The organism is Dyadobacter sp. HNCC25DJ183 (genome assembly GCF_056895175.1).
The window spans coordinates 922,744-974,619 of the sequence record NZ_JBXHAP010000001.1; the positions used below are offsets into that span (position 1 = coordinate 922,744).

Below are 51,876 nucleotides of genomic sequence, written 5' to 3' on the forward strand. Positions count from 1 at the left end.
AAACTTGCCGTACGCTCCATTGTCATGACGTAAGTGACCAATGTAACGGCAAAAAGCGACCAGGCGGTGTACAGATTGAGTTTTCGAAAGGGGATCATCGCGAATAGTTTTGGCCGGATTAGAAGATGGGCCAAAACTATTCAATGCATTTCTGCGGGTGTGTACCGGGTTTCTTAAAAAAAGTTAAGCCGATTAAGCAACTGCCGGGCTTTAACTTTCTTTAACAGAGGCAGCTGGCAATGTGGTTGCGCAGCTGCTTTAACGAGCGGCTAGCTGACAATAAGGAAGAAGATACTGTAAATGATCGACATCCAGAGCAACGAACCGGTTAGTACGGTAAGCACGACGGTTCCAAAGAATGGTAGCTCCGCAGGTTTCGCGTAGGTAATTGAGGTTTCCATTTCAAACAACACTTATTGATGATAGAAGAGATAATTGGACTATAAAGAGATAATACTACACTATGCTACTTTCCTGTTTTTGTAAATTTCGACTTTTTTAAACAATTCAAGAATATTTGTAACATTTAGCTTTTCAAAAATCCTTGCCTTATAAGTACTTACCGTACTTTCCTTGATATTGAGATCAGTTGCAATATCTTTTGTCCACTTACCTACAAGCAGCATATCCATAATTTCAAGCTCCCTGTTGGACAAGATTTCAAGCGGACTTTGTTTACTGTCTTTTTCAAGCATACTGTTGCTTACCAGCTGATGCTGAACAACCTTACTGATATAAGTACCGCCGCTCATAACAGCCGTAATTGCTTTTTCAAGTTCGTCATTGGACGCGTCTTTGGGCAGGTAGCCGCTCGCGCCGGCTTTATAGTAATGCAGGGCATACAGCTCCTCGTCCTGAGATGAGAAAATGAGGATTTTTACTTTGTTTTGAATACTCCTGATTTTGCCGATCATATTGAATCCTTCCCCGCCTGGTATCTTGATATCCAGTATCACCAGATCAAAGAACCGGCTTTGCAGGTGCCGGAGTGTTTCATTGAAACTACCGGACTCGACAATCGACACTTGCGTCATAAAATCTTCGATCAGCAGCTTCACACCCATTCGCACAATTGAATGGTCTTCAACAAGTAAAATTGTTTTCATCAAATAGATAATTGCTTTAAACCAAGTTAAAGTTAACTCATCGCAATGAGAAATGTTTGTAGAAATTTAACTACTAAGGATTATTCTTTGAAAAAATAATGTGAATTGAAGTTCCACGGGGAGTAAACGGCTGTGCCAGGAGCTTGGCGCGTATCAGGCCGCTGATTTCCTTTACGATCAGCAAGCCCATTCCGAAGCTCTGCGGATTGTGTTCCGGACCGGGAATCCTGTGCGGACTGTTGATCCATTCCATAATCCCAGGATCCATTCCGGGGCCGGTATCACTGACGATCAGGTGCAGCTGGTTGCGATGGTCTTCGCAGGTAATTTTGATTTGACCCTGAGAGGTAACCTTGTTCGCATTGTCGATCAGGTTGTGCAGGATAATGCCCACGAGTTGCAGGTTGCTTTTGAGGATTACACCTGATTCAACTGCATTGACAAGTGAATTGCATTGACTTTCCGCCTGTTCAGCAAAAATATCCAGCTTTTGCTCCACCAGTTCACACACATCCAGGTAAGCAAAGTTTACATCCGTATTCTTGTACCTGAACTCTGTGTATTCCAGCAGGTTTTTCATGAAATTATAAAGCCGGTAACTCGACTGGCTGATCGCACGCACCGTCGGCAGGTCGGGATAATTCTTGGCGAGGCGAGCGGTTGTAGTCATCAAAAAACGAAGCGGACTTTTGATATCGTGAGAAATACTCGCGAGCAAATGCTTCTGATGCACGAATTCCTCCTGCTGCTTGATCTGTGCCTGTTCCAGCTTTCCGATATTTTCCGTCAATTCAATAGTACGCGCGTCCAGCACTTCCATCGTCGCATTAAAGGAGCTGAAAAAGTAATAATGGATCAGTACCAGGAAGAAGAAATCATTGACAAGGAAAAGAGCCGCTGCAAAGCTTCCCGAGCCAAGCGGCCCGAGCGGGATCTCCGCCCCCACTGTATTCCCCAGGGCCAGATACAGGACAAATGCAGCCAGCGCGATGGCAGAATAGATGAGCCCGAGGCGGTTACCCAGTCCGTAAAAAGCACAAACACTGGCGATACCGGCATATTGTATTGTGACCAGGTTCAGCGTCTTGTCGACAATGAACAGGTTGGTCCAGAGGATGAACAGGAAAACGTTGACGGCTATATGAATGGCTAAACGCCAGTGTAATCCCAGGGTTAACGCAATGTAGAATAACAACGAAACGCAGAAGAGAACAGCGATCCTGACACTCTGCTGCTCGTAATCCTGTAAGAGAAAGAAAACCAACAAAACGCCGGTAGACAGAATCCTTAAATGAAGGATGTAAGCCAGCACGCGTATACGGACCCGATCTAACGTATTTACCTCAGTAGCTAGTTGTTTGCGGACCGGCCATTCCAGAAATGATGAACTCATGCGCAAAAATTACATAGTCGTCCCTTGTACCAACATTCATATACAAAGGGAGGGCAAAAGAATGCACATAAGTATGCAGACAGCCAAAACTAGCTAAAAATAACAAATAGCCATGTAGGGAAATTTCTACAAAAGAAATTAGCCAAATCCACGAGTAAAGTTCAGATGCTGTGCTATACTTGTATTGACAATGGTTACTGATACAAGCTATCGCAAAGGCGCATTGATGTGAACCGGATTGATTTGTTTATAAACGTTGAGTATATCTTACACCTTCCGGTTTTGCCGCGAAGGTGTTTTGTATTTGGCCGGCTGCCAAAAAGTTATTGTAATCGGAAGAGGAACGAGAGTACTTAATGCGGGATTGTAATGCAGGGCTTCTGGAAAGTCCCGGAAGATAAGCCAGTTTGGAGTCGGAAGCGGCTAGTTACCTTTGTCAGAATTTTCCTTAGCCTGCCTTTTCGATTTTTTCACTTCTCCCGGCGTGAATTCTCCATTAATCCATCTCACAAAATTCTTGGATTGAACCTGGTACACCTGCGCGGACAATGGTTTCAAATCTGACTTTTCGATCTCTGTAAGATAGTCGGCAAGAAGCCTGTTAATTTCGTCTAGATACTTACTCTGCGTTTTCATGCGGGTTTGTTATAGTGGTTACTGATTAAAGGAATTTTCCAACACTGAATGGACATTTTCGGCTAACTAACCGGTTACAATTATACTTTATTCATATTAAAGGCGGAGTGAGTTTGTGGTGAGGCGGCCAAAATCAAGGGTGTAGCGGCCCCTTCATGGGGGCACAATTATCCGGAGCCGGAGCGTGGCTGTTAACTGTAAATTCTAAATGAAGCTTTGCCCGCCAGGATTCAGCTCAGCGGGGAGACGCGAAATACTTCGGAAAGTCTGTTATTAAGGCTTTACATCAAAGCGAGGGGCAATGCGCCGACTTAGTCGCACACGCAAAAGCAGGCAAGCGCGGCCTTAACGCGCGTAAAGTTGAACTCTTGTGAATGTGCCGGATTGGAAACTTTCAGCTTGCTTCCGTCTGCCGACTTCTCGATAAGAAGCTTGATAGGATAGTTGATCATTTTAGCGCCGGTACCCGTGAAGTAAACCGCCGTAATGGAGCGCTTCTCACCTGCCGGAAATTTCACAGCACGAAAAACAATCTCGTAACAGCACCCACCTACAATCTTGTAATTGTCTCCGTCAGGCACCATTGAAATGCAACCCTCGGACCATTGTTCAGTTGGGGTGATCTTATCATCGGACTTACATCCGATAAACAGGACAATTAAAAGGGACGTGATGGATGCCAGCTTTTTCATATTGCAAGTGTTAGGAACAACCATGAGACCAGCATTTCGGCCAAAAGGTTGGAAAGCAGCAATGCCGGAATAAATCTTCCGGCATTGCTGCTTTCCATGGCTAAAAATGAATGCTACTTTCTCTGTCTCAGATACACATTGTTACTGATGGATTCCAGCCTGACGTCGGGCCCACCTCCTTTAAAGGTACCTTCCAGCAAGTACCCTACGATCGGGTTTTTGTCCTTTTTGGTTTTAAAATCAATATCAAGATCTGAATAAACTTCGCCGGTGATGGTCTTCATAGCCACGTTCGCCCCTTTGGAACCCAGCCAGCTCATATCCACATATCCGCTGATCGTTTTGGCGAGTACCGGGCTGCTCGCATCCTGGATATCAATGTTACCGTCTATCGTTTCCAGTTTCAGCTGGGCATTGCGCGGCAGGAAAACGTGGTAGTGGATTTCCTTGCAAACGTACCGCGCATCGCCGTCCTTGTCTGTCCAGTAACCCGACTTGGTATCCGGACAGTCGGACTTGCGGCTTTGTTTCAAAAGTTGCTCATCAAAATCGGTACTCAACTTCACTTCGTCGGCTGTCCGGCTGGACCGGATCAGCAGTGCATCATTCAGCCGGCCACCATTGATGGTAATATCCATTTTTACAAGCGCCTCCTGCTTATCCCAGTAACGCACCACGATACTATCGGCAAATTTCAGTTCAAGATTAACTGTTTGCCCGGTTTTAAAAGGCAGTACTTTTTCTACTTTCTTCTGCGCCATAAGCGGAGCAGCAAAGAAGCACAGGCAAATGATCAGGTTTAGATTTTTCATGGTGGCTCAGGTTTATTTCTGTTTACGGATATATATGTTGCTGCTGATCGTATTAAGCTGAACTTCAACGCCGCCCCCATTGGTGCTGCCTTCGATGTTGTTCGCTCCGCCCAGTCTGGACAGCCCGTCTTTCGCGTTCTTCACGCCCAGGTCAAAGTCCGTATACATTTCGCCATTGATGGACCGCAGCTTCATGTTCGACTTTGCTGTGGCCGGAAGCGAAACGTCAATTTCTCCGCTGATCGTCGAAATAGCGGTCGGCTTGCTTTGGCTTAAACCGGAAAAAACCACATTTACATTGCCGCTCGTGCTGTTTGCGACAACAGGTCCGGTGACCTTGTTAAGATTGATATTCGCATTGTTGGTACGGATTTCGAGATCTCCGTCCATATTAGCAACCACCACATTGGAGCCGCCACTCCAGTTGGTTTCCTGGAATAATACCGCGACCTGTTTCGGCAAACGAATGGTATACTTGACGTCTTTGCGAGTAACTTTATCCACTTTCAAGGTATTGCCTTCTGTCACTACCGACAAGCCGATGCCCGTGTTATCTACGCCAGAATAGTACAATGGCTTCAATCCCTTTGCACGATCAGGCGGGGCTTCATAGCCGGACGAGGCGGCGATAAATACTTCGTCACTGTTGTGGCCTTCGATTTTGATATCGGCGGCTGCCATTTCGATGACCACCTTCTTTTCTTTTGAATTGGCCAGCTTTGTTTTGAATTCAAGGTTCTGAGCGTCTGCGCGGGAAAGGCAATACAGTACACCCACACCTAATAACAGTGCATTTTTCATGGTTTTGATAAAAATTATGGATTGAAATTCGACTATAAACTTTGCGTATTGACCTGGTTCAGCTCGCTCCACCCCTCTTCCGCTCTCAGGCGCACCACTTCCATTACCTTTTGGTTCTGGGCAATTTCCCTGAACTGGTCACTGGCGCGCTTTTCCTTTATCGCCACCAGCGCCTCGATCAACGAGATCTGGATGTTCGGGTCGGTCTGGATAGCCAGGGAGCGGATGAGCGCTTCATTCACTTCGGGCTCATTTTCAAAATGCACCAGTGCCTGACAAGCCGCGAGACGTACATTGATATTCGGGTCAAAATTGAGGGTATTGATCAGCAGCTGCGTGATATCCCGGTCTACATTCGTAAGCTCGTAGCTCTGGTTCACCGCCTGTATCCGCTCGCTTGCCGAGGTAACATTCATTTTCTCGAACGAAAGCACATTCTTCATCGCTACCACCGGCGCGTCGCCATTCTCCGCCGGATCCGGGTTGCTACCCTTCATCTTGCCAGACTGAAAAAACCAGCCGCTCGCAAAACCAACAATGAGAAGCGCAACGCCCGCAGCTATCCTCACGAGCCAGCCTGCAAACCGCCGCACCGGTCCCTGTTTGGGTGGGTCCATTTCCAAAGCCAGCTTGCTGGTAAATGTAAGCGAGGGAAGCTCCTGGCTTGCTTCGGTAAAGTAGCCGAACTGGGCGGCGTGGCTCTTCAAATGCGGCGGTACCTGTTCATCACGGAAGAACCTTTTAAGCTCCCGCTCCTCCTCCACACTGGTTTCCCCGTCGTAATATTTCTCTAATAACTTTTCAATATCCACTTTCATAATTGCTTGCTTTAAGGTAAGTCTCCCGCAGCTTCTGCCGTGCCCGGGAAAGGATTACACGAATATTCGCATTGGTCAGCCCTGTTACTTCTTCTATCTCTTCAAACGAATACTCTTCCACATCCCGCAGGTGCAGCACCAGCCTGTATTGTTCGGGCAATGCGTCAATAAGCTTGTGTATCAATGCAGTGCCATCGTTGCTTTCCAGCTGCCGGTAAGGCGACAGTTCCAATGTTTGCACCTCGCCCAGATCAGCCCCGCGTTCTACCTTTTGGTTCTGGTGGGATTTGAGTTTGTCAAGACATAGATTTCTCGTCATCTGAACAGCCAGCGCTTCGATGCTCTGGTAAGTTTCAAGCTGCTGCCGGTTGGTCCACAGCCTCATCAACACATCCTGAATGGCATCCTCAGCCTCCTCCCTGTTGCGAAGGAACATCTGCGCCAGTCGGAACAGGCGGCCTTGAACGGGCAATATGCGTTGATTGAAAGCTTGTAAATCCATTTCAATGACAAAGACGATCAACCACGAATTTCGTTACAGACTACTCAGAAATATTTTCGGGAGACGTTCGGCTACGAACAAAATCCGTCCGCTTTTGAACAGAATAACATAGCAAAAAGGCGCTTTGAAGACGCCACGAGCAATTTAAGACAGGTGGCAAGACATTTGTCGACTCAGCTTATTCTTACACTTATCATCTTAGCCCGGGAATGATCAAAAACTACTTCAAGATCGCATTACGGACGCTGACCAAAAACAAGGTTTACAGCTTCATTAATATCTCCGGACTGGCTATGGGAATGGCCGTAGCGATGTTGATAGGATTATGGATCCACGACGAGCTATCCTATGACAGGTACTTCAAAAATTACAGCCGCATTGCCCAGGTCATGCAGCATCAAACGCGCAACGGAGACATCGACACCCAAAACTCGAATCCCTACCCGCTTGGCGAGGAGCTGAGGAGAAGTTATGGCAGCGACTTCAAGCATGTATTAATGTCGACCTGGATCAGCCCGCACATACTCACGTACGGCGAGACAAGGATCAGCAAAACAGGCCACTACATAGACGAGTCTGCACCGGAGGTATTTAGCCTCGAAATGATGCGGGGCACCTGGAAAGCGCTCAAAGAACCTTATTCGATCATCCTTTCTGAATCCGTAGCCAAAGCTTTCTTCGGAGATGCAGACCCGATGGACAAGGTTATCAAGCTGGATAACAGCACCAACTTGAAAGTGACCGGAGTTTTCAAAGACCTTCCCCACAATACTTCCCTGCATCAGGTGCAGTTCATGATGCCGTGGTCGCTGTACGAGATCGCGAATGCTTCGCTTCAAACGATGGAAGATCCGTGGAGGCCAAACAATTTCCAAATCTATGTGCAGCTGACGGAGCAGGCCGACATTGAAACTGTTTCAACCAGGATCAGAGATGTTAAAAAGAAACATATCCGGCCCGAGCAATTGACGTTTAAGCCCGCAGTTTTCCTTCATCCAATGGAAAAGTGGCACCTGTATTCGACCTTCAAGAATGGAAAACAAGTAAGTGGAAAAATCGAAAATGTCTGGCTTTTCGGACTGATAGGCACGTTTGTACTGCTGCTGGCGTGCATCAACTTTATGAACCTGAGCACCGCACGTTCCGAAAAACGTGCGAAAGAGGTAGGGATTAGAAAAGCGATCGGATCTGTCAGAAACCAGCTGATTGTCCAGTTTTTCAGCGAATCGTTTCTCGTTGTCGCATTTGCATTCACATTTGCATGCCTGCTGGTTTTACTGATACTTCATTTCTTCAATGAGGTAGCCGACAAAAAGCTCGACATGCTGTGGACAAACCCTGTATTCTGGCTGATCGGCCTCGCTTTCAGCCTCTTCACAGCCATAGTTGCGGGGAGCTACCCTGCGCTTTATTTGTCTTCTTTTCAGCCCATTAAGGTACTAAAAGGCACATTCAGGGTGGGGAGATTTGCGGCCGTCCCGCGGAAAGTGCTGGTAGTTGTACAGTTTTCAGTATCAATAGTATTGATTGTCGGCGCATTGGTTGTATACCGGCAGATTCAGTTTGCCAAAGACCGGCCCGTAGGATACGATCGCTCGGGCCTGATCACGATCTTTCTTTCCACGCCAGATATTCATACTCATTTCGACGTGGTCAGAAACGAGCTGAAAGGAGCCGGCGCGATTGCTGAAATGGCCGAATCCAGCAGTCCGGCCACTAACTCCTGGTCGTCTACAAGCGGACTCAGATGGAAAGGAAAAGACCCTGCATTATCCGTCGATTTCTCCTACAATGAAGTATCTCACGATTACGGAAAAACGGTCGGATGGAAGTTTATCGGCGGGCGCGATTTCAGCCGTTCCTTTGCCTCTGATTCCAGCGGCCTGGTGATCAATGAAGCAGCCGCGAAATTCATGGGACTGGAAAATCCGGTTGGTGAAGATTTAATGTGGTTTGATGAGCCTGTGAGGATAATAGGCGTTATCAAAGATATGATCGTCGATTCACCTTATGAACCTACCAAGCCCCTGATCTACAACCTGGGCAGGGAGCAGGGAGGTGTGATCAATATCCGGCTTGCTCCGGGGCTGAGTGCAAGTGCCGCTCTGGCGCAGGTAGAGCATGTTTTCAAGAAGTATGATCCCGGCGTGCCATTCCAGTTCAGCTTCGTTGACCAGGATTATGCATCCAAATTTTACGACGAAGTGAGAATTGCCAAACTGACTACTTTCTTTGCTGTCCTGGCCATATTGATCAGCTGCCTGGGACTTTTCGGGGTCGCCTCATTCATTGCAGAGCAGCGCACGAAAGAGATCGGAGTACGGAAGGTGCTCGGCGCAACGGTACTGAATGTCTGGGGAATGCTTTCCTGGGATTTTGTGGTGCTTGTTATTGTCGCATTCGTCATCGCAGCGCCTGTCGCTTACTATTTCCTGAATATCTGGCTGCTTAAATACAAATACCACACAAACATTTCCTGGTGGGTGTTCGCGGTGACGGGATCGGGAACATTGCTGGTAACCCTGGCAACAGTCAGTTTCCAGGCTATCAAAGTAGCCATGAAAAACCCGGTCCGCAGCTTAAAATCTGAATAGCAGCTTACCTGGTGCCAAGCAGCAACCGCGTAGCGTTTCACGCTTGTGATCAGGTGTTAATTTTGGGAGAAGACTTTGTGTTGTACGGAATTGCCTTAATCAGCCTTGTATGATTAAATTCTTCAATCGTGCGAACGTTTTCAGGTGAGATAATCCCCCTGTTGATCCAGTTGACAACAGTTTCAACATTCCGTATATTGAACCGGCTGCAATATTCTTTGATCGTGACCCATTCAGTAAGGTCTACCAGCTCACCCTGACTGATCAGAAATGACTGTGCCTCCCGAATCGACTCATCTGCGGCAGCGAGCAATTGCTCAATTTCATATGCCAATTCTGTTTTTGTTTCCATGATTCTGGGTTTTAAGATTTCAGCGTTTTTTAAGTTTTTCCAAAAGCTCAATCGCGTCTTGCAAAGTCTCAATCTTTTGCCAAACCTTTAAGCGTTGATCTTCTGTCATTTCAGAAGAACGATCATTAAGAAGCTGCTTCAACGCAGCCAGGTGCATTCTGAGAGTAAATAGATACATAGTGCGCGTTATTTGATTAAAAATAGGAATTGTTTGGTTAGCAAACAAAATTTACACCTGACCGGAAGATATGCGATTGTTAATTCTAGTTCTGGCAAATATCACGACTGTCGCATTCGGGCAAAGTCAACCTGATTGTGCTTCGGAAAGTTACCGGGACAGCCTTTTTGCAGTCTATTCACGACGAGCAGATCTGTTTCCTATTGAACAGCCGAGCCGTGCACAGACTTACGATTCCCTCATTTCCATTTGTCCGAATATCGCAGAAGCCTATCAGGAAAAAGCCCAGCATTATATGGTTCTCAAAGATTTTGAACAGCTGTTCGGAAATATGGACAAAGCTGTTGAACTTGATACAAACCGCTGGCTGCCCTACCGCGGCTATCTGCATTGCATTGTGGCGGGCAATTATGAAAAGGCCATCGCAGATTTCCAGGAGGCTGAAAAGCGAATGCCCCACGCATTTACAATGGATCATTCTTTCTCGTTTTACAAAGCCATTGCCTGGATGCAGCTCGGTGATTTTGAGAAGGCGGAGATTAGCTTTTTACAAGATATAGCTACGCAAAAAAGAGGCGAAGGCAAAAACGATATCCACTATAACACATTGCTGTACTTCGGGATCATGTACTATCTGTCGGGGGAGCTTGACAAGGCGCAGGAGCGGCTGAATGAATGCCTGCAACTGTATGAGCAGCACCCTACCGCCAACTATTACATGGGACTGACGCTCAAAATTATGGGTAACAATCGCCAGACCACGTATTTTCAGAAAGCCCGGCAGTACATAGAAGAAGGCTACCGGATCAATGAACCCAATTCGCACTTTGCACCATATCCGCGGCAGGTAACGCTTAATGATCTGGAAAACCAGTGATTACGAAAATTTCTCTTCGATCCAGAGCGCAGCGAAGCAGATCATCAGCCACAGAAACCATACCCATTCCGGCAATGCACGTGAAGCGGTTCTGGATGTTGATTCAGGTTCGCCCGTAATCTCCGAGAGCCTTTCGTAAGTACTTACCAAAGTGGATATGCGAGCCAGCTGTGCTGTTTCTGAATCATTTTCAATATAAATCTCCGCCGGCACTGAATCCTGTAATGCGACCCAGCCCGATTGCACCGGTATAAACTCCGCGCTGCCCGCACTGAAATTAAGAGGCGATTTGGAAGCAAAAAGGGTATCCGACCCGATTGGCAAAATGCGCGGCAATGCAGCGAAATTATTCAGGCCCAACCGCGCTTTTACACCTTTAATAACCGGTGCTTCAATTTCCAGATTGTGACTCCCGGCGGGTTTTAAATTAGCCAGAATCGTATCCCAAACCTTTTGGTATGTGACCGAATCACCTGCCAGTTGCATCGGGAAAGTTTCATTCAGCAGACTGACACCCACATTACCGCGATGTTTTTCAATAGCAACCGGCATTCCTGCAACTTTGATCTGATTAGCAGCATTAACGAATTGAAAAGGCAGAGCGTCCAGCTGGGGCTGCACTTTTACGGCAGGCTCGTTTGAAATTTTGCGCACCTGAAAACGGGTACCTACAACCTCATTAATGCGCCTGATTTCAGATTCAGGATTAGTGAGACCAATAAAAAGAACACTGGCGCCTCCTGTCAGTGCCTTCTTCACAGCCGCGGAATTAGCATTGGCTGCATTCGTGATGACCAGATCGGGCGCCTTGGCCGCATTGATTTTAACACTCGATTTCAGATCCTTCGCAATCGCGACATCATACACCACAGCATGTCCGCTCTTACCCAGCCAAGCAGCCAGGTTCCGGCTTTCAAAGTCGGGACTGTCCAGGATAAAGCGCGCCGCAAGCGGAGTAGCAGGCCTGGCAAAAAATCGGAGCGTATCCTGTTGCTGACCATCAATCCCCAATGTGACCGTTGTCCTGCCTTCTGAAAATGCAGGAAATCGGAGCTTAAATCGACTTTCACCCTTGATCAGCATGGTACTATCCAGTGTATTCCTGCCATACCCAAGTTTAAGCACCTGCTTTTTAGTAGATACAAGCCGGCCAGACACTTCCTGCATTTCACCTTTGCGCAGTATTCCCTTCCATTGGAGATGCACAAACCGGTCAGGCTTATCATATGGTATCCACCTGATCACCGGCGGGGCCGCAGACAATGGTAAGCTGGTAAACAAACGCGGCGGAAACTCTGTCCCCACGAGCAGCAAGGTATCCACCCCCGCATGCGCTATTTCCTCAACTGGAACCACTTCCGCCCGCCGCAGACTATCCTGCAAATGACGCAGAAAAGTAGCTGGAACTTCACTACCTGGCAGGATTCCGGTAGTAACTCTCGCCTTTAAGGTAAGCTGTGGCTGTAATATAAACGCGATCACACTCAGCCATAAAATCACATTCAGTAGCAGCTTCAATCCAGCTCTCCTGCCATTGACAGGGCGATTCTTTAAAGCAAAAATCCCCCGCAGCAATGTAGCCAAAGCCGCGATGATCGCCGCTGCCAGGGTAATCAGGCTTAATGTGTCAGACCAGTCGAAATCAAGTTGGATCATTCAAATTCAATTTGTCAGCTACCGAAGCTTTTTCCAGAAAGCTTCTTCCAGCTTTTTATCAGCCGAATACCCTTTATATCCCTGCACTCCACGGTTGGCATATTTGTACAGGCCGGTTTTCAATTCTTCCTTTTCTGTCTTGGAGAGCACTTTACCGCTCACCAGTTTTTGCAATGCGGCAATCAGCGGCCAGTTCTGCAAGCCGCCATTAAACGGACCTGCCGAGATCAGCCGGTCGCTCAGCTCACTTCCGGCCAGCCGCAAACGTGCCTGACTGTTTTTGTCGGTTTTCACACGGTCCACAAACCCGAGCACTTCGGCGGCAAGCTGCGCAGTTTGCTTTTGATCATAGATTTTTTCGGAGGTAAAATCCGCCGCTATATCCTTTAACTCGCCCGTAAGCCGCTTCTCTTTTTCCTTGATCGGCGGCGGATCGTAGCCGCTCTTTTTGGCGTAAGTCCGCGCTTTCTGTTGTGCCGATTTCAGGTATTCTAACGCCTTATGCTCAAATGGAAGCGCCTTTTCAGGTTCGTACATCCGCAAATGCAGTTCCGACTGCCACATTTGTTCCAATGCCGATTTCAGCAAACTCCTGGTCGACTGCTCGTAAAAGGTATTTGTTTCGGCATCGTCGTGCGAATGCGTGTACTGCTCCATTAAAGCAGCGAGCGGGTCTTTCGATTCGGTTGGCGGCGCAGTTTTCCCGTGATCGTGTCCATGATCACCGGCATTTCCCTCCGCCTGGTGCTGTTCGGCTGCTTCTCCTGTTCCGTCAGAATGGTGCGTGAATGCATCTATGATATTACCTTCCGGGATTTCGCCGGGAGCCTCGCCGCCCCCGATATTGGTTTCAAACTCTTCTCCCAAATATTGTCCATACCGCAGCCGGAGCAGCTTCTGATCATACCCTATCTCGTTTGAAGCCGCATTAAATGGCTTTTTCTCCAACTTTCTTCTTTTTGCAATCAGCTTTTCAGTATCAATAATGATCTGCCGCTGGCTCCGGAAATATTCAGGCATGACGTTGACTGCCATCGTAGCCAGTTCCGCTTCTTCAATCTGCGCAGTGTCTTTATAAACCAGGAAGTAGGTATCCGATTTGGTAAAATTACCCTCGGGTACCCGGTTATCTACCGCTGCCCAATAATAGTAAAGTTCATCGCCGGGTGTAAAGTTGAGCTCATTCAGGTTAATCGTTTTCTGAACATTGGCTTCTTTGAATTGATTGGGACTCAATGGGAACCGCATTTCCCGGAACTTCACATTCTCTCCCGAACCCCGTGCGACCGTAGCAACTATAAATGCCTGTCTGACCTGAAAATCATCGGAGATCCTGGCTGAAACGCGGAGTGTTTTACTGTCTTTCAACAAATGATATTTGTACAACTCCTTCGAAGCCGGCTCTATCTTGGGAGCAAGGTCGGGAATCGCATCAAGCTTGTAAAACTCTGACTGGTAAACGAGTGAATCCTTCCAATAACCTTTAATGGAGTACAAACCCGAACCTGCAAGCCGGTCGGAATATTGAAAAACAGTGCCTTTCCTGACAAAGCGCACTTCCTCTCCCCGTGCATTGGCCAGCTTAACAGTCAGCTTATTTGTGTTGTTAAACTCCACCTCCCAACCCAGCTTCGAGCCGGTAATGGCCGACACATTCAGATCTTCTGAATCCGTTTGCCGCAGCCCGGTGTATGCAGGCGGACTCACAGACACTTCTGCCCGCACGAGCCGGGGCGCAACCTCGGGCGCATTCGTCCGCTCCTGCTGAACAAGCCCGGCATTTTGGCTAGCCGGTTTATCAGCTGAATTCCATTGAGGATGGAGAAAATAAATGATGGCGGCTATTGCGAGCACACCAGCATAAGGCGCCATTCCGGAGTACAACTCACGGAAAGGAAAGCTGATCTGGTTTTTCGAAATTCGCTCCAACTGCATTTGCTCAGCCAGGTTCAGCTCCTCTTTTTCCAGCAAATGCAAGCTGTATTCAGTATCGCCCGTGTAGCGATGGATCAGTGCGATTGCACCGGACTTTTTGCTTTCATATAACTTATTTTGCCAGATAGCGAATGCAAAAACAAGTCCCGAAGCAAGCGCAGCGTACGCGGCAGAAGCAAATGTAAAAATAAGCAGAAAGGCCGCGACTGCGAGCGATACACAGCGGATCAATCCGGCTGCAAAAAGCTGCACCGACACCGAGCTGATCAATTTGTTCAGACTATGCATAACGTGCAAGGGTCGATTTACGCAATACAAGCCACCTTTCTAACGCTGTTAGTAAAACGAACGCAAGCAAGAGCCACTTCCGGAGTTCAGCTGCTTCCTGTGTTTGTGGCATTTCAACTTCTTCAAATAATAAACTTAACTGCTGTCTGCTAAGCGGCTCTTTCCTGTTTTTTAGTTGGTAAAAAGAAGTAAATATCTCCCCTAGCCATTCCGGCAACCTCCCATTCCGAACCAGGTCGGACGAATTCAAAAGCAGGGAGTCAGTTACGTAAACTACATTACTATGTTGCGGCAAATCCGCTGTTTTTCCCGAGATCACATAGAGGGTTTTTGCCGCGGTCTTTGCTGGTTTTTGATCAGACAATATCCAATCGTACACATTGTCTGCATTTGCTTTCTCATCCATTTGAAAAGGCAAGCTGTAAACCTCAGTAAGTGCCTTTACAGCTGCCATAACAGACTGTCTTTCCGCAGGATTTTTATAGTCAATCAATAGCTTTAAATCACCGGAATGCACCGGCTTAGAAGCGAGCCGTACTGTTGATGCTCCATTCTGCGCAACTTCCAACACGCCACTACCAGGATTGACAAACAACCTTTTACCTTCATTCAACTCCATATAATTAGCCGGCTGCATCGAAGCAGAATCGGTAAGCGTATACAGACTGAACTTACCTGGCACAACTACTTTGGGCATAGAAAGCAGCTGCTGGTCTGCCAAGAGGTAGATGCTCGTTTGCCCTTTGGCCAGCTTGTTAATGCTTTTCTGAATGTATTGTACAGGATTACCCACCTCAGGTATCTCTGAAGTAGAGCGCAGTGCCTGCTGATCGGGGCTGATCCAAAAAACGTGCTCGCCTGCCTTCAATGCATTTTCAATCTCAAACCGATAATTATTCACAACCCTGGGATCCGCCTGCACGAGATGCACGCGCTCTTGCGCCTCATTGCTTTTCCACCCATGCAAAACCGGCTGACTGAGTAACAATGCAAGCAGGATAATCAGGAAACAACGAATGAGCAGCAGCAGGATCTCGTGCAGACGGATACCTCTGTGTTTGAGCGAGCTTTCATCCACCAGCCACCGCGATGCTGCCCAGGCAATTACCTCCCCTTTTTTTTGGTACCAAAAGTGAATAGCGATCGGCAATGCGACCCCTGTAATTCCCCACAGCATCCACGGTTGCAGCAATTCCATCAGCCTTTTCTTTTGGTTAAAAATGTTTTTAACACCATTCCGATCGGGTCGCTTAACCTGGCTGTGATCAAATGCACAAACGGGATCTGCAAGTCACTTTTAAGTTTCTCAAAATACGCCTGTGCCGACGCCACGAATTTTTCGCGGACAGAAGCAGCGTCAAGCTCCATTTCTCTCCCGGTTTCCAGATCCTTAAACCTGTAAAAACCACTTAATGTAAAGTCAAGCTCCTGATCGCCCAAAATCTGGAAAATCACAATCTCGCGATTCGGATTTGCCAATGAACTTATCAGTTGCAGCCACTCTTCATTTACCTGCAAAAGGTCACTTACAAGAATAAGCTGCTCCTTTTTCTTTGATCGCAGCTCAGTCAGTTTCCCTTCTTCCCCTCCCTCCATCCTCCACTCTCCCGAAGCTTCCGCCTTTTCCAGTCCCACCAGCATCTTCTGAAAAGCCTGTTTGCCCGAAGCAGATGAACCTGCCGCACATATGGTTTCCAGACTGCCGTTTTTCAAAGCATACAAGCTCATCTGGTCATTTTGAATGTAACCCAGGTAAGCCAGCGAGGCAAGCAATATCTGTGCATATTGAAGCCTGCTGACGCCATTTTCGGCATAATTCATGGAGCCGGAAAGGTCAAGTAAAAAACGTAGCTGGCGGTCGCTCTCGGTGGAAGATTCGCGGACAAGATGTTTGTCGGTTCTTGCAAAAAGCTTCCAGTCGATCCGCTTGGGATCGTCGCCAGGCTGGTAGTGCCGGTATTGTTCAAATTCAATGCCGATCCCCGAGCGTTTGCTGGCGTGTATACCGAGCATCAGCTCCTCGCTCACCAGCTTGCCGGTAAGTTGGAGGTTTTTGAGCTTTACCAGATTTGCTGCCAACAGGCCTTTTTGCTTTGCCATCCTGAATGTGAAATTGGTGTCAGGGTTTGAGCGTGGCAAGCAAATCGCTGATCACCTGGTCACTGTTGATATTCTCAGCTTCCGCGCGGAAGTTCATAGCAATGCGGTGACGAAAAACGGGATAGGCAAGCGTTTGTATATCTTCCGGAATAACCGCGAAACGTTCGTGCAACACAGCCCTGGCTTTGGCACAAAGTACAAGCGCCTGCCCTGCCCGCGGACCAGCGCCCCAGTCACACCATTCCTTTACAAATGCCGACGGGCTGCCCTCAGGCCGGGTAGCGCGAACCAGCTTATTGATCCACACGATCAGCTCCTCACTGATATGCACCTGGCGGACAAGCTGTTGCAAATCGCGGATATCGGTATCAGAAAGAACCCGCTCCACCTGCGCCCTGGCCGAGCCGGTTGTACCTTTCAGTACATCCAGTTCCTCCTGTTCGTTGGGGTAATTCAGTTTGATATAAAGTAAAAAGCGGTCAAGCTGCGCCTCTGGTAATGGATAGGTACCGGCCTGCTCAATGGGATTTTGGGTGGCAATGATCAAAAAAGGATCAGGCATTTGATAGCTTTCTCCTCCGTAGGTCACGCTTTTTTCCTGCATGGCTTCGAGCAATGCAGCCTGCGTTTTTGGCGGAGTTCGGTTGATCTCATCCGCAAGTACCACATTGGCAAATATCGGCCCGCGATTGAATTTAAAAAACTTCCTGCCTGTGTCATGGTCTTCTTCCAGGATTTCAGTACCCACAATATCGCCCGGCATCAGGTCGGGTGTAAACTGTATCCGTTTGAAGCTCATGTGCAAAGCTTCTGACATGGTTTTTACCATCAAAGTCTTCGCGAGCCCCGGCACACCTTCCAGCAGGCAATGCCCCGACGCAAGCAATGAGATCAATATTTCATCAATCGCTTCCCGCTGCCCAACGATCACCTTCGCAATCTCCCTTTTCAGGAGCGGAAGCTTGGAAACAAGTGATTTGTAATGTTCTGGTGAAGTATTCAATATGGAAAAAATTAATGTTAATCTGCTATTTTTTTACTTGTCCCTCCATCCTCCCTTTCCTCCGTTCTCCTTTCCTAAACTCCCAACGCATAAACCACAATATTGACCCCGAACCTTGTATTATCCACGGCCAGGAACCGTTTGTTCCTGAAATCGTAGTCCCATTCGCAGCCGTAGTCTTTATTGCTGTACAAAACGCCGATGCGGCCATTGATCGTAATGGCTTTGAGGTAATCGTGGACCAGGTCGTCGCCCCAGCCGTTTAGCTCGAATGATGTAGTTGGAGGACCGTCTTCGAATTTGAAGAAGGAGTGGTAAATCGGGTGATTATTCGGGATTTTCTGTAATGCTTTGGGGCCAAAAGTGCGTTCCATTTCCTGCTCAAACGACTTAGCAAACAGTCCGTCAATATCGTGGTTGCAATCGTCTACAAAAACAAAGCCGCCATTTTGAACATACCTGCGGAAATGATCGCGTTCCTGCTGTGAAAATTCGACCAGTTTGTGACCGCTTAAATAGCAGAATGGACTCTTGAAAAGCTCGTTACTGCTAAGCTGCACTACTTTTTCTTTCTCGTCAACCGGGATTGTGGTGTACTCGACCAGCGAATGCAACAGATTGGAAGGCATTCGCTGATCGGTATCCCAGTTACCCGAAGTGTATTGAATTCGTGTGAAAAAGAAAGGCTTCAATACTTAAACTGCGTCGGAAAGTGATGAAAATGTAAATTCCCTGATCTTCATAGGTGGTATCAGATAGTTACGGTCTGACTCCGTACTTACCACCCGCTCAGATTTCCCAAGTGTTTCCAGATTGTTCAGCATGATAACCGGACTTTCGTTGAAGCGGAAATTCTTGATCGGATGTTTGATAACGCCGTTTTCAATGTAAAAAGTACCGTCGCGCGTCAGGCCCGTTTGTAGTAAAGTCTGCGGGTCCACCTCCCGGATGTACCAGAGTTTGGTCACCAGAATTCCCTGCTTCGTCGACTTGATCATTTCCTCTAAAGTGGCTGTCCCGCCTTCCATGATCACATTAGTAGGGAATGGAACTGGCTTGACATTGTTTTTCTTGGCCCAGTACCTCGAATAAAACATGTTTTTCACCACGCCCTTTTCAATCATGCTCATTTTATTGATCGGCTGCCCGTCTCCCGACCAGGGTGACGAAGGAAGATCCGGATTTGCGGGATCCGTGTAAATGTTCACACGTTCGTCCACGATCTTTTCGCCCAGCTTGGTTTTGCCGCCCGGTTTGCTCAGGAAAGACCGACCTTCATCGGCACTGCGCGCGTCCATTGCGAAGAAGATATTTTCCAGCAACACCACAGCCGCAGTAGGTTCCAGAATCACGGTATACTTACCCGGCTCCAAAGCCTTTGCTCCCACAGAACCTTTGGATTTCAGGATCGCAATCTTCGTTGCAGCCGCCGTATCCAGCTTTTTAGCGTCGCTATAGCCCCTCGCCACATAGCCAGAACCCGTTCCGTCCGGTGTGCGCACGGTGAGTGAAAAGTTGATATTGGTGCTGGGGTAATACGCAAACAAACCCTTGGAGTTCATCATCGCGCGGTAACCTTTCTGGTTTTCCAGAAAACCGGCCGCAGTCAGGTTCTGAGCGCGTGTCAGTTCAAGGCTCTTGGCAACCGCATCGGCCCTGAAATCGGGGTTAATGGCGGCAGTAGACTCGAAAAAACCGGTTGATTTACCATAACTCTGAGGTTCGAGAACACCTACATACTCGGGATTTTCGGGAGCGAGCTGCGCGAGTTCTTCGGATCTTCTCACACATTTTTCAATTGCCTCGTCGCTGAATTCGTCCACAGTGGCAACGCCCACTTTTTGCCCGAATGCGGATTGCACTTCCAGGTTCTGGTTGGTCAAAGCGCCGCTGGTCGACACTTCATTACGGGCATAGCGCAAGTTGCCCCGCTCCTCGCCCATTATATTGATTTCGCATTCATCTGCTTTGGAATATTTCAAAACCTTTTGCAGCAATGCTTTTGCTTCTGCTTCTGTTAAGATGATGGCCATGGTGGTGTTTTTGTTTTAAATCTTCCTTGCCGTATTGATCACATTAACTCCATTGAAACGCGCAGTTGAGCTTCCGTGAGACACCGCGCTTGACTGTGAAGGCTGACCCTTCCCGTCGAAGAAAGATCCGCCCAGGCGATAATCCCTCTCGTCACAAACCTGCACGCATGAATTCCAGAACTCCTGCGTGTTAGACTGGTAAGCCACATCTTTGAGCATACCGACTATTTTTCCATCCTTAATTTCATAAAACAGCTGTCCGCCAAACTGGAAGTTGTAACGCTGCTGATCGATTGAGAATGAGCCGTCGCCGATAATATAAATGCCTTTTTTCACATCTTTGATCATCTCGTCTACCGACAATGGCGTTTTGCCAGCTGCCAGGGACACATTCGGCATCCTTTGAAACTGCACCGAACTCCAGCTATCCGCGTAGCAGCAGCCGTGTGACTCTTTTTCCCCGATGATATGTGCCTGATCGCGGATCGCCTGGTAGTTAACGAGTACCCCATCTTTGACTAAGTCCCATTTCTTGGTATTCACCCCTTCATCATCCCAACCTACGGCACCGAGCGAGCCAACCTGCAACTTGTCGGCGATCAGGTTAACCTGTTTGCTTCCGTATTGGAAATTCTTCGACTTCCATTTGTCAAGTGTCGCAAAAGAAGTTCCGGCGAAATTGGCTTCATATCCAAGTACGCGATCCAGTTCAAGCGGGTGACCTACTGACTCGTGAATGGTCAGCCACAAATGCGACGGATCAAGGATCAGATCGTACTTGCCCGCTTCCACCGACTTGGCTGTAAGTTTCTCCTTAGCCTGTTTGGCAGCTGCGGTAGCATCTTCCAGCATATCATATCCCATATTATAGCGCGTGGTAATGCCGGTTACCTTATCTGCCGGATTTGCCTGCAGATAATCGTAGCCCATTCCCATTGGTGCGCTGAGTGCATTCCGGGTTTCAAACTTGCCACTTTTCGGGTCAATGGTCGTGATATTGAAAATCGGCCAGATCCGGTGTACATCCTGATCAATGTAAGACCCGTCTGTTGATGCGAAATATTTTTGTTCGTTTACCAGAAAAAGAACCGAGTTCACATAGTTGGCGCCATTCTTCATCGCCGCATCGTTGACAGAAAGCAGCAGGTCTACTTTTTCCTTTATTGGTACTTCAAAACCGTTTTTCTTGATCGGGGCTTTCCAGCTTACTTCACCAAAACCTTTCTGCGGGGCCAGCTGAACGGGCTCTTTCATTAATTTAGAATTGGCTTTGGCGATCGCAACAGCGTCCTCCGCAGCTTTCGCCATCTGGGCTTCATTATTCACATCTACAACTGCTGCAAATCCCCAGCATCCATTTGCGATCACACGCACACCCACTCCGTAAGACTCGGTGTTGACGATGTTCTGCACCTTTTCTTCCCGGGTAACTATAAACTGATTGAGGTAGCGTCCGATCCGCACGTCGGCATAGGAGGCGCCTTTGGCTTTGGCAGCATTCAGCGCTGCATCGGCCAGCCGCTTCTTGACCGCCACATCGGCTCCTGACTGGAGGAATGCTTCCGGGGAAACAACTTTGCCCATTGCCAGGCCAGGTAACATGAACGCTCCGGTCCCTAACCCAGCCAGTTGAATGAAATCTCGTCTTTTCAAAGTATGTAGATGTTTGCTAATAGTGGCATGATTGAACAATCAGGATATAACCCAATTCATAAGTTAATGAATCGGGTTACCCGGATCAAAAGTCTTGTTATGTATGGCAGATTTTATACTTAAATGGTTTTGCCTGCGATGAGCTCGGGTTTAAACCGCGTCTGAAAGGCTGGTAAATGTAAAATCGCGGATTTTGAGAGGCGGCACGAGACTTCCGTTAGCGCGCACGGGCTTGCCGATCGCCTCCACATTATTGAGCATAATGACCGGACTTTCATTAAACCGGAAGTTTTTGACAGGATACTTGATCTGGCCATTTTCAATGTAAAAAGTACCGTCGCGGGTAAGTCCGGTATAAAGCAGCGTTTGCGGGTCAACCGCGCGAATGTACCAGAAACGCGTGACCAGAATCCCCTTTTCAGTCCCTTTGATCAGATCGGCGATGGACTCATTGCCTCCCTGAAAAATGAAGCCTCCTGCCGGCGGCACCGCTTTAACACCCTGCTTTTCGGCCCAGAAGCGCGAGTACGACATGTTCTTGATTACCCCATTCTCCACCCAAACCACTTTCTCCTGCGGCCTTCCGTCGCCCAGGTAAGTAGCGCCCGGGATTTCGGCATTCATCGGGTCGGAGTATATCGTGATTCTTTCGTCAAAAAGCTTCTCGCCCAGCCGGGTACCACCGCCTTTTTTACCCAGAAAACTCCTGCCTTCATCCGCACTGCGGGCATCCATGCTCCGCATCATATTCAGCAGCAGGTCTGCACCGGCAGTTGGTTCAAGAATGACGGTGTATTTGCCCGGTTCCAATGCTTTGGTATTGGTGGAAGCAAGCGCCTTTTGCATGGCTATCTCCGTAGCCGCCAATGTATTTAGCTTGGACACATCATTATAATCGCGGGACACATAGCCCGATCCTTTTCCATCGGCAGTACGGACAGTAATGGAGAAGTCCACGGAGGTACTTTTGTTGTAGCCAAACAAGCCTTTGTTGTTGCCCATCGCTGAAAACCCAGCGCTGTCTTCCATATAGCCGGCTGCTGTGAGGTTCTTTTTCACGCAGGGATCAATGCTATTGAATGCGGCCTGCGCACGAAAATCCGGGTTGATCGCCGCTGTACTATCGGCAAAAGCCTTGCTTTCAGGGAAGTTTGCAGCGCCGAGCATCGGCATATACTCAGGATTTTCGGGAGCCAGCCGCGCGATTTCCTCAGCACGCCGCACCGTTTTTTCCAGTGACGCATCATCGAACTCATTAATAGTCGACGTACCTGATTTTTTACCAAAAACAGAGGTAACCGACAAAGAAAGATCGGTCGTTTCCCCGCTGGTCGAGACCGAGTTCCGCGCATAGCGGATATTCCCCGTCCGGTTGCCCGACAATCCTACACTGACTTCATCAGCCTTCGAAAATGCCAGAACTTTATCTATGATTTGCTTTGCTTCGTCTTTTGAAAGGATTGCCATTTTACCTGTTTTATAATCGTTTGTCACGAAATGGTTTAGTCTGTTGTAACTTCGAACCTCCTCCTTTTCACCCTGAGCGGACCGGGCCGCCGAGCGGTCGAAGGGAATGGCGTTGTCGCTCTTCCCTTCGACTGCGCTCAGGGTGACAAGGGCAGGGTGCGCTCAGGGAAAAAGGGCTCCTTTCCTCCTTCCTCCTTCCTCCCTTTCCTCCTTCTTAACTATATCTTCCTCCCCGTATTAATCACATTCACTCCGTCAAACCGGGTGGTGGGGCTGCCGTGGGATACGGCGCTTACCTGACCGGGCTGCCCTTTTCCGTCGAAAAACGAGCCGAATGTGCGGTAATCGTCTTTGTCGCAGAGCTGAGAGCATGAATTCCAGAACTCCTGTGTATTGGATTGATAAGCTACGTCGTCGAGCATTCCGGTGAGTTCGCCGTTTTTTATTTCATAAAACACCTGACCGCCAAACTGGAAGTTATAGCGCTGCTGGTCAATGGAATACGAGCCGCGCCCGATGATGTAAATCCCCTTTTCAACACCCTTGATCATATCGAGCACGCTGCGTTTTTCTGTTCCCGGTTTAAGGGAAATGTTGGGCATCCGCTGAAACTGAACCGAAGACCAGTTATCTGCATAGCAGCATCCGTGTGATTCTTTTTCACCAATGATTTTGACCTGATCGCGGATGGCCTGATAATTTACGAGGATACCGTCTTTGATAATATCCCATTCCTTGCAGGGTACACCTTCATCGTCGTAACCGACGGCACCGAGCGTATTCGGCTGCGTTTTGTCAGCTACGATATTGACCAGCTTGCTTCCGTATGCAAAGTTCTTGGATTGCCACTTATCGAGCGTGGCGAAGCTGGTACCTGCGTAGTTCGCTTCGTAGCCGAGTACCCTGTCCAGCTCGGTCGGGTGCCCTACCGATTCGTGTATGGTGAGGCCCAGGTGATTCGGGTCTAGCACCAGGTCATATTTACCCGGCTGCACCGTTTTTGCAGTTATTTTTTGCTTGGCCTGTTTGGCAGCCATGATCGCATCTTCAACCATATCGTAGGAATTACGATAGCCTACCAGCCCGTTCGGACCGGCTATTTTCTCAGAGGCAAGTCCGTCGAGGTACTCGTATCCCATTCCCATCGGCGAGCTGATGGCATCGCGGGTCTTGAACTTACCAGCTGCTTTGTCCGTGACTGTCACCGTGAAAGTGGGCCAGACGCGATGGATATCCTGATCAATAAAGGAGCCGTCGGAAGAGGCGAAATACTTTTGTTCGTTTACAAAAAACAGGTTGGATGTAACGAAGCTGGCGCCGTTTTCGAGCGCTTTTCCATTTACATTCATCAGCAGGTCGATCTTCTCGCGAACGGGGATTTCGAATGCATTTTTGGTGATGGGCGTTTTCCAGGTTTGATCTCCTACGCCCTTCTGCGCGGCAAGCTCCACAGGCTCTTTCTGGAACTTTGAATTGGCTTTTGCAATGGCGACTGCGGTAGCGGCGCATTTGGCGATACCATCGGCAGTAACGTCACTTGTGGCTGAAAAACCCCAGGTTCCGTTTGCGATCACGCGGACTCCGATCCCGTAAGATTCTGCATTGACGATATTTTGTACCTGCTTTTCACGCGTAAAAACGTATTGCTGCAGATAGCGGCCGATACGTACATCTGTATAGGTAGCGCCTTTGCTTTTTGCCGCGTTCAATGCCACTTCTGTCAGCTTCTTTTTGGAGGCTGCGTCCATCCAGGGATCAAGCAGGTGTGCTTCCGAAACCGGATTGCCGATGACAGGCACCTGGGACAGCATCATAGCGCCAAAGCCCATACCTGACATTTGCATGAAATCTCTTCTTTTCATTTGATAATGTTTGGCCTTTCTGAAAAAAGATGAAGGATAATTTTGCCTGAGAAAGGCTTCACAATGTAATCAATATATTTTTCCAACAAATATTGCTGTGGCAATTTTTTGAAGCAAAAAGTGATTTAAACACACGTAAGTCTCGCGGAGAATCGCGAAAAATATGACTAAAAAGAAGAAAGAGGTTCCCTGTATCAGGAAGCAGGTGAGACGATTAAATGGCGGAGCTGCTGCTCGTCCCAGGGTTTATTGATGTAGGTGTGAAAATAACCTTTGCCAGCCGCAATCCTGAACTCATCGGTGTATGCATTGCCTGTCAACAGCACACGCACTGCCCCGGGGTACTTGTCGGAAGCCAGGCGGAGAAATTCCAGACCGGTCATTTCGGGCATTTGGTGGTCTGCGAAAATGACGTCAATTTTCTGTTCGTCCAATATTTCCAGGCCCTCTTCGGTTGTTTCTGCCAGGTAAATTTCAGCGTCGCGCCTGAATGTAGCTTTGAAGGAATTCAGATTATTGACTTCATGATCAATGTAAAGTATGCTCATTGGCACCTGGCTGATAGATGGTTTTCTGGGCACAAAATTCAGAATTAATTTCGTCGTAACCCAGTTTTCGGCCTTTGTCTTAAAAAAAAACTTCCAGCCGTCCCACTAAAATAAATTATCCCGCCAGTAACTCTGCCTATCTACCTAATAATCAGATCCATTTACAACATACAACTTATTAAACGGTAAACACTTTCACTGAAAAAGCCGCTTTCGCGGCTTCGGGTTACAAGCTTGCTACTTTCAGTCCCGGCAAAACATACTTGCCGAATACCTCTATAAATTCAGCCTGGTTCTTTCCTACATTATGGACCATGATCTGCTCAAAACCAATCTCCTCCACACTTTGCAGGTGCGCCATGTGCGCCTCAGGATCGGTTGAAATAAAAAGATGCTCAGCCATATCTTCGGGACGCATATCAGTAACTGCATTTTCAAAATCTTCCACTGTCCTGAAATTCGCGCATTTCTCGGGAGATACCGTATTGGTCCGCCATTGCTCAAAGGCATTTCGCGTTGCTTCCTCCATTGTTCTAGCCCAGCTCACATGAACCTGCACGTACTTAGGCTTATCTGCGCCGCCGCCTTCATTGAATGCAGCCACTACCTCGCGCAATTTCTCTTTTGAATGATTTACAGTCACCAGCCCGTCAGCCCATTCGCCCATCCACCGAGCCGTTTTCGGAGTCAGCGCGGCCCCAAAAATCCGGGGCGTCTGCTCCGGCAGCGACCAGATCTTCGCCTGATCGGCATAATGGTACCCTTCCCTGCTGGTCACAACTTCTCCTCTCCAGAGCGCACGTATCATCGCTGCGGCTTCCTGCAAACGTGCATTCCGCTCCTCTTTGGAAGGCCATTCGGGTGAAAGCACCGCTTCATTCAATGCTTCGCCGCTGCCCAGCGCAATCCACTGGTACCTGTTGGGGAACATAGCAGCGAGTGTCGCCGCCGCCTGCGCAACCATTACGGGATGGAACCTCGCACCGCCGGGTATCACCAGCGAACCGAAGGGAATCGTGCCGGTAGCCTGCAGCGCACCGCCCAGCCACGACCAAAGATGCCCCGAATGCCCCTGATCGTGGCTCCACGGATTGAGGTGATCGGAACACATCGCCGACTCGAACCCGCTCGCCTCTGCTAATTGCACCAGGCTCAATAGTTCAGCAGGTGAAAACTGCTCGTGTGAAGCGTGATAGCCAATTACTGCCATAATGGTTGAAAATTTAGTATAAGATTTGTCCGGCCAAAAAGTACCGGTGCCGCGGGCCTAAAAATTTTGTGCCTGGCAGGAGGCATGCCGCTCTTATCTGGATTTTCCTGGCCCCGTCATCATCACTTTGGTAATTGCCTCGGGTACCTTCGCCACCTGCAGCTGGATCAGGCCGTCGGTAGTTACATTGAATTTATTGGGACCAGCCTGTATTCTCTGGATAATAAACCGCTTTGAAAAACCGGCCTGGCATAGCTGAATGATGTTTTCGTTTTTAAGTACATCTGTCGGAGTTGTTGAGGCCAGCATTACTTCCATGATCGGCTCAGGAAGTTTGACACTCTTCAAAGCCAGCAAGCCGGGTACCGACATATCGAATTTACCTTTGCTCAGGTTGATCTTCTGGATGATCAGCTTACCCGATACATTTGCCTGATACATAGAGACAATGCTGTTGTTCGTGAGCGTTTCGCCGGTTTGTGCAAACGATAATTGGATTACGGCCATTAAAACCAGCAGCAGAAATGCGCTTTTCATTTTCATTCGTGATAGAGAAGTTAGTTTTCAAACAAAGAGAAATATTTACTTCATACCAATCGCGTGGGCGCTTGTAACAGTTTTTTCACGCCATGAAGAAAATAAAGCATTAAATGGCCGCTCCGCCTATTCCATTTCAAGACGATAATGTGACAATTGAATGATGAATATTGACTGTTTGGCGAGCTGCGATTTACTCTGATGTAAATGCCGCGTAATTTTATGATCACATTCAAAATCTATGACCACAGGCAGTATCCTATCTTCCATTCATTATGCAGACTCGATCCGGCAAAACCGGGTGAGCCTGAGTCTGATGGTACTGATACTGGCGGCCGTGGTACCGATTGCGGGAAATCTGATCTGGGGTGCAACATACTTTACCGACGTGCAGACCCTCCTGGGCGGCAGCGTGTTGAACCTGCTCTTTTTCCTGACTGCCTTTTTGATCAACCGCAAATTTTCACCGGCGGTCACCAAAATTTATCCGGAGCCCGGACAGTCGGTACGGCGGGTACTTTCCTGGTTTGTACTGTATGGAGCAGTAAGTATCACAGCGTTTCTATTAGCCATGATCATATATAGCCAAACGCATTTGTTTGGCTACCATTTTAACCTCACACACACGCTCTGGGCTGTGTTTGCGATCGGGAGCGGGTCGCTGACAGCCGCCGGGCTTACCGAACTCATTTTTGCATTCAGTCAATGGAAAAATGACTTGCAGGAACTGAACCAAATGGAACAAAGGCAGTTACAGGCAGAGCTTGACACTGTTAAACAACAGGTGAACCCGCATTTCCTGTTCAACTGCCTTAATTCCTTGTCGGTACTGATCTCGGAAGCACCTGCCACAGCCGAAAAATTCGTGGATGAAATGTCGAAAGTGTACCGGTACCTGCTCAGCGTTTACGGGCCCGACAAGGAAGATGACCTTGTTCCGCTTGAAGCTGAGCTTCGCTTTATCCGGTCTTACATTTACCTGCTGGAAACGCGTTACGAAAACGGGATCCGGTTTGTGGTGGAAGTGGCGGATATTTACCTGAGCGGGCAAATCGCCCCACTTAGCTTGCAGGTACTTGTAGACAATGCAGTGCGCCACAACATCATTTCCCCCGAGGCCACATTGCAAATTTGCATTAAAACCACTGCGACGGGACAGCTTGAAGTAAGTAATAACCTGCAAAGGCGCGTGGTAAGTATGTCGTTCACGGAAGCGGGCCTCGCCACGCTGATCTCGCGGTATAAGCTGCTGTTCAACCAGGCCGGCACGATCCAGGTCAAGGAAGAACCTGCCCGTTTTACAGTGATTTTGCCATTGATTTACACATGATCGCCTCTTTGCAATTCAACAATATCGGTCGGCTTATCTGGCTCAGCCTCTTTGGCAGGTGGATGTTTGCGCTACTGATCCCCTGGTTTGTACCCACGATCAGCTACCTGCTCATCGGAGAGCCTTATTTTGCAAGTTTGTCCAATTTCATCCTGGGCACCTGCATGATTTTCGTGATGACCACGCTCGCATTTGTTCCCCACGACTGGGCCGCGCAATATCTGGCGAAAAAGTACCCGGCGCTGCATTCATCCCTCAAACGCGGCTTCCTTACCGCAGTCGCATTCTGGATCATTACGGGGGTATATGTAACCGTTTACGGCATTTTTATTATCCACTACCGGCCTGTGGACGCGGAGCTGGACTTTGAGAAAATGGTCGATGTTTACATTTTCGAATTCGTCGCGGTAATCGTACTTACGCTGCTTTATGAAGGCAATTACTCGCTCAAAAAGTGGAAGGAAATCAAGGTAAACAAAGAACAAATCAAAAAGGCGGGCATGCAGGGACAGCTGCAAAGCTTGAAAAGTCAGGTCAATCCGCATTTTCTGTTCAACAGCCTCAATACCCTGTCTGCATTGATCACCGACGAGCCCAAGCGGGCCGAGCAGTTTGTAGACGAAATGGCGCAGGTTTACAGGTATCTTTTACAAAACAACCAAAGCGAGCTGACGACGCTGGCGACCGAGCTCAAATTCATCCGCTCCTACTTTCATTTACTGAAAACGAGGTACGATCAGGGATTGGACCTGGTGATCCGGGTGGACGAGGCGGATCTACACAAATTCATCCCGCCGCTTACTTTGCAGCTTTTGGTGGAGAATGCGGTGAAACACAATGCGATTTTGGAACAAACGCCATTGCTTATCAAGATCACATCTGCCGGCGACGATTGGCTGGAAGTGTGTAATAATGTTGTTACCAAATCAACACCTGTCAAATCGACAAAGCTGGGGCTCGCTAACATTTTTGCCAAATACAACCTCCTTTCTGAAAAACAACCGGTAATAGACGTGGCTGCGGCACATTTCAAAGTACTCCTGCCATTACTTGCCGAAAAATCTGACAACCAATGAATGTATTAATCGTTGAAGACGAAAAGCTGGCGGTACGCAAACTCACCAAATTACTGGAAGAAACTGCGCCTGAAATGGTCATCAAGGCTGTTACTCCGAGCATTGCCGCCACAGTGGAATGGGTGAAAGCGAACCGGGAAAGCGGGGAAAGTGAGCCGGATCTGATCTTCATGGATATTGAGCTCGCTGACGGACAAAGTTTCGAGATCTTCAACCGCGTATCGATTCAAAGCACGGTGATATTCACCACTTCCTACGACGAATATGCTTTGCAGGCGTTTAAGGTCAACAGCATCGATTATCTATTAAAACCCGTGCAGCAGGAGGATTTGCAGCGCAGCATCCGCAAATTTTATGAGCTCACCGGAATGCATAAAAACAAATCCCCGACGGAATCTCGCATGGATTCAAGGACAGAATCTGAGGGAGCATCACAATTGCACCCGCATTCAGCGCTTTCCGCCAGTCTTGAAAACATCCTGAAAACCTTGCAGATCCACCAGCCGGCCGCATCGTACCGCAACCGCTTCCTGGTAAAGCAAGGTGGCAGGCTGCTCTCCATTGAGGTAGGGGAAATCGCATTCTTTTTTACGGAAGAAAGCATTAGTTTTTTCAAGAATCATCAGGGACAAAAATTCGTGGTCGATTACAGAATGGACGAGATAGAGCAGTTCCTCGACCCGGCGCATTTTTTCAGGATCAACCGGGGCATTATCGTCACCCACAATGCGGTAACGCAGATCCAGCCTTACTATAACAACCGCCTGGCGCTCACATTGAAGCCGGCCTTTGAGAAGGAAGTGATTGTAAGCCGGGAAAAGTCTAACGATTTCCGTAAATGGATGGGAAAATAAAAGAGTGCAGTTTGACATAGAAAAACCGGTAAATAATCAGAAATTGCGCCCCCAATTTTTGAAATGATGACAACTCCTGTTTTTTGCGGCATAGATTTCGGCACTTCCAATTCAAGTCTGGCGATAGCAACCCCATCCGACGTTTTCCTGATCCCGGTTGAAAACAATCACAACACCATTCCCAGTGCGATGTTCTTTGCGCGAAAGGACAATGCAGCATTCTTTGGCCGCGAGGCTACGGAACGCTTTCTCTCCCGCCAGCCAGGCCGGCTGATGCGGAGCTTAAAGCGTGTGCTGGGTACTCCGGCCATGCGCCAGGGAACGATGGTCAATGGAGAGCTGATGAAGTTCGACCAGATCATTGCGGCCTTTTTGCAACAAATGAAAGCAAAGGCAGAAGCCGACTGCGGTACCGAGCTGCGGCATGTTGTAATGGGCAGGCCCGTGCACTTTATTGATAACGACCCTGCCGCAGACCAGCGCGCTGAAAATGAACTGAAATCCGTAGCCATGAGCATTGGCTTTGAACACGTGGGTTTTCAATATGAACCAATCGCAGCCGCATTCGCGCACGAAGCGAGGGTATCAGGCGAAAAGCTTGCAATGGTGGTCGACCTGGGCGGCGGAACCTCCGACTTTACCGTGATCCGACTCTCTCGCGAGAATGCCAAAAAACAGGATCGCGACAGTGATATCCTGGCTAATACCGGCGTAAGGCTGGGTGGAAATGATTTTGACAAAGACCTCAGTCTGGCTGAAATGATGCCCGAGCTGGGTTTCCGCTCGCGGTATGGTGCCAAAAACCTGGAAGTACCCTCCTACCACTATTTTGATCTGTCGGAATGGAGCAAGGTCAACTTCCTTTATACGAACAAGACCATCTTCCAGGCCAAACAATTACTGCGGGAAACGCACGATCCGGTCCGTTACGGCAGGCTGATCAATGTGCTCGAACAGGAAACCGGCCACGCCGTACTGGCCGAAACCGAGAAGATCAAGATTGGTCTTGCCGGCAATGAAAGCTATGCTACGTCACTGGATTTTATAGACGAAAATCTGCGCATTCAGGTTGACAGGGAGAACTTCAACATCGCGATCAATACCAAAGCGGAACGCATTGTTGCGGCGGCGCGGGAATGTCTGCTTGCTGCGGGCATTGCCCCTGAGGCGATCGGGCTGGTGATCATGACGGGCGGCTCCACCGAAATCCCGCTTATCCAGCAGCAGTTCAGAAGGTTGTTCCCCACGGCTGAATGGTCGGAAGAAAACAAGCTGTCGAGCGTAGGGCTGGGTCTCGCCTACGACGCCCGGAACCGGTACTCCTGAAATCCGGATGCATTCCCGGACATTTACCTGAATCTGTCGCCAAGGCACAATTATTATGAAGTAGCGGTGCATAACATTGCCTTCAATCATCAACAAACGAAAATCAGGAAAATGGAGACGGGTCAGAAAACACATGTAATTGAAATAGAGCGGCAGTTTGATGCCGATGTGGAAACGCTATTTAAAGCCTGGACTGAGGCTGAACATTTGAAACAATGGTGGAAACCAATGGGTAACCAGCTGGTGGACGTCAAAAATGAGCTGAAAGATGGCGGGGCGGTTGAATACTACGTCGGAGATGCGGGCTTACAGATCACCGGGACTTACAGCGAGGTGGTACCCAATGAAAAGCTGGTGTACTCGTGGATATGGAACCTGAATGATGAAGGTTCGGAAAACGGATATACACTCCATATCTCATTCGCACCAGAGGGAGAAGGCAGCAAGCTGCACGTGGTACAGGAAGGATTCAAGGGCGAAGAATTTTTGAAAACGCATCAGGATGGATGGGAAAAAGAGCTGGATTCGCTGAGTTCATACCTCTCTTCCGGCAGTTCCAACACACAAAGCGGAGCTTCCGGGCAAGGCGAAACGAGCCAGCAGCCAGCCGGGCAGGACAACCTGAAAAATGGTGATCAGATGAATGACCGGTCCGGCGGATACAATGAGGCGCCTGACCAGGTGAGAGTAGGCGGCGCAGAGCCTGAATGACCGACGTCGCATTTGCATTCAAAAAAGCCACACAGGCAGGGATATTTCCCGCTCCTGTGTGGCTTTCTGCTTTATACCACAACGTAAATGCACTATCCTGGGATTAACGATAAATTGGGACTGAATCGATGTCGGCGCGTCGCCGGCTGCCTGCGCTGACTTACTCCATGGACGGACAATGATGAAAAGTGATATAGAGAGCCTTACTCTGCAAAAGATCAAGACTGGCCCGTTCAACTTCGACCAGATCGGAAAGTATTTTGCCAAGGCGGGACAAGAAGAAAATACGCAGACAATTTCGGACAGGACGTACCACGATCTGGACCTGGAAGATGTATTTAAGTTTGCAGACCGCACCCTATCCTGCCCCGGCCAGCAACTGCTCTATCACGTTTTAAGGACCATCCCGAAGACCAATGTGCGCGGTCAAAAGCTGGAAAACCTCATCTCCATATTCAGCAACAATGCTGAGCTGCGGGCCAGCATAGCCGCTCAGGTTGCAAAACTGAACAAGAAAGACGCATACTATCTGCCCGGACTTTTTCAGGAAAAGTACCTGCAACGGCCAAAATGGTTCTGGCTGGTTCAAATACTGTGTGGCATCAGTGTGCTTTCGGTATTTCTGTCTTTCTTTTTTCCGCAGCTGTTTATCTTTCTGATTGTCTTGCTGCCGGTCAATCTGGGCATTCATTATTGGAACAAAAACAATCTGTACCAATACGGTAGCTCCATTCCGCAGCTATTGCTGCTAAACAAAACCGCACGTAATATCCTGGTCAATAGTGAATTTGACGACGCTTCCAAAGAACTCGGTAAGTCAGTAGCTACCCTTGACGGACTGGGGCCTGCGATGTCCATTTTCAAGATTGAAGCCAGTCTGCAAAGTGAGATCGGGCAGTTTGTTGACTATGTCATCGAGCTGATCAAGGCTCTCTTCCTGATTGAGCCGGTACTCCTTTTTACCACATTAAAAATCCTCGAAAACAGAAAGGCGGACATCAGTGCTGTATTTCATTTTGTTGCGGAAACTGACCTGGCACTTTCCACGCTTGCTCTGCGGGAAGACATTCCCTATTACTGCATACCGGAGATCAATGCGTCCGATAAACGGCTTACTGTGAAGGATATGTACCATCCGCTGCTATTTGGCGGTGTTTCAAACGACATCGATCTGAACAATAAATCTGCTTTGCTGACGGGTTCAAATATGTCTGGCAAGACAACTTTCATCCGCACGATCGGGATCAACGCCATTTTGGGACAAACCATCAACACCTGTTTCGCCAGTTCCATATCAATGCCGCCGATGCAGGTTTACTCTTCCATCAGGATCTCAGACGATCTGCTCAGTGAAAAGAGTTACTACTTCGAGGAGGTACTCAGCCTGAAACAGCTGCTGGAACATAGCCGTAATGGCGAATACAACCTGTTTTTGCTGGACGAGCTTTTCAAGGGGACCAACTCCGTGGAGCGGATTGCCATCGGGAAATCTGTGCTTACCTATCTCGCGGGCGGCAAGAACATCGTATTGGTTTCTACCCACGACAGAGAGCTGGCAGATTACCTTGCGGGCGACTTTGAGATTTTCCATTTTACGGAAGTGATCGACCAGAACGATATTCATTTTGACTACAAAATCAAACCCGGCAAGCTGACTACGACCAATGCAATACGGATTCTCGAATTAAACCATTATCCAGCTGCAGTGATTGAAGAGGCGCATCACCTCTCACAAAAGTTAAAAAGCGGTGACTAAATTTTATTCGACCGCGCACTTTTGCACGATTTTTATAGCAGTTCAGACGACTGCAACCAATGTATAAGACATTATGGGAAACAAGGGACTGTTTGTACTGATCGATGATGACACCGACGATCACGAAATTTTCAAAATGGCTCTCGATGATGTAGATAAAAATTTGGAATGCCTGTTTTTTCCGGATTGTGAATCCGCATTAGCGCATTTCGACAGCGGGCCGGTGACGGCGCCCGGGTTTGTATTTGTGGATATAAGCCTGCCCCGGATCAATGGCGCACAATGTCTGCAGCAACTACAGCGTCTGCAGGAATTTGACAGTCCGGTCATCATCATTTACTCCACAACCATTCCTGAGGAATGGAAGCCACAACTGGAAACAATCGGAGTAGATAAATTCATCGAAAAGACCGGACCTATTTCGGCACTTACCACACAATTGCAGCACCTGTTGCAAGCGGGATGATCCGGCTTAATAGTTACGAAATCCCTTTTTGTAGTTTGGCGAGATAGTTGGACGGGCTCACGCCGAACTGCTTCTGAAAATCACGCGAGAAGTTGGTAGGAATGCTGTAACCCACCATATCAGCTACCTCGTTGATCTTGTATTTGTTCTCTGCGAGCAACTCGGCCGCTTTTTTGAGGCGCGACAAGTTAATGAGCTCGTTGGGCGTCATATCAGAGATACCCTTGATCTTGCGGTACAAAGTCGGTCGGCTCATGTTCATCAGCGATGAAAGCAGGTCAACATCCAGGTTGCTGTCGGCAATGCGCCTGGTGATAATGCTGTTGAGCTGTTCCAAAAATTCCTTATCCGCTTTCGAGAATGCAATTCCTTTGATGTGCGTCAATGGCGAGCGTGCGAAGTATTCCTTGATAATATTCCGGTTATTAATCAGATTGGTGATCTGTGCGGCGAGGTGATCAAGAGAAAAAGGCTTTTCAATGTACGCGTCAGCGCCGACTTCCAGGCCCTCTATTCTAGAATTGATCGAGTTTTTGGCAGTCAGCAGTATAATGGGAATATGGCTGAACTGCACATCGTTCTTCATCCTTCTGCAAAGCTCAATTCCGTCCATTACCGGCATCATAATGTCGCTGATCACCAGGTGGACATTTTCATGCTGCAGGATCCCGACCGCCTGCTGACCATCCAATGCACGCATTACATTATATGACCCACTCAGTTCGCGGCTCAGGTAGCTGAGGATTTCGACGTTATCTTCTGCAAGCAGGATCACCGGTTTAGCAGGATCAGCCGATTGATTGGGTTCGTCGCTCAAAAAAACATCTGCATCAGCCTCCTCATTGCCGCCTTTCAGGTCCATTTCGTAATCCTGGTGAATAGGCAGAGAAAGCAGGAAGGTATTCAGCTGCATATCCTGGCGCCGCAGTTCCAGCTTCCCTTTGTGCAGCTCGGCGAGCGAGCGTGCGAGCGGAAGACCGATCCCGGTACCTTCCTGTTTTTGGCTGGCTGCCACGCGATAAAACGGTTCGAATATCTTGTCCTTATCTTCTTCTTCGATAATGAAACCGTCATTGGTAAACTCAATGTGAAAAAGAAGATCGTCGCTGCTGAAAGGCAGCAATTTCACTTTCACCGAGTTATCAGCATATTTGATCGCATTGTTGATCAGGTTGCTGGTGATCTTTTTACAGGCTTCAATATCAACAAAAGCCTGCAATGCAATCCTGGGAAGCTCGATCTTATAACTCAAATTCTTCTGCTCGGCGGCGGGCCTGAATGTTGAGAATACATCGCCAAGCAGCTCGTTTATATCTGTTTTGGTAAAATTCAGACTAAAATTATTCGCCTCGGCTTTCCGGAAATCCAGCAGCTGATTGGTCAGATCAATGAGGCGATTGGCATTTTTATTAATCATGGTCAGGTTCTCAAATGTTTCCGCATCTGCTTTTTGATCTGCAAGCAGCTTGTCAAGCGGCATTTTGATCAGCGTTAGCGGGGTTCTGATTTCGTGGGCTACGTTGGTAAAAAAGTCTATTTTCGCATTATAAATCTCCCGTTCTTTCCCGATTTCAATGGCTTCAATCTCGCGCTTGTTCTTCTCGCCCATTGCCAGGTGATAGTACCGGAAAACAGTAATGCCGATGGCGGCCACAATCAGGCCATACAGCAGATAAGCCCAGCTTGTAGCCCACCAGGGAGACAGAATGTCGATGTTCAGCCGCGCTTCCCGGCTATTCCAAACGTGATCGTTGTTCGCCCCCTTAACCCGTAACACATAATGACCGGGCGGGAGTTTTGAGAAGGTGATTTTTTTGCTGTCAGTCAACGTAAACCACTGCGAATCAAAACCCTCCATTTTGTACTTATAGCTATTCATTTCCGGGATCACGTAGCTCAGCGCCGCCACATCGAAGCTGAGGCTCGAACGGTCGTACGGCAACCTGATCCAGCCTGTATAAACGGGCGACTGGGTCAGCGGCGAATCCTTCCCTCCTATCCGGAGCTCCTGGTTGTTAGCCTGAATCCCGGTGAGGTACACCGGCGGTACGTAGTTGTTTGTGTTAAATGATCCCGGTTTGAAGCTGATCAGCCCCGCTACCGTTCCGAAAAACAATGTCCCGTCGTCGTTTTTAAAAGAGGAATTGTAGTTGAACTGCTCGCTCGGAAGTCCATTGGCTTCGTTGTAGTTGGTAAAGCGCCCGGTTTTTGAATTCAGCATCGATAAGCCCCGCGAGGTGGAGATCCAGAAGTTTCCCAGATCATCTTCTACGACACGGAATACCTGGTTATCAGGCAGTCCGTCTTCAATGCGGTAATTTCTGAACTTCTGCGTCACTGCATTGTATCTTGATAATCCATGCTCGGTACAGAACCAGAAATCGCCGTTTTTACTTTGGTAAAGACTGTTGATGTAATTGTCGGGCAATCCGCCTTTCTTGCCTGCATCGTATTGAATCCTGCCTTTTAAACCCGTTTTTGGATTAAAATAAAAAATGCCGCCTCCATAGCTCGCAACCCAGAGCGTACCATTTTTGTCTTCGTGAATGCTCTGTACCTGCGTATTCACAAATGTGACCGGCGTAAAATCGTCCGTATCCCGGTTGTATTTGAATAGTCCCGACCAGGTACCAACCAGGATGTCCGAACTCCGCGTTTTGTACAATGTAACAATGAAATTGCTCCCGAAAGAATTGGGCTTGCTGGTGGTATAATGCCTGATCACCTTATTGGTTTTCAGGTCCATTACATCCAGACCGTGCTCGTAGGTCCCGATCCAAAGCTTATCCCCGTCGGCGACGAGGCCGTGCAGGTTGTGGTAAGCAATACTCCCCTTTTTTCCGTCAGGCAGGAATGCCCTGAATTTGCCTGTTTGCAGATCCAGCTGATTGAGGCCGGCATCTTCCGTCCCGATCCAGAGCTTACCGTATTGATCTTTGGCTATTTCGTGAACAAGGTTGCCGCTGATGCTGTTGCCGGGCTGGGGAAAGTACTTTTGAAAACGGTTGTACTCCGAAGAATAATAGTTAACCCCGCCAAACTGCGTGCTGATCCAGATTCCGCCTTCCCTATCCTTGTAAATCGCATTGATAATGTTGTCGGTAATCGAATAGGGATTGAATTTCTCTTTGACAACCTGCTTCATCTTTTTTCTTTTCAGATCAAGAATGAACAGTCCCGACTCCGACCCGAGCCAGTATTCATCTTTGCCATTTTCGAAAAAGGTGTGAATGTAAATGTCCCTGTCCGGCGCGGCTTGCTGTGAAATGTCTGTGATCTTGTCCGTCCGGTAATTATAAATCAGAATGCGCTTCATATTCCCGACCAGTAAAGTGGAATCCGAGACGGCATGCAGCCGCATATTGGAAAAAATCTCATTGACCCGCCCCGACAGATCGTATCTGGACACACTACCTACCCCGGGATGATAGCGCCGGATCATTCCGTTGCTAAATGATGCCCACACTTTCCCACTAGCGGAAACGTGAACTGAAACGGTGTTTGCCGCATCGGGAAGTGCGATTACTGTGCCTCTTTTCGAGTCAAACCGGTAGAGTTGGTTGTCGGAGATGATCCAGACGCCACCTTCCCGGTCGCCCCGGATCAGCCGGACCTCACCGGCAGGGATCAATTGGAATGCGGAGAACTGGTCTAAAATAGGATTATAGATATAAACGCCTTTGTGCGTCCCGATCCAGAGTTTCTCGTCATCATCTTCGTATAGTGAAAAAACCGAGTTGCTCCCGAGGCTGGTTGAATCGCCTTCCTTGCTCCTGAAAATCTTGAAAGAATTCCCATCAAAACGGTTCAGCCCGTTGCGGCTGGCGATCCAGATAAAACCTTTTTTATCCTGGATAATATCGGTCGTCGCATTGCCCGACAGTCCGTCCGAAACCGTGTAGCTTTTGAAATAATACGGCACGCTCTGCCCCGGGCAGGTCAGGTACAAAAACAGGCAGCAGAACGTAAATAGCAGATTTTTCACACGTGCATCCAACCAAAGCCGGCAATCAGGCCGGGCTCTTTTCCATTCAATTTTTTATAAATATATCCCTGCAAAATCATTGGTAAGTAACATTTATAAATGATGAGACATTTTGATCTGAAATTGAGACTCACAGATCATTCCGTTAATCAACAAAGCAGGAACTTCGCAAAAGTTTAAATAAGTCCTATTAATTAATCAGATAGTAACAAGTTCATAAGCAAAGAACCAGCTTAAACAACAATTTTGATGAAAAATAATTTGTACAAAACGGCACAAGCTGCTCAAAAGCCAAGGCGCCTGCTATGGTCTTCACGGACTATGCTCGCGATGCTTTTAGGCGTCTTCGTAGCCTTGTCCGGTGCCCAGGCTCAGACCGGCTCCTCAATTTCTGGTAAAGTTTCCGATAAACAAGGCGCTTTGCCGGGTGTTTCCGTTGTCGAGAAAGGCACATCCAACGGTACCACGACCGACTCCGAAGGAAAATTCACATTGCAGCTTTCAGCAGGAGCCAAAACGATTACGCTTTCCAGTGTTGGCTATGTAGCTCAGGATGTGGATGTAGCCAACAAAACGAATGTAACTATCACCCTGGAAGAAGATCAGAAAACGCTTAATGAAGTGGTGGTGATCGGGTACGGTTCGCTGAACAAAAAGGAAGTATCCAGCGCCATTACCCACCTTTCGTCCAAAGACCTGCTCCGCGTCGGCGGCAATAACCCGATGATGGCGATCCAGGGCAAGGTGGCGGGACTTACCGTAACCAACACTTCGACTGCGGATCCGAACTCTTCGCCTAATATCCAGTTGCGGGGTGCATCGTCGCGCAGTGCGGGACTTGGTCCATTGTTTGTCGTGAATGGGATCCCTGGCGGTAACATCGACAACATCAACCAGAACGAGATTGAATCCATCGACGTGCTGAAAGGCGGCGCGGCATCGGCGATCTACGGAACGCGCGGAAGCAACGGGGTAATTGTGATTACGACCAAAAAAGGCTCCGGCGAACCGCGTCTGTTCTACGACGGCTACACTACTTTTGACTATCTGGCCAATGAGCTTTCAGTGCTTTCGAAAGATGAATTCCTGGCTAACAAGCGGGGTTTTGACTTTGGCGGAAATACCAACTGGCTCAAAGAAGTAAGCCGCCAGCCTTCGTTCTCGCACAAGCACACGCTGCAATTCTCTGGCGGAAACGGGCAGACCAACTATTTCACTTCCGTGGATTACCGCGATGCAAATGGTATTGACCTGCGTTCCGGCAAAAGAGAATATGGCGGCCGCGTGAATATCAACCACACCACAGCCAATAACCTGCTGGCACTTACATTCAGTGTAGCGCCGCGCTATGCCAAGATCAGCGAGGCTGATTACAGTGCATTCAACTACGCATTGACGCTGAACCCAACAACTCCATTGCGCGATTCAACGGGTAAATACAGCTATATCAACTCCGGATTCTTCGCGAACAACCCGGTGGAATACGCTACCAACGTTTTGCAGGACCGCGAGCAGAAATCACTCGATCTGAATGGATCTGTCAAACTGAACATCCTTGAAAACCTGAACACAACCCTGACTTTCGGGGAGGTAAGCTCGTCGAGACGGATCATGGACTTTGTACCATCCAACATTACGCCGGTCATCAACGGAAATGGCCGCAATGTGGGTTACCAGGCTCTGGAAGACAAAGACCAGAAAAGCCTTGAATGGTTAGGAAACTATTTCCTCGATCGCGGCAAACATTCAGTAAAGCTGCTCGCGGGTTACTCTTTCCAGTATTTTACAGCTTCGGGATTCAATGCCAGAAACGAAAAATTCCCGTCCAATATCCTTACCTATAATGCACTTGGAACCGGACTCTGGAATTTGGAAAAAGGTATCAAAAACGTAGGTTCTTACAAAAACAGCTCCAAACTGATCGCCTTCTTCGGACGGGTAAACTACGATTTTGACCAGAAATACTATTTCTCTGCCAGTCTTCGCCGGGAAGGTTCTTCCAAATTCGGTTACGACAACAAATGGGGCTATTTCCCTGCTGCATCTTTCGCATGGCGGGCAACACAGGAAGGATTTTTGAAAGATATACCCTGGCTGAATGAACTGAAACTGCGGGCGGATTATGGTGAAACAGGTAACCAGGATTTCGGCAGCTATATGTCGCTGGATACCTACGGCGGCTACGGCTACTATCCTTATAACGGAAGCTCATACCAGGTGTGGGGACCTAACCAGAACACCAACTATGATCTTCGCTGGGAAAAAGCTTCCAACTTCAATGTGGGTCTTGACTTTGAATTGCTCAGCAGCAAGCTTACAGGTAGCGTGAACTATTATGTACGTACCAATAAAGACCTTTTAGGTAATTACAACGTATCCAACCCGCCTAACATCCAGGGTCAAACCTTCGCGAACGTGGGTACCATGCGCAACACGGGCGTTGAATTGCAATTGAGCGCGGCGATTGTCAACAAAGGTGCATTCAGCTACAACTTGTCGGCTACCGGCGCATTTAACGACAACAAATTTGTCTCGTTTTCAAACGACCTCTTCACTGGTCAGAAATACATTGACGTGGTAGGAATGCCAGCGCCGGGAAGTCCGGGAACATTGCAGCGTTTGCAGGAAGACAAGCGGATCGGAAGCTTCTACGCATTGAAATCTGCCGGAGTAAATGATGCCGGTGCATTGCTGGTGTACAACAAAGAAGGCGAAGTAGTACCTGCCAATGAAGCAAACAATGACGACAAGCAGTTTATCGGGAATGGGCTTCCGAAGTTCACGATGGGTATTACCAACAATTTTACCTACAAAAACTGGGACCTGAGCGTGTTCCTGCGCGGCGCATTCGGCTATAAGCTGTTCAATACCTATGCATTCTATCTCGGCACACCTGCTGCACAGCAGAATGCCAACCTGCTTACCTCGGCATTTGACGGAGGTAAATATTCGAAGCTGACCAGTACTTCTACGTACTCTTCGCTTTCGGATTACTTCCTGGAACCGGGTGGATTTTTGAAAGTGGACAACATTACGTTGAGCTATACGCAGCCGATAAAATCGAAATTCATGCAATCGGCGCGCATTTATGCGACGACCAGGAACCTGGCAACCTTTACCAAGTTCACCGGTGGAGATCCTGACCTGATCCAGATCAACGGGTTATACCCGGGTGTAAATACCAATCCGGATAACAACGGTACACTCAATTACTATCCGTCGACAACACAGCTGTTGCTGGGATTACAACTTACATTCTAATATCCTGATTTAGAACAAATGAAAAGAAATTCGATTTCAAAATATATACTCCGGTTTGCTGCCTGCGCACTGCTTTCGGTGACGGCCGGCTGTACCAACCTGGACGAAGAACTATACGACCGGATTACGTCAGAAAACTTTCTGCAAACGCGTGAAGACGTGATCCGCGATTTTCTGAGAGCATTCGAGCACAGTTACTGGAGTATCCAGGGCGGTAATACGTTTATGCTGCAGGAAAACAGTTCCGACGAAATGATGACCATTAACCGTCAGGGCGACTGGTTTGACGGCGGACAGTTCCAGCGGGTGCATTACCACACCTGGACGCCGCAGGACGGCTTTACCAGCGATCCCTGGAACGCGCTTTACGGCGGTGTGACACTGGCGACCAACTCGCTGGAAGATCTGGAAGGGATCACGGATCCTACCAAATTTGATATGACGCGTGCAGAACTCGACGGGATGATCGCCGAGCTGAAAGTACTCCGCGCTTGGCTGAACATTCGTTTGCTGGATTTTTATCGCAACATTGTGATTGTAACCAAAGTAAAAGGCCAGACAACAGGCGGCCCGCAGGTCGCTCCGCAGGAAGCATTTGCATTCATTGAGCAGGAATTGAAAGATGCGCTTCCGAAACTACCGACCAATACAACGCTGGGCGACAATGTAGTAGGACGCTGGACGCAGGGTGGCGCAGCATCGTTGCTGGTTAGGTTGTATTTAAATTCAAAAGTGTACACTGGTACGGACCGTTTTGCTGATTGTGCGAAAATGGCACAGGAGATCATTGATGGAAAGTACGGCAACTATGCACTGGAAAGCCGCTGGGACGCACCATTTGATTACACCAATCCTACTTCGAAAGAAACTATTTTTGGCTTCCCCGGAAGTTTTGCGCAGACGCACTGGCAGTATGACGGCGGAATGTACTTCTGGATGCTGCCTAACCTGGCAACAAACTACTTCGGATTCACAGATTTTGGCAATGCCAACCCGAAGTATGCCATGCAACCTGGCCGCGACGTGGATAGTGTTGAGTACAACTTTACGCTTGGAAAGCCTTTTCTTAAATTCCAGAAGTACAAGGATGATGTACGTTTGAAAAAATACAAAAACCTGGGTAACAGCCAGCGCGAGGGAATGTTCCTGTATGGTTATTTGCCTTATACCAACCCACAGGGCAAAGCAGATACCGTGAGAGGCTTCAAAGGTCCTTACCCGCTGTTTTTGCGTGACCAGGTTGGTAAGTTTCTGGATGCAAAACCAGGTACCAAAATTGCCGATAAGGTTTCCAACATGAACAACGGAGATAATAACTCTGGTCTGTACCCGGTGAAATATCCTTACTACCCGAGCAGTGATCCGAACAAGATTTCTTCGGCTTACGCGGAGGTTCGTTTTGCTGAGATCTATTATTCTCTTGCTGAATGTAAATACCGCGCAGGCGATAAGGCGGGAGCCGCAGTATTGCTGAATGCAGTGCGCAAACGCAATTATCCGGCCGGTTCACCCAGTCTTTACAAAGCAGACGGAAGCCAGCTGACAGACAGCGAAATGCTGGACGAATGGATGCGGGAGTTTTTGGCGGAAGGCAGAAGAAGAACGGACCTGGTTCGCTGGGGCGTATTCAGCACCGGCACGTGGTGGGATAAAAAACCTGACGCGGACAACCATACCGACATTTTCCCGATAGGTCAGAATGTACTGAATGCTTCCCCTCAGTTGAAGCAAAATCCTGGATATTAATTTTAGATAAATGAGATTTCACAAACTCCTGGTGGGATTAAGTGCCGCGACATTGTTCGCGGTACTTGGCTCTGCCGCATTCACCGGCCCAAAGCCACAAAAACATGCCGTAGTTGAACGTCCCAGGGAAGCCTGGGTTTTGCGTTCGGTACTTGATGGAAGACCGCGTATCCTCAGCATTGCGCTGCATGATCGTCTCTGGCTGGCTTACAATACCAAAACAGCCGCATTGTACAAAGCTTGGACCGGGAAGATCAACTTTGGCGGCCCGGTTTATACCTCTTCTCACGGCCCGCAGCCTGTTTCTGCCGGGGTAACCTATATGGAAGAGCCGGATGAAAATCCGTGGCGCATTATGGCAGACAATAAGGAAATTACTCCCGAGGTCAGCTACAAAGGCCACACGATCATGGACAATCAGGTTATCCTGAAATATGACCTGGAATATCAGGGCAAGAAGATTTCTATTGAAGAAAAGCCGGAGTTTTTCGATGCAGGAAGTGGCAAAACGGGTTTTGAGCGTGTATTTACGGTTTCCAATGTACCTGCGGGTGTGGAACTATCCCTGAATGTGCACCTGAATTCGATGGCAACAGATACTGATTACAAGACCGATGGAAAATACCAGGGCGTGATCAGCAAGGAAATGGCGGGTAATCAATCCCTCATTGCGATGAATGGGAAATTGATACTGAAAAACAATGGAAAAACTACTTTCTCGGTAAACCTGACCAAAAAACCGGAACAGCCGCAAGCTTCTCAGAAGGAAAACAGGACAGATATGATCGCCGGCCTCTTTGCCAAAAGCGATTGTAATACCTGCCACAACCAGGAAGTGAAAACGGTAGGGCCGGCTTACAAGGCCATTGCTGAACGTTACGAAAACAACGATCAGAACAAGAATGCATTGGTTACCAAGGTGATCAAAGGTGGCGCTGGCAACTGGGGACAAATTGCCATGTCGCCGCACCCGGACCTGAAAAAAGAAGATGCGGAAACAATGGTATCCTATATCCTCGAACTCGATGCAGAGAAAGAAAGAGCACAGGCAGCCAGCAAACTGATGCCCAAACCCGCCTACCCTATTTCCATCAAAACCGTAAATCCGGCACAGGTATCGGGTGCAACTGAGAAGCCAGGCCTAGCGAGGCCCGGCATCGCAGTGAATATTTACCAGTTCGCCAGCGGAATCGGCAGTGTGCCGGAGATCAATGATGAAATGTTGCCTGTTAAGTCTGGTACGATCAACGCGCTGCATTTAGATGATCAGGATTTTGGTGATTTGAAGGACAACTTCGCGATTTACGCAAGCGGATATATCAATATCAAGAAAACGACTAATATCGTATTTCGTCTGGTGTGTGACGATGGCGGCAAGCTGTATATCGATAACAAACTCGTAGCCGACAATGGTGTTAACCACCCGCTGCAATCCACCGACGCGGAGATTATTTTGAAGCCGGGCAAACACCCGTTTAAGGTAGAATATTACCAGGGCGGATTTGGAAAGGGGCTTTCCCTGCAATGGAGACCTTACGGCAGCAAAGAATTTACGGTGGTACCTCCTTCGGTTTTCACTTACAAAGGCGCGGATATAAAAAGAACGGGTCAGACTGCTATTGAAGTGAAGAAGACGGACGTTCCAGGTGATCAGTCGCCGCTTGTTGACGTGCACCCGAGCTTTACATTATCGCAGGCGCGACCGGATAATTTCCAGCCAAGAGTAGGCGGAATGGACTTTCTGGCCGATGGAAGAATGGTAGTAAGTACCTGGGATTCGCTCGGCTCTGTTTACATTGTCGACGGCCGCAAAGCAGCTTCACCCAATGATATCAAAGTGAAACGCATTGCTTATGGCCTGGCCGAGCCGCTGGGCTTGAAGGTGGTGGATGATGAAATTTACATCATGCAAAAACAGGAACTGACCAAGCTGGTAGACCTGAACAAAGACGAGATCATTGATGAATACCAGACTGTCTGCAACGGCTGGAAAGTATCTGCCAACTTCCACGAATTTGCATTCGGGCTGGTTTACAAAGACGGATATTTCTATGGAACGCTCGCTACTGCCATTAACCCGGGCGGCGCCAGTACCAAGCCACAGATCCCGGACCGCGGTAAGGCTGTGAAAATCTCTAAGAAAGACGGTTCGTTTACATTCGTTGCGTCAGGATTGCGCACGCCGAATGGAATTGGGCTGGGCGTTGACAACGAGATATTTATCGCAGATAATCAGGGTGACTGGCTTCCTGCCAACAAGATCATCCATTTGCAGGAAGGCGCGTGGTATGGTTCACGCTCGGTCGATTTTGAAGGCACCGCAAATAAGAAAGAAGCGCCACCGGTAGTTTGGCTTACGCAGGATGAAATCGGTAACTCACCAAGTCAGCCTGCAAGACTGAATGTGGGACCTTACCAAAACCAGATGATCCACGGCGACGTGACGCACGGCGGTATCAAGCGGGTATTTGCCGAAAAAGTAAATGGCGTGTACCAGGGAGCTGTCTTTCGCTTCACGCAAGGACTGGAAGCAGGTGTCAACCGGCTTGCCTGGGGACCTGACGGTTCACTGTATGTGGGCGGCGTAGGTTCGACCGGAAACTGGGGACATAGTGGCAAGTTAGGCTATGGACTTCAAAAGCTGACCTTCAACGACAAGGTTGCATTCGAAATGCTGGCAGTACGTGCGAAATCAAATGGGGTGGAAATCGAATTTACTGAACCTTTGAAAGAAGGTGTTGGTGAAAGTGCATCCGACTACGAGATCAAGCAATGGTGGTTTAAGCCGACTGCTGAGTACGGCGGCCCTAAAATGGATAATGAGAACCTGGCGGTGAAAGCGGTCAAAGTATCGCCGGATCGCAGGAAAGTAACTTTGCAGCTGACGGGAATGAAGAGCAAACACGTTGTTTACATTCATTTAAACCGGAAAACAATCGTGAGCCAAAGCAGCAAAAATCTTTGGAGTACCGAAGCCTGGTACAACATGAACGAGATTCCACAGGGTATTTAATCACCCTGGTTAACATAAAAAAAACGGACTATCCACCTGCTGGTTGATAGTCCGTTTTTTTTAATATAGATCAGTACCCTGAATTAAAGCATTTCCTTTCTCTTGCTGGATCCTTCCGGCGGATAACTGATCGTGTCCTTTAAGGTTGAAACCTTCTCCTTGGAAAAGGAGGGAATGGAAAGTTCGCCGGATTCCTGCCATTGCTTTACCTGCTCGCTGGCTTTCGCGGCTTCTTCGGGAGAGTAACCCTGATCCTGGGCAAGGTAGACGGTCTGCGAAGGCAATGCAAAGCTGGTTCCGCTTTTGGTAACCACTTCCATCATCCGCAGCAGCAGATCCTCCTGAATTTCGAGAAAATCATCATTGTCAATGGTATTGATATAGGCAAATACCTCGATTTTGAAAGAAGTTGCGCCAACTTCGATCAGCCGCACGCGGGCAGGCGATGAATTCACTTTCGGATGTGCATAAAGGATCGCTCGGAGTTCTACGAGCAGGTAGCGCAACTGATCCGGCGTAGTCTCCATGCGCAGATTGAACACAGGGTGAAACCAGAATTTCTCCCGGTAAGCCAGGTTTTCTATTTTCAATGAGGACAAATCTCCATTGGGGATACTAACCACCGTACGATCATTTGTCCTGACACGGGTTGCACGCATTCCGATCTGCTCGATGGTACCGGCTATGTCGCCTATCTTACAAAAATCCCCTACCCTGATCGGCTGATCCGCGATAATGGTCACACTGCCGATAAAGTTCTCTACCGTCTTTTGGGTACCGAGCGCCAGCGCAATTCCGCCAATTCCCAATGCGGCCAGCCCGGTGCTTACATCGAAGCCAAACGTATCCAGTACCAAAAGGATCCCTCCTACGACGATAGCGATCTTCAATGCACGCCGGGAGAAAAGTATGGCAGAAACAGCAGCCTGGTTCCTGCGCCTCGCCATTCTGCGTTCCGTGATCCGCGTGGCAACATCCACCAGCTCCCAGATCAGAAGAAGCGCAGCTGCCAGGCCGACGATCAGTGTCAGGTTACTGAACCATTGCCGCACTACGATTGAAATTCCCGCTTCCCGGCTGAGGGAAACAAACAGCAGAACAGCCAGATACAAGCGAGCCGGCAGTGAAAAAGCCTTTAAGACACCTGATATAGGCTCCTCCCCAGCTTTACGGTATACTAACGGAATTGTGCGCAGGAACAGTCTTGCGAGCAGACTTGCCGCGACGAAGGAAAGTATGATCAGCAATAGCATGGCGACCCAATGCGCAATCGGTACGCCGCCCCAGTCATTTTCTATCAGGATTTTGGGAGAAAGCTTGCTCAGCAGCGAGCTTGACGCGATCTGGGCTGAATCAAGTGGAATACGTTCAATGGTCTGCGTAGAGAAAAGCCATATTGGCCCTCCCGATGCATCTTTGGTGCTTTCAAGGATCAGCTCCACCGACTCGTTATTAACCTCCACTGCCCCGATCCGATCCAGATTGGGGCCAAGTTCATCATCCGTTTTGCCTTCATAATCGTTGCTGATCCACGAGTATGGGTAAATGCTCCCTTTCGCTTCCACAAGCGCGTTCAATGCCTTCGCCTGCCGCGTGCGGTCCTGTTTTTTCTTCAACGCGGGATCCCTCCTCAGGTACAATGCGGCTTTCTTGAAGTTGTTTTGAGAAGCGGCACGCAAAAAACCATCAACTGCTCCCCGGGGAGTCCGTCTGCCTAGTGAATCGGGTGGGTAAGTGACTTCTGATTTGCCTGCTTTGGTGGTATCCTGGGTAGTAGCAGGGAGTTGTGCATGCAGGTTGGAGCCCGTGAGGCCCAGGAATATAGAGAGAATAAATATTCGGAGCACGCTGCCTTTTTTGAAGAGCCGGCGGGCTTCATTGGAAAATGTAATCGGAAGAAAATCGGAGTGAATTGTTATCGACATTGCATTTTTTAATCAGGTGGATGAGCAGCTGTTTTCTATCGCTATACTCCATGCCAGTCAAGTTTGAAGTTCGGCAGAACCTCTGTTTTGAAAAGCTTCTGAGTTTCCCGTACAAATTCAGTGCCTCGGCAAAAGTAAAAAGAGCGGCAGCGAAAATGTGTGACTTATGTAACTATTGCCATTTAGATGTAACATTCCCGGCGGCTGACTGATGAACTTTACAGTTATTATCATTAATATTTTCAATTATGACAATCAGCCGCATACTCGGGATAAACAGCAGAGAAGTAGGAAAACGCGGCATTTTTTCGCGCACGGTACAAATGGTAACAGCCATCATGAATGATATCATTGCTGGTCTTGGCAATGTCACCAATTACCGCGAGAGCTGCAACGCAGTGGACATCGAAAAAGGATTAATGGGCATGCAAGTTGTCGTTCAAAGGGTAAACGGACCGACATTCAAATGAAAGCGATCGATTTGAATGGAAAGTACGCTAGTGGACAGAAGGTGTTTGCTCTGAAAAAACCGGAGCAAATGCTGGTTATCCGCCGGTACTATGGAAGAATTTACTACTGCAATGCGGTGAGTGGCGAAGACGGGGAATATGCCTACTTCGAAAGCGAGATCAACGCGATCAGCTAATTATATATTTTCAAGATTGTTGTCTCTTTTCTGCCTGAGCTTTTTATAGAAAGAAGGCGACAATCCTGTAATCTTTTTGAATTGATTGGACAAATGTGAAACGCTGCTGTAATGCAGATTATAGGCTATTTCTGTGAGATTTAGCTCATCGTAAAGCAGCAGCTCTTTCACACGTTCAATTTTGTGGTTGATGATGAATTGCTGGATATTGATCCCTTTTACTTCCGAGAAGATATTAGATAAATAGGTGTAATCATATCCTAACTTCTCTGCGATATAATCCGAGTAATTGGTCTTGGGAAGCGCGTCCTCGTGATGTACCATATTCACAATCACATTCTTGATCTTTTCGATCAGGATACTCTTCTTATCATCCAGCAATTCAAGTCCTGACTTCAACAGGTTTTTCCGCAACATTTCAAATTGGTCTTTCGATAGGTCATCATTGACCTGTACCGACCCGAGCTCCACAACCTTGTAGCTCACGCCCAGCTTTTCGAGCTCCTCCTGCACCATCATTTTGCAGCGTAGGCTAACCATGTATTTGATATATATCGTCATGAAATACTGTCTCTAAAACTTAACGGAGTACAAATTTTTCCCTTATCAGCAATATAGCACCTGGAATCGCCCATTTCACACGAATCAGGCATTTGAAGAGTAATTATCTTTATCAATGCCTGTCTACACTTCTATTGCTGATATGATTCTCTTATTGGAAAAGGTGTGAATAATACAACTATTACTACATCTTTCACAACAATACATGTACAAAATGGAATCACCTTTGAGTGTGAAAATCCTTTCGCCATTATTCCATGTATATGAAACACAAATTCCTCAACATTCTAATAAATAGTGCACTAATGGTGACTGCTTCTCAGATCATCTACGCACAAACGGCTCCAAACCTAAGTACAGCCAGCAGTTTTGCACTTTATACCTCCGTCGGCGGCTTCGGGAATACAGGAACAACATCCATAATAGGCGACGTGGGCAATGGGGCTGGCACCGTTACCGGTAACGCTGTGACTGTGACAGGTCAAACCCATTTTGGTGATGGTGCAGGAGTTTTGGCTGCAACCGGCGTAGCGACGGCTTATGCCTTTCTGGCCAGTGAGACTGACAATCCGTGTGGTAACACAATTATATCCCCACTTGGGGAGGGAACAACGCTAAATGCAGGCGTACATTGTAGTACAACAGCTACTGCACTAACAGGCACTTTGACGCTGGATGCAGAAAATGACCCCAATGCAATTTTCATTATCAAAATTAACGGCGCGCTATCCGCAGATGCGACTGCTGACATTGTGCTGGCTAACGGCGCCCAGATCAAGAATGTATACTGGCAGGTAAATGGCGCATTCAATGTGGCGGCTGATGTCGCGTTTCTTGGAACAGTCATCAATGCTGGTGCTATTTCATTTGAATCAGGCGCATCGCTCTCTGGAAGGGCACTTTCGACAGCAGGTCAGATTACTTTGAACAGTAACACCATCTCTAATGCGGATGTTTCCCTACCGGTCACGCTGGTGAGCTTTACCGTCAGAAAAGGGGAAAATGCAAATGCAGAACTGCAATGGTCAACCACTTCTGAGGTAAATAGTGATTACTTTGAAGTTCAGCATAGTCTGCTTGGAAAAGCGTGGACAAAGCTCGCTATCGTCAAATCACATGGTGAGAGCACTGCATTCATGTCTTATTCCTTCTCTGATTTATCTGTTCGTTCAGGAGATAATTTGTACCGTCTGAAAATGGTGGATAAAGACGGGACTTTTGCATACAGCAGTATCAGGAGCCTGAATGTAGAGAGTGGCAGCAAGATTGTACTCTATCCTAATCCCGCGATTAGCAGCCTGACCTTGTTAACAGCAGATATCGGTCATATTCAAGGTGTCCAATTTTTCAATACCGCCGGCAAACTGGTGCTGGACCGGACACATTCAGAAGTGGCAGATACGACGTCGGAATTTAACATCAACCATTTACCAAACGGGCTATACATTGTTAAAGTGAGTTTTGAAAATGGAAAGACTGAGAATGCCCGGATTATAAAGAGATAATGCCTCGCCATTCAGTTGAAAGAGACAACTATATGCACATTATTCTTCTTAATATCAGCCACTAAGCTACTATCCCGAATAAACCCTATCTAAATGGAAACTTTTCACGTCTTACTTTTCAGCCACCGCGACAGGACCGACGCAATTATTAATAAGTATGTTGAAAAATACAAGAATTCCGGTGAGCCTGTCACTATGGATGTGTGGGTTTCTTTCATTATAGAAAATGCACAAGATGTTATTGCAGAGCTAACCCAGAGCGGCGCCGATGTATTTCACGAGGCTATAACCAATGGAATTAACTTAAAAGTTGAAGACTACGACGCGATCCGCGAAGTAAACCTGAATGCTGCCTCCAAGTACAAATTGGAGCTAAAAAGTATATACGAACGCATTAGTGCGGCTTAGCTGGATCATCACGCTAACCACAACACTGCCATAGCTGGTTCGTAGTAATTTGTCTGAACATCAAAAAGGCACCTCGCTCTCGCAAGGTGCCTTTTTGATGTTACGTAATGATTCGAATCGCACCGGCGACCCGAAATGACCTGCTGCTTAGAAGCGGACGCAGCACCTTTTAAGTTGGGATCAAGCAGAATTCTTGGGGTGAGATTAAGCATAAAGTTTCGTGATCCTGAATAGGAAGAACGGAATATCCCTCA

At 48.1% G+C, this 51,876-nt stretch carries 44 protein-coding genes (1 of these 44 only partly in view); 16 read left to right on the forward strand and 28 right to left on the reverse strand.

The window, feature by feature from the left end:
- The 10 genes from AC1XTG_RS03720 to AC1XTG_RS03765 form a co-directional block, all read right to left on the reverse strand.
- On the reverse strand, positions 1-98 hold the start of the coding sequence (locus tag AC1XTG_RS03720; RefSeq protein WP_484841065.1) for a glycosyltransferase family 117 protein. Its footprint begins 2,875 nt before the window's first position; only the first 98 of its 2,973 coding nucleotides appear in the window; it begins with the start codon at positions 96-98; the stop codon falls past the left edge of the window.
- A 171-nt stretch (positions 99-269) separates the two neighbouring features.
- Entirely contained in the window at positions 270-401 is a 132-nt protein-coding gene (locus tag AC1XTG_RS03725; protein WP_255356508.1) for a hypothetical protein, read from the reverse strand.
- Positions 402-461: 60 nt separating this feature from the next.
- Positions 462-1,106 (reverse strand): response regulator, encoded by a 645-nt coding sequence (locus AC1XTG_RS03730; RefSeq protein WP_056286738.1) that lies wholly within the window; start codon positions 1,104-1,106, stop codon positions 462-464.
- A gap of 73 nt (positions 1,107-1,179) precedes the next feature.
- Positions 1,180-2,499, reverse strand: a complete 1,320-nt coding sequence (locus tag AC1XTG_RS03735; RefSeq protein ID WP_056286734.1) for a sensor histidine kinase — start codon at positions 2,497-2,499, stop codon at positions 1,180-1,182.
- 423 nt (positions 2,500-2,922) lie between these two features.
- Positions 2,923-3,135 carry a PD-(D/E)XK nuclease family protein gene (locus tag AC1XTG_RS03740; RefSeq protein ID WP_056286731.1) on the reverse strand — a complete coding sequence of 71 codons (213 nt, stop codon included), beginning with the start codon at positions 3,133-3,135 and terminating at the stop codon, positions 2,923-2,925.
- A gap of 311 nt (positions 3,136-3,446) precedes the next feature.
- Positions 3,447-3,827, reverse strand: coding sequence for a hypothetical protein (locus tag AC1XTG_RS03745; protein ID WP_157474777.1), 381 nt, complete (start codon positions 3,825-3,827; stop codon positions 3,447-3,449).
- Between the two features lie 113 nt (positions 3,828-3,940).
- Positions 3,941-4,639: a DUF4097 family beta strand repeat-containing protein gene (locus tag AC1XTG_RS03750; protein ID WP_484841066.1), complete on the reverse strand. Its 699-nt coding sequence runs from the start codon at positions 4,637-4,639 to the stop codon at positions 3,941-3,943.
- Positions 4,640-4,651: 12 nt separating this feature from the next.
- A complete protein-coding gene (locus tag AC1XTG_RS03755; protein ID WP_056286722.1) occupies positions 4,652-5,440 on the reverse strand; it encodes a DUF4097 family beta strand repeat-containing protein in 789 nt (262 codons plus the stop codon).
- A gap of 32 nt (positions 5,441-5,472) precedes the next feature.
- Positions 5,473-6,258, reverse strand: coding sequence for a HEAT repeat domain-containing protein (locus AC1XTG_RS03760; protein WP_484841067.1), 786 nt, complete (start codon positions 6,256-6,258; stop codon positions 5,473-5,475).
- On the reverse strand, positions 6,242-6,760 hold the full coding sequence (locus AC1XTG_RS03765; RefSeq protein WP_484841068.1) for an RNA polymerase sigma factor: 519 nt from the start codon (positions 6,758-6,760) through the stop codon (positions 6,242-6,244). Before AC1XTG_RS03765 ends, AC1XTG_RS03760 begins: the two co-directional genes overlap by 17 nt.
- A 209-nt stretch (positions 6,761-6,969) precedes the next feature.
- Between AC1XTG_RS03765 and AC1XTG_RS03770 the strand changes: the two genes are divergently transcribed.
- Complete coding sequence (locus AC1XTG_RS03770) at positions 6,970-9,354, forward strand: ABC transporter permease (RefSeq protein WP_484841069.1); 2,385 nt, start codon at positions 6,970-6,972, stop codon at positions 9,352-9,354.
- A 49-nt stretch (positions 9,355-9,403) separates the two neighbouring features.
- Here the strand turns inward: AC1XTG_RS03770 and AC1XTG_RS03775 are convergent, their stop codons facing one another.
- On the reverse strand, positions 9,404-9,706 hold the full coding sequence (locus tag AC1XTG_RS03775) for a hypothetical protein (RefSeq protein WP_157474775.1): 303 nt from the start codon (positions 9,704-9,706) through the stop codon (positions 9,404-9,406).
- Positions 9,707-9,725: 19 nt separating this feature from the next.
- Positions 9,726-9,884: a hypothetical protein gene (locus AC1XTG_RS03780; RefSeq protein WP_484841070.1), complete on the reverse strand. Its 159-nt coding sequence runs from the start codon at positions 9,882-9,884 to the stop codon at positions 9,726-9,728.
- Between the two features lie 70 nt (positions 9,885-9,954).
- Here AC1XTG_RS03780 and AC1XTG_RS03785 point away from each other — a divergent pair, with 70 nt between their 5' ends.
- Positions 9,955-10,761 (forward strand): tetratricopeptide repeat protein, encoded by an 807-nt coding sequence (locus tag AC1XTG_RS03785; RefSeq protein WP_484841071.1) that lies wholly within the window; start codon positions 9,955-9,957, stop codon positions 10,759-10,761.
- On the opposite strand, the gene AC1XTG_RS03790 is transcribed toward AC1XTG_RS03785, so the two are convergent.
- The 13 genes from AC1XTG_RS03790 to AC1XTG_RS03850 form a co-directional block, all read right to left on the reverse strand.
- Positions 10,762-12,417, reverse strand: coding sequence for a hypothetical protein (locus AC1XTG_RS03790; protein WP_484841072.1), 1,656 nt, complete (start codon positions 12,415-12,417; stop codon positions 10,762-10,764).
- Between the two features lie 18 nt (positions 12,418-12,435).
- Positions 12,436-14,640, reverse strand: a complete 2,205-nt coding sequence (locus AC1XTG_RS03795; RefSeq protein WP_484841073.1) for a hypothetical protein — start codon at positions 14,638-14,640, stop codon at positions 12,436-12,438.
- Positions 14,633-15,838, reverse strand: a complete 1,206-nt coding sequence (locus tag AC1XTG_RS03800) for a BatA domain-containing protein (protein ID WP_484841074.1) — start codon at positions 15,836-15,838, stop codon at positions 14,633-14,635. The genes AC1XTG_RS03795 and AC1XTG_RS03800 overlap by 8 nt, the downstream gene beginning before the upstream one ends.
- Positions 15,838-16,740: a DUF58 domain-containing protein gene (locus tag AC1XTG_RS03805; protein WP_484841075.1), complete on the reverse strand. Its 903-nt coding sequence runs from the start codon at positions 16,738-16,740 to the stop codon at positions 15,838-15,840. The genes AC1XTG_RS03800 and AC1XTG_RS03805 overlap by 1 nt, the downstream gene beginning before the upstream one ends.
- Before the next feature lie 19 nt (positions 16,741-16,759).
- Entirely contained in the window at positions 16,760-17,743 is a 984-nt protein-coding gene (locus AC1XTG_RS03810) for an AAA family ATPase (protein WP_484841076.1), read from the reverse strand.
- A 74-nt stretch (positions 17,744-17,817) separates the two neighbouring features.
- Positions 17,818-18,435 (reverse strand): DUF4159 domain-containing protein, encoded by a 618-nt coding sequence (locus AC1XTG_RS03815; RefSeq protein ID WP_484841077.1) that lies wholly within the window; start codon positions 18,433-18,435, stop codon positions 17,818-17,820.
- Between the two features lie 3 nt (positions 18,436-18,438).
- Positions 18,439-19,776, reverse strand: a complete 1,338-nt coding sequence (locus tag AC1XTG_RS03820; RefSeq protein ID WP_484841078.1) for a TldD/PmbA family protein — start codon at positions 19,774-19,776, stop codon at positions 18,439-18,441.
- Between the two features lie 15 nt (positions 19,777-19,791).
- A complete protein-coding gene (locus AC1XTG_RS03825) occupies positions 19,792-21,429 on the reverse strand; it encodes a TldD/PmbA family protein (protein ID WP_484841079.1) in 1,638 nt (545 codons plus the stop codon).
- 150 nt (positions 21,430-21,579) lie between these two features.
- Positions 21,580-22,896 (reverse strand): TldD/PmbA family protein, encoded by a 1,317-nt coding sequence (locus AC1XTG_RS03830; RefSeq protein ID WP_056286684.1) that lies wholly within the window; start codon positions 22,894-22,896, stop codon positions 21,580-21,582.
- Positions 22,897-23,114: 218 nt separating this feature from the next.
- Positions 23,115-24,758, reverse strand: coding sequence for a TldD/PmbA family protein (locus AC1XTG_RS03835; RefSeq protein ID WP_484841080.1), 1,644 nt, complete (start codon positions 24,756-24,758; stop codon positions 23,115-23,117).
- A gap of 194 nt (positions 24,759-24,952) precedes the next feature.
- Entirely contained in the window at positions 24,953-25,306 is a 354-nt protein-coding gene (locus AC1XTG_RS03840) for a response regulator (protein WP_056286677.1), read from the reverse strand.
- Between the two features lie 226 nt (positions 25,307-25,532).
- On the reverse strand, positions 25,533-26,516 hold the full coding sequence (locus AC1XTG_RS03845; RefSeq protein ID WP_484841081.1) for a TIGR03885 family FMN-dependent LLM class oxidoreductase: 984 nt from the start codon (positions 26,514-26,516) through the stop codon (positions 25,533-25,535).
- 93 nt (positions 26,517-26,609) lie between these two features.
- A complete protein-coding gene (locus AC1XTG_RS03850; RefSeq protein ID WP_484841082.1) occupies positions 26,610-27,059 on the reverse strand; it encodes a hypothetical protein in 450 nt (149 codons plus the stop codon).
- Between the two features lie 235 nt (positions 27,060-27,294).
- Between AC1XTG_RS03850 and AC1XTG_RS03855 the strand changes: the two genes are divergently transcribed.
- The 7 genes from AC1XTG_RS03855 to AC1XTG_RS03885 all read left to right on the forward strand — a co-directional run bounded on the left by AC1XTG_RS03855 (position 27,295) and on the right by AC1XTG_RS03885 (position 34,572).
- Entirely contained in the window at positions 27,295-28,383 is a 1,089-nt protein-coding gene (locus AC1XTG_RS03855) for a sensor histidine kinase (RefSeq protein ID WP_484841083.1), read from the forward strand.
- Positions 28,380-29,459, forward strand: a complete 1,080-nt coding sequence (locus AC1XTG_RS03860; RefSeq protein WP_484841084.1) for a sensor histidine kinase — start codon at positions 28,380-28,382, stop codon at positions 29,457-29,459. The genes AC1XTG_RS03855 and AC1XTG_RS03860 overlap by 4 nt, the downstream gene beginning before the upstream one ends.
- Positions 29,456-30,313, forward strand: coding sequence for a LytR/AlgR family response regulator transcription factor (locus AC1XTG_RS03865; RefSeq protein WP_056286658.1), 858 nt, complete (start codon positions 29,456-29,458; stop codon positions 30,311-30,313). The genes AC1XTG_RS03860 and AC1XTG_RS03865 overlap by 4 nt, the downstream gene beginning before the upstream one ends.
- 66 nt (positions 30,314-30,379) lie before the next feature.
- Positions 30,380-31,639 carry an Hsp70 family protein gene (locus AC1XTG_RS03870; RefSeq protein ID WP_484841101.1) on the forward strand — a complete coding sequence of 420 codons (1,260 nt, stop codon included), beginning with the start codon at positions 30,380-30,382 and terminating at the stop codon, positions 31,637-31,639.
- A 111-nt stretch (positions 31,640-31,750) separates the two neighbouring features.
- On the forward strand, positions 31,751-32,350 hold the full coding sequence (locus AC1XTG_RS03875) for an SRPBCC family protein (protein ID WP_484841085.1): 600 nt from the start codon (positions 31,751-31,753) through the stop codon (positions 32,348-32,350).
- 178 nt (positions 32,351-32,528) lie between these two features.
- The gene (locus AC1XTG_RS03880) at positions 32,529-34,106 is read left to right on the forward strand and encodes a MutS-related protein (RefSeq protein WP_484841086.1); all 1,578 of its coding nucleotides are present in this window, start codon (positions 32,529-32,531) and stop codon (positions 34,104-34,106) included.
- Between the two features lie 73 nt (positions 34,107-34,179).
- A complete protein-coding gene (locus tag AC1XTG_RS03885; RefSeq protein ID WP_484841087.1) occupies positions 34,180-34,572 on the forward strand; it encodes a response regulator in 393 nt (130 codons plus the stop codon).
- Between the two features lie 13 nt (positions 34,573-34,585).
- Here AC1XTG_RS03885 and AC1XTG_RS03890 read toward each other — a convergent pair whose 3' ends face one another.
- Positions 34,586-38,557, reverse strand: coding sequence for a hybrid sensor histidine kinase/response regulator transcription factor (locus AC1XTG_RS03890; RefSeq protein WP_484841088.1), 3,972 nt, complete (start codon positions 38,555-38,557; stop codon positions 34,586-34,588).
- Between the two features lie 249 nt (positions 38,558-38,806).
- On the opposite strand from AC1XTG_RS03890, the gene AC1XTG_RS03895 reads away from it, so the two are divergent.
- From AC1XTG_RS03895 to AC1XTG_RS03905, 3 genes are read left to right on the forward strand one after another with little or no spacing between them, the layout of a single operon-like run.
- Positions 38,807-41,818, forward strand: a complete 3,012-nt coding sequence (locus tag AC1XTG_RS03895) for a SusC/RagA family TonB-linked outer membrane protein (protein WP_484841089.1) — start codon at positions 38,807-38,809, stop codon at positions 41,816-41,818.
- Between the two features lie 18 nt (positions 41,819-41,836).
- Positions 41,837-43,564, forward strand: a complete 1,728-nt coding sequence (locus tag AC1XTG_RS03900) for a RagB/SusD family nutrient uptake outer membrane protein (RefSeq protein WP_484841090.1) — start codon at positions 41,837-41,839, stop codon at positions 43,562-43,564.
- A gap of 10 nt (positions 43,565-43,574) precedes the next feature.
- Positions 43,575-46,577: a PA14 domain-containing protein gene (locus AC1XTG_RS03905; protein ID WP_484841091.1), complete on the forward strand. Its 3,003-nt coding sequence runs from the start codon at positions 43,575-43,577 to the stop codon at positions 46,575-46,577.
- Between the two features lie 83 nt (positions 46,578-46,660).
- Here AC1XTG_RS03905 and AC1XTG_RS03910 read toward each other — a convergent pair whose 3' ends face one another.
- Positions 46,661-48,502 (reverse strand): mechanosensitive ion channel family protein, encoded by a 1,842-nt coding sequence (locus tag AC1XTG_RS03910; RefSeq protein ID WP_484841092.1) that lies wholly within the window; start codon positions 48,500-48,502, stop codon positions 46,661-46,663.
- 248 nt (positions 48,503-48,750) lie between these two features.
- Here AC1XTG_RS03910 and AC1XTG_RS03915 point away from each other — a divergent pair, with 248 nt between their 5' ends.
- Positions 48,751-48,972: a hypothetical protein gene (locus tag AC1XTG_RS03915; RefSeq protein WP_056286638.1), complete on the forward strand. Its 222-nt coding sequence runs from the start codon at positions 48,751-48,753 to the stop codon at positions 48,970-48,972.
- On the forward strand, positions 48,969-49,148 hold the full coding sequence (locus AC1XTG_RS03920) for a hypothetical protein (RefSeq protein WP_056286635.1): 180 nt from the start codon (positions 48,969-48,971) through the stop codon (positions 49,146-49,148). Before AC1XTG_RS03915 ends, AC1XTG_RS03920 begins: the two co-directional genes overlap by 4 nt.
- Here the strand turns inward: AC1XTG_RS03920 and AC1XTG_RS03925 are convergent, their stop codons facing one another.
- Entirely contained in the window at positions 49,149-49,709 is a 561-nt protein-coding gene (locus AC1XTG_RS03925; protein ID WP_056286631.1) for a helix-turn-helix domain-containing protein, read from the reverse strand.
- 305 nt (positions 49,710-50,014) lie between these two features.
- Between AC1XTG_RS03925 and AC1XTG_RS03930 the strand changes: the two genes are divergently transcribed.
- Positions 50,015-51,214 (forward strand): ice-binding family protein, encoded by a 1,200-nt coding sequence (locus tag AC1XTG_RS03930; protein WP_484841093.1) that lies wholly within the window; start codon positions 50,015-50,017, stop codon positions 51,212-51,214.
- A 93-nt stretch (positions 51,215-51,307) separates the two neighbouring features.
- Positions 51,308-51,622, forward strand: a complete 315-nt coding sequence (locus tag AC1XTG_RS03935; RefSeq protein WP_484841094.1) for a hypothetical protein — start codon at positions 51,308-51,310, stop codon at positions 51,620-51,622.
- Positions 51,623-51,876 lie beyond the last annotated feature (254 nt).

Bases quoted from the DNA above. Each gene is read 5' to 3' on its own strand.
- AC1XTG_RS03755 (WP_056286722.1), bottom strand. From the start codon at position 5,440: ATGAAAAATGCACTGTTATTAGGTGTGGGTGTACTGTATTGCCTTTCC.
- AC1XTG_RS03770 (WP_484841069.1), top strand. From the start codon at position 6,970: ATGATCAAAAACTACTTCAAGATCGCATTACGGACGCTGACCAAAAAC.
- AC1XTG_RS03870 (WP_484841101.1), top strand. From the start codon at position 30,380: ATGACAACTCCTGTTTTTTGCGGCATAGATTTCGGCACTTCCAATTCA.
- AC1XTG_RS03740 (WP_056286731.1), bottom strand. From the start codon at position 3,135: ATGAAAACGCAGAGTAAGTATCTAGACGAAATTAACAGGCTTCTTGCC.
- AC1XTG_RS03760 (WP_484841067.1), bottom strand. From the start codon at position 6,258: ATGAAAGTGGATATTGAAAAGTTATTAGAGAAATATTACGACGGGGAA.
- AC1XTG_RS03935 (WP_484841094.1), top strand. From the start codon at position 51,308: ATGGAAACTTTTCACGTCTTACTTTTCAGCCACCGCGACAGGACCGAC.
- AC1XTG_RS03745 (WP_157474777.1), bottom strand. From the start codon at position 3,827: ATGAAAAAGCTGGCATCCATCACGTCCCTTTTAATTGTCCTGTTTATC.
- AC1XTG_RS03820 (WP_484841078.1), bottom strand. From the start codon at position 19,776: ATGGCCATCATCTTAACAGAAGCAGAAGCAAAAGCATTGCTGCAAAAG.
- AC1XTG_RS03915 (WP_056286638.1), top strand. From the start codon at position 48,751: ATGACAATCAGCCGCATACTCGGGATAAACAGCAGAGAAGTAGGAAAA.
- AC1XTG_RS03865 (WP_056286658.1), top strand. From the start codon at position 29,456: ATGAATGTATTAATCGTTGAAGACGAAAAGCTGGCGGTACGCAAACTC.
- AC1XTG_RS03795 (WP_484841073.1), bottom strand. From the start codon at position 14,640: ATGCATAGTCTGAACAAATTGATCAGCTCGGTGTCGGTGCAGCTTTTT.
- AC1XTG_RS03785 (WP_484841071.1), top strand. From the start codon at position 9,955: ATGCGATTGTTAATTCTAGTTCTGGCAAATATCACGACTGTCGCATTC.
- AC1XTG_RS03775 (WP_157474775.1), bottom strand. From the start codon at position 9,706: ATGGAAACAAAAACAGAATTGGCATATGAAATTGAGCAATTGCTCGCT.
- AC1XTG_RS03875 (WP_484841085.1), top strand. From the start codon at position 31,751: ATGGAGACGGGTCAGAAAACACATGTAATTGAAATAGAGCGGCAGTTT.
- AC1XTG_RS03725 (WP_255356508.1), bottom strand. From the start codon at position 401: ATGGAAACCTCAATTACCTACGCGAAACCTGCGGAGCTACCATTCTTT.
- AC1XTG_RS03845 (WP_484841081.1), bottom strand. From the start codon at position 26,516: ATGGCAGTAATTGGCTATCACGCTTCACACGAGCAGTTTTCACCTGCT.
- AC1XTG_RS03790 (WP_484841072.1), bottom strand. From the start codon at position 12,417: ATGATCCAACTTGATTTCGACTGGTCTGACACATTAAGCCTGATTACC.
- AC1XTG_RS03730 (WP_056286738.1), bottom strand. From the start codon at position 1,106: ATGAAAACAATTTTACTTGTTGAAGACCATTCAATTGTGCGAATGGGT.
- AC1XTG_RS03835 (WP_484841080.1), bottom strand. From the start codon at position 24,758: ATGAAAAGAAGAGATTTCATGCAAATGTCAGGTATGGGCTTTGGCGCT.
- AC1XTG_RS03925 (WP_056286631.1), bottom strand. From the start codon at position 49,709: ATGACGATATATATCAAATACATGGTTAGCCTACGCTGCAAAATGATG.
- AC1XTG_RS03885 (WP_484841087.1), top strand. From the start codon at position 34,180: ATGGGAAACAAGGGACTGTTTGTACTGATCGATGATGACACCGACGAT.
- AC1XTG_RS03830 (WP_056286684.1), bottom strand. From the start codon at position 22,896: ATGGCAATCCTTTCAAAAGACGAAGCAAAGCAAATCATAGATAAAGTT.
- AC1XTG_RS03855 (WP_484841083.1), top strand. From the start codon at position 27,295: ATGACCACAGGCAGTATCCTATCTTCCATTCATTATGCAGACTCGATC.
- AC1XTG_RS03800 (WP_484841074.1), bottom strand. From the start codon at position 15,838: ATGGAATTGCTGCAACCGTGGATGCTGTGGGGAATTACAGGGGTCGCA.
- AC1XTG_RS03850 (WP_484841082.1), bottom strand. From the start codon at position 27,059: ATGAAAATGAAAAGCGCATTTCTGCTGCTGGTTTTAATGGCCGTAATC.
- AC1XTG_RS03895 (WP_484841089.1), top strand. From the start codon at position 38,807: ATGAAAAATAATTTGTACAAAACGGCACAAGCTGCTCAAAAGCCAAGG.
- AC1XTG_RS03880 (WP_484841086.1), top strand. From the start codon at position 32,529: ATGATGAAAAGTGATATAGAGAGCCTTACTCTGCAAAAGATCAAGACT.
- AC1XTG_RS03750 (WP_484841066.1), bottom strand. From the start codon at position 4,639: ATGAAAAATCTAAACCTGATCATTTGCCTGTGCTTCTTTGCTGCTCCG.
- AC1XTG_RS03860 (WP_484841084.1), top strand. From the start codon at position 28,380: ATGATCGCCTCTTTGCAATTCAACAATATCGGTCGGCTTATCTGGCTC.
- AC1XTG_RS03780 (WP_484841070.1), bottom strand. From the start codon at position 9,884: ATGTATCTATTTACTCTCAGAATGCACCTGGCTGCGTTGAAGCAGCTT.
- AC1XTG_RS03920 (WP_056286635.1), top strand. From the start codon at position 48,969: ATGAAAGCGATCGATTTGAATGGAAAGTACGCTAGTGGACAGAAGGTG.
- AC1XTG_RS03735 (WP_056286734.1), bottom strand. From the start codon at position 2,499: ATGAGTTCATCATTTCTGGAATGGCCGGTCCGCAAACAACTAGCTACT.
- AC1XTG_RS03930 (WP_484841093.1), top strand. From the start codon at position 50,015: ATGGTGACTGCTTCTCAGATCATCTACGCACAAACGGCTCCAAACCTA.
- AC1XTG_RS03910 (WP_484841092.1), bottom strand. From the start codon at position 48,502: ATGTCGATAACAATTCACTCCGATTTTCTTCCGATTACATTTTCCAAT.
- AC1XTG_RS03905 (WP_484841091.1), top strand. From the start codon at position 43,575: ATGAGATTTCACAAACTCCTGGTGGGATTAAGTGCCGCGACATTGTTC.
- AC1XTG_RS03900 (WP_484841090.1), top strand. From the start codon at position 41,837: ATGAAAAGAAATTCGATTTCAAAATATATACTCCGGTTTGCTGCCTGC.
- AC1XTG_RS03765 (WP_484841068.1), bottom strand. From the start codon at position 6,760: ATGGATTTACAAGCTTTCAATCAACGCATATTGCCCGTTCAAGGCCGC.
- AC1XTG_RS03840 (WP_056286677.1), bottom strand. From the start codon at position 25,306: ATGAGCATACTTTACATTGATCATGAAGTCAATAATCTGAATTCCTTC.
- AC1XTG_RS03805 (WP_484841075.1), bottom strand. From the start codon at position 16,740: ATGGCAAAGCAAAAAGGCCTGTTGGCAGCAAATCTGGTAAAGCTCAAA.